Genomic DNA, 57,671 nt, shown 5'->3' on the forward strand with positions numbered 1-57,671 from the left:
CTCAGCGCTGTGCTTCATTTATAGTGGCAGCTCGATTGCAGTCATTGTGTGGCTCGCTGTGACGCGCAGGATTTAATGCGCGGCAAATGACGCACCAAATATCTCTTACGTGTAGGCAAGTTCTGATAGACTTGCCGCCGAGTTGTCCCCCGGTTTGCGGGACTGCTTCACAATCACCAGATGGGGATTTAACGGATGAAACTGAAAAACACCTTGGGCTTGGCCATTGGTTCTCTTATTGCTGCCACTTCGTTCGGCGCTCTGGCACAAGGCCAAGGCGCAGTTGAAATCGAAGGCTTCGCTAAGAAAGAAATGTTCGATAGCGCTCGTGACTTCAAGAACAACGGCAACCTGTTCGGCGGTTCGATCGGTTACTTCCTGACCGACGACGTTGAACTGCGTCTGGCCTACGACGAAGTGCACAACGCACGTGCCGAAGATGGCCGTAACATCAAGGGCTCCAACACTGCTCTGGATGCTCTGTACCACTTCAACAACCCGGGCGACATGCTGCGTCCATACGTATCGGCTGGTTTCTCCGACCAGAGCATCGGTCAGAACGGTTCCGGTGGTCGTAACGGTTCCACCTTCGCCAACGTTGGCGGCGGTGCCAAGCTGTACTTCACCGACAACTTCTACGCCCGTGCTGGCGTTGAAGCTCAATACAACATCGACCAGGGCGACACCGAGTGGGCTCCAAGCGTCGGTATCGGTGTGAACTTCGGTGGCGGCTCCAAGCCTGCTGCTGCTCCAGTTCCAGCACCAGCTGAAGTCTGCGCTGACAGCGACAACGATGGCGTTTGCGACAACGTTGACAAGTGCCCGGACACCCCAGCCAACGTAACTGTTGACGCTGATGGCTGCCCAGCAGTTGCTGAAGTTGTTCGTGTTGAGCTGGACGTGAAGTTCGACTTCGACAAGTCGGTAGTCAAGCCTAACAGCTACGGCGACATCAAAAACCTGGCTGACTTCATGAAGCAGTACCCATCCACCACTACTACTGTTGAAGGTCACACTGACTCCGTCGGTCCTGACGCTTACAACCAGAAACTGTCCGAGCGTCGTGCAAACGCCGTTAAGCAAGTTCTGACCAACCAGTACGGTGTTGAATCGTCCCGCGTTCAGTCTGTTGGCTACGGCGAATCCCGCCCAGTTGCTGACAACAAAACTGAAGCTGGTCGCGCTGTAAACCGTCGCGTAGAAGCGCAGGTTGAAGCTAGCGCTAAGTAATTAGCTCGCAGCTCTGGAAAAGCCCGGCTTAGGCCGGGCTTTTCTTTGTCTGCGATTTGGGTTTCAGCGAGGTTTTGGCGGTGTTCCGAAAAGATCGCAGCCTGCGGCAGCTCCTACAGGGCTAAATGCCAAATCCATGTAGGAGCTGCCGCAGGCTGCGATCTTTTGATCCTTACAAGGATAAACACCGAGCCAATGCAGGAGCTGCCGCAGGTTGCGATCTTTTGATCTCATCGCAGGCCGCCACAGCACCGATCACGAGGATCGCCGGGCTTTTGAGCTGGAAGTCACAGGCATCGTTTTCCATGGCTGCCAAGTCGCTCCGACATTCCCGTTGATGCGGCAGGGAAGCATTTTCGATCATCGCCACAGGCGTATCGGCAGCCATTCCGCCGGCCAGCAGTTGCTCACGAATTTCACTGAGCTTCGCCACGCCCATATAAATCACCAGTGTTGTGCCCCCTTGTGCCAGGGCCTGCCAGTTCAGGCTGCTGTCATCCTGAGTGTGTGCGGTGACCAGTGTCACACCACGCGCGACACCCCTCAGCGTCAGCGGAATATCGCATTGGGTCGCACCGGCAAGGCCAGCGGTGATGCCATTGACCAGTTCAACCTCGACGCCACGCTCACGCAGCCACTGCGCTTCCTCACCGCCGCGCCCGAAGATGCACGGATCACCACCCTTGAGCCGCACCACGCATTTGCCGTGACGGGTATAACGCAACATCAGGCGATGAATGAAGGCTTGAGGTGTGGAGCGACAGCCACCGCGTTTACCCACAGGAATGATTCGCGCGTTCGGGCAATGCTCCAGCACCGCCTCATTGACCAGATCGTCGATCAGCACCACGTCCGCTTCGCGCAACGCTCGAACCGCCTTGAGGGTCAGCAATTCAGGGTCGCCAGGACCCGCACCCACCAGCCAGACTTTTGCGCTCATAGTGTTTTCCTCACGAGATGACGGCGACTGGCTGCGCGGTGGCGGCCAGCAAACGCTTGATTTCCGGGACGCAGGAGCCGCATTGCGTGCCACAACCCAGTTCTTGTTTCAAACCCTGCAAATCCAGGCCACGGCCAATGCCGGCACACACCGCGTTCTGGCTGACGTTCATGCAGTTGCACAGGGTTTTGGTGCCCGATGCCGGACCGCCAGCGCTGCCCGGTGGCGCACTCAAAGGCGCCAGCAGCCAACGGCGTAGCTGTTCGTCGGCGCGACCTTCGAGCCACAGACTTTGCAGCCAGTGTTGGGCCAGCGTTTCACCGGCCAGGCGAATCGCGGTGATCCGGCCGTTTTCGATGCGTACCCGTTTGCCGATCGAGCGCCGAGGATCGTCGTAGGCCAATACCGGGCCGTCGTTGAGCCCCAGGTATTGATCGATATCACGTAACAGCTGTGGCTCTGGCGCGGTGGCGCTGGCGGCGCGTATCAGCAGTGCAGGGCGTTCACGGCCGGTAAGACTGAGGCTTGCGTAGGAAAACGCCTCGCAGAGCGGTCGCAGCGTCTCTAAGTGCTGTTGAACATCACCCTCTATCAGGGCGAAAAGCTGCCAAGGCAATTGCACAGGCTCGAGTCGCACACCGCTGTGTTTGAGTTCCGGTTGTTTCGACAATGGGTCGAAGGCGGGAAGGGTGAGGGTATTCACGCCGCCCTTGAGAAAGCGGTCGCCCCAGTGCATCGGCATGAATGCCTGGCCCGGACGTACGCTGTCATCGCTGCTGACCGGCACGATCACCGAGCCCCGGCGACTTTTCAGATTGATCAGATCGCCCGGTTGCAGGCGATGCCGACGCAGTTCATCCGGGTGCAGGCTCAACACGGCTTCACTGACATGGCCGAATAGCTGCGCGGCGGTGCCGGTGCGGCTCATGCCGTGCCATTGATCGCGCAGGCGGCCGGTGATCAGGGTCAGCGGGAAGCGCGCATCGCGTTGTTCCTTGGCGGCGCGATACGGGTCGGTGATGAACTGTGCACGCCCGCTGGCGGTCGGGAAAACTCCGTCGAGATACAGCCGCGCCGTGCCTTCGCGGGCCCCGGCGGGGAAGGGCCATTGCTGCGGGCCGAGCTGGTCGATCAGCGCATGGCTGATTCCGGAGAGGTCGAGGTCGCGGCCGCGAGTCAGGTGTTTGTATTCGTCGAAGACCTGCGCCGGGGTTTCAAAGGCAAACAGGCTGGTGGCTCCAGGGCGCAGATGTTTTTCCAGGCGCTGTGCGAAATCCATGGTGATCGACCAGTCGGGCCGTGCTTCACCGGGTGCGCCGATAGCCTGACGGACGTGGGAAATGCGCCGTTCGGAGTTGGTGACCGTGCCGTCCTTTTCACCCCAACTGGCGGCGGGCAACAGCAGGTCGGCGAACGCGGCGGTTTCGGTGGTGCGAAAGGCTTCCTGCAACACCACGAACGGACAGGCTTGCAGTGCCTCGCGCACAGCGGTCTGGTCCGGCAGCGACTGTGCAGGGTTAGTGCAGGCGATCCACAGGGCTTTGATCTTGCCGCTGCGCATCTGCTCGAACAGTTCGATGGCCGTCAGTCCGGTGTTCGCGGGCAGTTGATCAACGCCCCAGTAGTCAGCCACTTGCGCGCGGTGTTCGGCATTGGCCGCTTCGCGATGGCCTGGCAGCAGGTTCGACAAACTGCCGGTTTCCCGGCCGCCCATGGCATTTGGCTGACCAGTCAGCGAGAAAGGTCCTGCACCGGGCCGGCCGATTTGCCCGGTAGCCAGGTGCAGGTTGATCAACGCGCTGTTCTTCGCGCTGCCGGCAGTGGACTGATTCAGCCCCATGCACCACAGCGACAGAAAGCTCGGCGAAGTGCCGACCCATTGCGCGCATTGATGCAGTTGCTCGACGCTGATGCCGCAGAGTTGCGACGCCATTGTCGGGGTGTAATCACGCACCAGGTTTTTCAGCTCGGCCAGGCCTTCGGTGTGGGCCTTGATGAAGTCGCGGTCGACCCAGTCTTCCCACAGCAACAGGTGCAAAATCCCATGGAACAAGGCGACATCGGTGCCAGGCAGAATCGCCAAATGCATGTCAGCCAAATCGCAGGTGTCGGTGCGCCGTGGGTCGATGACGATGACTTTCATCTGTGGGCGGCGGGATTTCGCTTCTTCCAGGCGACGAAACAGGACCGGGTGGGCGTAGGCCATGTTGCTGCCGACGATCATCACGCAGTCGCTCAATTCCAGGTCTTCGTAGTTGCAGGGCGGGGCGTCGGCGCCGAGGCTGCGCTTGTAGCCGACCACGGCTGAAGACATGCACAGCCGTGAATTACTGTCGATGTTGTTGGTGCCCACCAGCGCTCGCGCCAGTTTGTTGAAGGCGTAGTAATCCTCGGTCAGCAACTGCCCGGAGATATAGAACGCAACGCTGTCCGGGCCATGCTCGGCGATGGTTTCGGCGAAGACGTTGGCGGCGTGATCGAGGGCAGTGTCCCAGTCGGTGCGGCTGCGGGCCAGGCCTTTGCCCAAGCGCAGTTCCGGGTACAACGCCCGTGCCGTCAGGTCGCCAGTCAGGTGCAGGGTCGAACCTTTACTGCACAACTTGCCGAAGTTGGCCGGGTGTGCCGGATCGCCGCTGACGCCGAGGATGCGCTCGCCGTCGTGCTCGATCAGCACACCACAGCCGACCCCGCAGTAGCAGCAGGTGGAGGCGGTGATCTGGTTCATCAGCTTGCTTCCCGCAGGGCCAGCAGCACCCGGCCATTCTCGACCCGTGCCGAATGATGGTGGGCGCAGCCAATATCAGGGGCCTGGGCCTCGCCGGTTTCCAGGTCGATCTGCCAGTTGTGCAGCGGGCAGGCCACTCGTTTGCCATAGATCAAACCCTGGGACAGCGGCCCGCCCTTGTGCGGGCAGCGATCGTCGAGGGCGAAAACCTCATCGTCACTCGTACGAAAAATCGCGATGTCGCCTTTCGGGCCCGCGATGATCCGCGAGCCAAGGGTGTTGATCTCTTCCAGTGCGCAGATATCCAGCCAGTTCATGCCTGCACCTCCAGGTTCTTCACGGGAATGACCTCGAATTCTTTTTTCAGCAGCGGCTGTTCGAGGCGTTCCTTCCAGGGATCCTGCTCGAACGACAGGGAAAATTGCAGGCGATCATTCAATGCCTTGCGCCGTTCCGGGTCTTCCAGCACGGCTTTCTTGATGTGTTCCATACCGACCCGTTGCAGGTAGTGCACGGTGCGCTCAAGGTAGAAGGCTTCTTCGCGATACAGCTGCAGGAACGCGCCGTTGTACTCGCGCACTTCTTCGGCGGTTTTCAGTTTGACGAAGAATTCCGCGACTTCGGTTTTGATCCCGCCGTTGCCACCGATGTACATCTCCCAGCCGGAATCCACGCCGATAATTCCGACGTCTTTGATCCCCGCTTCCGAGCAGTTGCGTGGGCAACCGGAGACGGCCAGTTTCACTTTGTGCGGCGACCACATGTTGAACAGGTCGTGCTCAAGCTCGATGCCCAGTTGCGTGGAGTTCTGGGTGCCGAAGCGGCAGAACTCGCTGCCGACACAGGTTTTTACCGTGCGGATGGATTTGCCGTAGGCGTGACCGGACGGCATGTCCAGGTCTTTCCAGACGCCTGGCAGGTCCTGCTTTTTGATCCCCAGCAAGTCGATGCGCTGGCCGCCGGTGACCTTGACCATCGGCACGTTGTACTTGTCGGCCACGTCGGCAATGCGCCGCAGCTCTGAAGGATTGGTCACACCGCCCCACATCCGCGGGACTACAGAGTAAGTGCCGTCTTTCTGAATGTTGGCGTGGGCGCGTTCGTTGATCAGGCGCGATTGTGGATCGTCCTTGGCTTCGCCCGGCCAAGTGGAAATCAGGTAGTAGTTGAGCGCCGGACGGCACGTGGCGCAACCGTTCGGGGTGCGCCAGTTCAAGTAGCTCATAGTGCCGGCGATGGTCAGCAGGTGCTGGTCGCGGATGGCCTGGCGGATTTGCCCGTGATTGAGGTCACTGCAACCGCAGATGGCTTTCTCGCTTTTCGGCTTGACGTCCGCCGCACCGCCCACGGTGTTGATCAGGATCTGCTCGACGAGGCCGGCGCAGGAGCCGCAAGAACTGGCAGCTTTGGTATGTTTTTTCACGTCATCGACGCTGAACAGGCCATGTTCCTGGATGGCCTTGACGATGGTGCCTTTGCACACGCCATTGCAGCCGCAGACTTCGGCGGTGTCGGCCATGCTCATGGCTTTGTCCTGGCCCTGGTGTCCTACGTCGCCCAAGGCGTTTTCGCCGAACATCAGGTGATCGCGGATCTCGCCGATGGCGTGGTTCTCACGGATCTGCCGGAAATACCAACCGCCATCTGCCGTATCGCCGTACAGACAAGCCCCGACCAGCACGTCATCCTTGATCACCAGTTTTTTGTAGACCCCACCGATCGGGTCGGAGAGGGTGATGGTCTCGGTGCCTTCGCCGCCCATGAAGTCGCCGGCGGAAAACAGGTCGATGCCGGTGACTTTCAATTTGGTCGACGTCACCGAGCCCTTGTAGGTGGCGAAACCCAGTTGGGCGAGGTGGTTGGCGCACACCTTGGCCTGTTCGAACAGCGGCGCGACCAGGCCGTAGGCGATGCCACGGTGGCTGGCGCATTCGCCGATGGCGTAGACCCGTGGGTCGTAGGTTTGCAGGGTGTCGTTGACCAGAATCCCGCGGCTGCACGGGATGCCGGATTTTTCCGCGAGCTCGGTGTTGGGACGAATACCAGCGGCCATCACCACCAGATCGGCCGGGATGATGTCGCCGTTCTTGAACTCAACCGAGCCGACCCGGCCATTGCCGGCATCGTGCAGGGCCTGGGTCTGTTCGCACAGGCGGAAATGCAGGCCTCGGGCTTCCAGGGCGGTTTGCAGGAGTTGGCCGCTGGTTTTGTCCAGTTGCCGTTCCAGCAGCCATTCGCCGATGTGCACCACGGTGACGTGCATGCCGCGCAGCATCAGGCCGTTGGCGGCTTCAAGGCCCAGCAGGCCGCCGCCGATGACTACGGCGTGCTTGTGGGTCTTGGCGGTGTCGATCATCGCCTGGGTGTCGGCAATGTCGCGGTAGCCGATCACGCCCTGCAAGGTGTTGCCGGGGATTGGCAGGATGAACGGGGTCGAACCGGTGGCAATCAGCAGGCGGTCGTATTCGGCCTCGGTGCCGTCTTCGGCGATGACCCGACGTTTGACCCGGTCGATCTCCACCACTTTACGGTTGAGCAGCAGCTTGATGTTGTTTTCCAGGTACCAGTCCAGGTCGTTGAGCACGATCTCTTCGAAGGTCTGTTCGCCAGCCAATACGGGCGACAGCAGGATGCGGTTGTAGTTGGTATGGGGTTCGGCGCCGAAGACCGTGATGTCGTACAGCTCATTACTCAGCTTGAGCAGTTCTTCCAGGGTACGAACCCCGGCCATGCCGTTGCCGATCATCACTAATTTTAGTTTTTTCATCAGGTTCTCCGGGGAGCTCGGGCCTGCCTCATCAGGGCATTCAGGCCTTGCTCGACAAAATTTTGCGCAAACAAAAAAAGGCGTCCCGCTAGTTAACTAGCGAGGACGCCTTTGTCCTTGTCCCGTTCTCTCGGGCAGCGCAGCCTTCTACGTTGAAGGTTGGGCTTTATGTATGTTGGGAAAGGTAATGCAGTGGTTGTGCCAAGTCGCACAAATGCGGAATTTATGGGCTCTCAGCACGGGAGGAGGGTGTTTGTGTGCACCGGTTCAATGCGCTATGCCCGGTTTTGAAGCAGAAAAGTCAAAAGATCGCAGCCTACGGCAGCTCCCGCAGGAGATCGTGGGCACCCGTAGGAGCTGCCGCAGGCTGCGATCTTTTGATCTTTTGGGTGAAGTGAAAAACTCAACCATGAAACAGCAAAAACAGCAGCACCAGATTCACCAGCAACGACACAAGCGCCAACGTCCGCCAGACTTTCAGCGGTTCGCGCTCCAGCAACGGTCTGGGGCGCACGCTCAAACTGCGACGTTCTCCCTGTTCCAGTAGCAATAACCATTCTTCCGCCGTTTCAAAGCGCTGATCCGGAGCTGCCGCCACCGCGCGCTCCAGACTTTGCGCAATCCAATCCGGCAGGTCGGGCCGGTAGCGACTGGCGCTGACAGGCATACCAAACCGAGGGCGCTGGAATGCTTCGATTTCGCCGTAGGGATAATGCCCGGTCAGCAGGTAATACAAGGTCACGCCGACCGCATACAAATCCTGCTGTGGTGTAGGAGGATCACCTCGAAAAGCTTCCGGCGCGATATAGCTGGGTGTTCCGGGTAGTGCGCAGGCTTGATCTTCGGACAGCCCGGGGCAGTAGGCGAGGCCGAAATCCAGCAGGCGCAGCTCACCGTCGTCCCCCAGCAGCAGGTTCTCCGGTTTGATATCGCGATGCAGAATTTGCCGTCGATGCAATATGCCGATGGCCCGCAGCAGGCGTTCGGCCAGGTCCAGCCATTGAGCCAATGGCAGCGTTGCGACACGCTCATGCAGCTCAGCCAAGGTCGACCCGCAATATTCCCGCATCACGTAGTACAAATGCTGACGCTGACTGGCGGCATGGACTTCAGGGAAGTGCCGCCCGGCCACACGCTTGAGAAACCATTCCTCCGACAACAACGCCTGCCCGGCCTGGTGATCGTCACGGAGCGCACTGGGCAAGGTTTTCAGCAGCCAGGGCTGTTGTTGTGCGTCGCGCACCCGGTAGAGCAGCGATTGTTGGCTCTGGCCGAGGATCCCTTCGACCTGCCAGCCTTCGAAAGTCTGGCCCGGTTTCAGCGCAGGCGGGAGCGGCCATTGCTGCAGATGAATCAGCGCGTCGCCAATGCTGGTTTCACCGAGGGCATCGACCCGCACCAACAGGGCGCTGGCGTTGTCCTGACTGCCGGCCAGATGTGCAGCGTTGACCAGGGTCTGCGCGGCACTGTTCAGGTCGGGTTGATCGCGCAGAATCGCCGCAATGGCCGTGTCGCCCAGCACGGCCCAGATGCCGTCGCTGAGCAGCACGAAACTCTCGTTCAGGCGCAGTTCACCATCGAGAAAGTCCAGCACCAGGTGTTGATCCAGCCCAAGGGCCCGTTTGAGCACATGCTGCATGCCCGGCTGGTCCCAGACGTGATCCTCACTCACCCGTTGCAGTGTGTCTGCGTGCCAGCGATAAACCCGGCAATCGCCGACATGCGCCAGGGTGAAACGCCGGCCGCGCATCACCAAGGCACTGACCGTGGTGAGCAGCGGTTGCCCGCCGCCGTTCGCCTGCAACCAGCGGTTTTGCGCCAGTAGCAGACGGTCCAATGCCTGGGCGACACCCCAGGTTTCCGGGGTGGCGTAGTAGTCCAGCGCCAAGGCCTGCAAGGTCGAACGGGCTGCGAGCCCGCCATCGGCACATTGGCTGACGCCGTCGGCGATGGCGAACAGGTAACCCTTGCTTGCCGCCAGCGCCGGGGCCGGAGTGACCAGGCGCACAGCGTCCTGGTTCTCCTCGCGGGGGCCGATGGCGCTGTGTTCGGCGAAGCTCAGTTGCAGGCTCATTCAGTCCTCACACCCGTGCTGCGGTAACGGCTGCCGAACCCCAAGTGGTTCTCCAGCGACGTTTCACACCATGCAGACCAAACCAGGCGAGTACGCCGAGGCTGGCGAACAACCACAAGGCCATTTGATAGCTGCCGGTGCTTTGCTTGATCGCGCCCATGCCGGCCGCCAGTGCGAAGCCACCGATGCCGCCGGCCATGCCAATCAGGCCGGTCATCACACCGATCTCCCGACGAAAACGCTGCGGGACCAACTGGAATACCGCACCGTTTCCTGCACCCAAACCGAGCATAGTGCAGACGAAAAGCGCCAACGCGGCGTAGGAGCTCGGCAGATTGAAACCTACCGTTGCAATGCAGATCGCTGCCACGGTGTACATCGCCAGCAGGGTGCGAATCCCGCCGAAGCGATCCGCCAGCGCGCCACCCAACGGACGCATCAGGCTGCCACCGAACACACAAGCAGCAGTGTAGTAGCCGGCAGTCACCGGGCTCAGGCCGTACTGGTCGTTGAAGTAGCCGGGCAGGGCGCTGGCCAGACCGATGAAACCGCCGAAGGTTACGCTGTAGAAAAACATGAACCACCAGCTGTCGCGATCACCCAGGGCCTTGAAATAGTCAGACACGGACTTGGCTTTCGGGCGCTCGGGTGCATTTTTGGCCAGCCAGGTGAAGACGATCAGGGTCAGGATCAGCGGGATCAGGGCGAATCCGAACACGTTGCTCCAGCCAAATGCGGCGGCCAGCACCGGAGCGATCAAGGCGGCCAGCACGGTGCCCGAGTTACCGGCACCGGCGATGCCCATGGCTTTGCCTTGGTGCTGCGGCGGATACCATTGCGAGGCCAACGGCAGGGCGACGGCGAAGGACGCACCGGCCATGCCGAGGAACAGACCCAGCAACAGCGCTTGCTCGTAACTGTGGATGCCGACTTTCCAGGCGACGAACAGGGCGCAGATGACGATCACCTGGCCGATTATCCCGGCGGTTTTTGGCGAAAGGCGATCAGCCAGCAGGCCCATCGCAAAGCGCAATACGGCCCCGGCCAGAATCGGCGTGGCCACCACCAGCCCGCGCTGTTGGGTGGTCAGGTGCAGATCAGCGGCGATCTGCACCGCCAGAGGGCCGAGCAGGTACCAGACCATGAAGCTCAGATCGAAATAGAGGAAGGCTGCGAACAGTGTCGGGGTATGGCCGGATTTCCAGAAGCTTGAATTCATCGCGCACCTCAGCTGTCAGGCGTATCAAGAAGGAGTCATGAGCTTGCGGGTGGGGCGCCGCTACGGCCGCACCACCGGCCCCGGTCTCTGGGGCCAAAACGAAAAAACGCCGCTACCCGATCCGCCAGGGGGCGAATGAGGTGAGCGACGTCTTCGTCGTAGGTGGGGCAACCGCCGTTGGTTACCTTGCGGTGATTACCTAGCGAGATCTGTGCCAACTGTTTGAGACCGAGTTGCGGCCAATCGCGAGCAGGCCCTGACAGGCACCGCAATACCTCAGCCAAGCAGTTCACTCATGGCAATAATCTGCTCCGCCACCTGTATCAGCTTCTGCTGGCGGCTCATGGCTTGGCGGCGCATCAGGGTGTAGGCCTCTTCTTCGTTGCAGTCCTTCATCTTCATCAGCAGCCCCTTGGCCAGCTCGATGCGCTTGCGCTCGGCCAGTTGCTGGTCGCGAGCGTGCAGTTGCGCGCGCAGGGCCTGGTCGCTTTCAAAGCGCGCCATGGCCACGTCGAGAATCGGCTGCAAGCGTTGTGCGTGAATGCCTTCGACGATGTAGGCACTGACGCCGGACTTGATTGCGCGGCGCATCACGTCGGGGTCGTGCTCGTCGGTGAACATCACAATCGGCCGTGGTTGGTCACGGGTCACCAGCACCACTTGCTCCATCACATCGCGGCTCGGTGACTCGGTATCGATCAGGATCACGTCCGGACGCACCGTTTCGACGCGCGCGGGCAGGTCAATGGTCAGGCCGGACTCGTCGATGACCTCGAACCCGGCTTCGGTCAGAGCCGCCTTCAGACGCCCGACTTTTTTCGCTGTGTCATTGATCAGCAGGATACGCAACATATTCGCAGGCTCCTGTCAGCGGCTGGCGAGAAGGGGAGCGCTGTCGCTCATGGCGTGCAGCGTGAAGCTGCGGGCATAGCCGGCCGGGTCCGAGCCGTCCCAGACTTTGCCGTCGATCAATTGACTGTTGCGCATTTCCTGGCTCCGGGCGGGCACGCCGACAGCGGTGGCGGCCTCACGGTATAAGTCTAGTTGCTGGACCTGACGGGCCACGCCGAGGTAATCCGGGTCGTCACGCAACAAACCCCAGCGACGGAACTGGGTCATGAACCACATACCGTCGGACAAATACGGAAAATTGACCTCGCCACCACCGTGAAAACGCATGGCGTGCGGGTCTTGCCAGCGATTGCCCAGACCGTCGGCGTAGTCACCGAGCAAGCGTGGTTCGATGCAGTCGAGCGGTGCATCCAGATACTCAGGCGCACTCAACAGTTGCGCGGTGCTGCGGCGATTTTCGTGGCTGGCTTCGATGAATCGGCTGGCTTCGAGGATCGCCATCACCAATGCCCGTGCGGTGTTGGGGTATTGCTCGACAAAGGTGCGGGTGCAGCCGAGGACTTTTTCCGGGTGATCGGGCCACAGGGTCTGGCTGGTGGCCATCGTAAACCCGAGATTCTGCTGCACCGCACTGGCCGCCCACGGCTCGCCGACGCAGAAACCGTCGATGCGCCCGGCTTGCAGGTGCGCGACCATTTGCGGCGGCGGCACCACCACACTGTCGACATCCTGCAACGGATGAATGCCCTGGCTCGCGAGCCAGTAATACAGCCACATGGCGTGGGTGCCCGTGGGAAAAGTCTGAGCGAAGGTCAGTTTTGGGCGACTTTGGTGCACGTGCCGGTCCAGTGCTTCAGGACTGGTCACGCCCAAGGCCTGCAAGCCGTGGGAAAGGTTGATACTTTGGCCGTTCTGGTTCAGGCCCATGAGCACGGCCATGTCGGTGGAGGCTACGCCGCCGATGCCCAGGTGCACGGCGTAGATCAGGCCGTACAGGCTGTGGGCGGCGTCGAGTTCGCCGCTGACCAGTTTGTCTCGCAGGTTGGCCCAGGATGATTGGCGCTTGAGGTTCAGGGTCAGGCCGTAGGGTTGGGCAAAGCCCTGAGTGGCGGCGACCACCACTGAGGCGCAGTCGCTCAGGGCCATGAAGCCGAGGTTGATTTCAGTCTTTTCCGGGGCATCGCTGCCGTTGACCCAGGCCAGTGGGCCGGCTGATGGTTCGTTCATCGATTTCGCACCTTCCAAAAAAAAGCGTCGTCCCAAGGCCTTTGCGTGGGCAAAGCCGGGTGACGACGCCATTGTCCTTCCACTCATCCCGCCGTTGGCATGAGTGCTGATGCCTGTGATTGGTGCAAGGCATATGCCATCGCCGGCTGATTTTGTTGCGCGCCTCGCCTGTGGACCCGATGCACGGCTATAATCGCCGCCTCTCATCGCCAACCGAGTCAAGCCTGCCCATGTACACCCTGGCCCGTCAGCTGCTGTTCAAACTTTCCCCGGAAACCTCCCACGATCTGTCCCTGGACCTGATCGGCGCGGGCGGGCGTTTGGGCCTTAACGGCTTGCTGTGCAAGGCACCGGCGAAACTGCCGGTAACGGTCATGGGCCTGGAGTTCCCGAACCCGGTGGGTTTGGCGGCCGGTCTGGACAAGAACGGCGCGGCGATCGATGGTTTTGCCCAATTGGGTTTCGGCTTCGTCGAAATCGGCACCATCACGCCGCGTCCGCAACCGGGTAATCCGAAACCGCGGATTTTCCGCTTGCCGGACGCCGAGGCGATCATCAACCGCATGGGTTTCAATAACCTCGGCGTCGATCACTTGCTCGCTCGCGTCGCGGCGGCCAAGTACAAGGGCGTACTGGGCATCAACATCGGCAAGAATTTCGATACGCCGGTTGAGCGTGCGGTCGATGACTACCTGATCTGCCTGGACAAGGTCTATGCCCACGCCAGCTACGTGACGGTCAACGTCAGTTCGCCGAACACCCCGGGCCTGCGCAGCCTGCAATTCGGTGATTCGCTCAAGCAATTGCTCGCCGACCTGGCCACCCGCCGGGCGGAGCTGGCCCTGCGCCACGGCAAGCATGTACCGCTGGCGATCAAGATCGCGCCGGACATGACTGATGAAGAAACCATTCAAGTCGCTCAAGCGTTGATCGAAACCGGGATGGACGCGGTGATTGCCACCAACACCACCCTGAGCCGCGTTGGCGTCGAAGGCATGGAGCATGGTGACGAGGCGGGCGGGTTGTCCGGCGCGCCGGTTCGCGACAAGAGCACTCACACCGTTAAAGTGCTGGCGGCGGAATTGGCCGGTCGTCTGCCGATCATCGCCGTAGGCGGCATCACTGAAGGCAAGCACGCGGCTGAGAAAATTGCCGCGGGTGCGAGCCTGGTGCAGATTTACTCTGGCTTTATCTATAAAGGCCCGGCGCTGATTCGTGAATCGGTGGATGCCATCGCCGCGCTGCGCTAAATCCCTGGGTAGGAGACTTGTGGCGAGGGCTTTTGTGGCGAGGGGGCTTGCCCCCGTTCGGCTGCGAAGCAGTCGTAAACCCTGTGTCCGTGTTCTCGCTGATTCACCGCGTCGTCTGGTTTTGGGGCCGCTTCGCAGCCCAACGGGGGCAAGCCCCCTCGCCACAATTGTTTCTTCGCTGAATTTGGATCAGGCATAAAAAAGGGCTCCTCGAAGGAGCCCCTGGGCCGAAGCCCGCCGTCCGGATGGGACGTGCGTGGTTAAGTCATTACGTAATCAGATTGTCGTGTCGGAGTGTGTGCCCTGTATTAGCCGACGGCGTGAAGTTCGTTGAGTCTGTGGATTCCCGCAGTGCCGGTCATACCGTCCCAGTTGTCGCCGCGTCCTTCTCGCCAGCCATTGATCCAGGCTTGGCGTACCGACGGTAGAGTAAAAGGGCAAAGCTCACGGGATTTACCACCAACGCCATATTGATATCCGCGCAAAAATGCTCTTTCCAACGGATCACGCTTAAGTCTTCTCATAGGGTGTTGCCCTCACTTGTTGACTGTATTTATCGCGTCGACCTCAATCGAGGTCAGGCAGAAAAATTCTGCCGTTGGTGGCTCGCTGCCGGCGTCGCGAGCCAAGGTGTTGACGCCGTTGCGACGTCAACCTGAGTTGAGTTCTAACCAATGCGTCACATCGAGGGAATGATCGTTTTGTCATAAGAACGTAACCATAAAGATGCTATGGCCATAAGTAACACGATATTTGTCCCGTGTTTGTTGGCCAAAGCCCGGTATGATCGGCCCTGCGCGGGATGAGAGGGTTGAGGCCTTTAACGAGAATGACACCCGTTCACTTGGGGACTATTCGACGAAGGGTCGACTTATGACATTTTGTTGCATCAACTTTTTTATCTGCCCTGGCATCTAAGCTCTTTTAACCCGAGCAGTCAGGGTGGGACGGCACACCTTCGTGCCACGCGGGCGTTCTGTTAGAAAAACGCCTGATTGAAAACCGGATCGGCAATGCGTTGCCGGTTCACTTAGCTAAAGGCTCTGGAATTACCATGTCCGATCGTTTCGAACTCTTCCTCACTTGCCCCAAAGGCCTTGAAGGCCTGCTCATCGAGGAAGCCGTCGGGCTTGGCCTTGAGGACGCACGTGAGCACACCTCGGCTGTGCGCGGCATGGCCACCATGGAAACCGCCTATCGCCTGTGCCTGTGGTCGCGTCTGGCGAACCGGGTGCTGCTGGTGCTCAAGCGCTTCCCGATGAAGGACGCCGAAGACCTCTACCACGGCGTGCTGGATATCGAGTGGCAAGACCACATGCTCAACGATGGCACCCTGGCCGTCGAATTCAGCGGTCACGGTTCGGGCATTGATAACACGCACTTCGGCGCCTTGAAGGTCAAGGATGCGATCGTCGATAAACTGCGCACCCCCCAGGGCGATCGTCCGTCCATCGACAAGCTCAACCCGGACCTGCGCATTCACCTGCGCCTGGACCGTGGCGAAGCGATTTTGTCTCTCGACCTTTCCGGCCATAGCTTGCACCAGCGCGGTTACCGCTTGCAGCAGGGCGCGGCGCCGCTGAAGGAAAACCTCGCGGCGGCGATTCTGATCCGTTCCGGCTGGCCACGGATTGCCGCCGATGGTGGCGCACTGGCTGACCCGATGTGCGGTGTCGGTACGTTCCTGGTCGAAGCCGCGATGATCGCCGCCGACATGGCGCCGAACCTGCGTCGTGAGCAGTGGGGCTTCACCGCCTGGCTCGGTCACGTGCCGGCGCTGTGGAAAAAACTTCACGAAGAAGCCACCGAACGCGCCGCAGCTGGCCTGGCCAGGCCACCGCTGTGGATTCGCGGTTACGAAGCTGACCCGCGCCTGATTCAACCGGGCCGCAATAACGTCGAACGTGCCGGCCTGAGCGAGTGGATCAAGATCTACCAGGGCGAAGTCGCGACGTTCGAGCCGCGGCCGGACCAGAACCAGAAAGGCCTGGTGATCTGCAACCCTCCGTACGGCGAGCGTCTGGGCGATGAGGCGAGCCTGCTCTACCTCTACCAGAACCTCGGCGAACGTCTGCGTCAGGCATGCTTGAACTGGGAAGCGGCGGTGTTCACCGGCGCCCCGGACCTGGGCAAGCGCATGGGCATCCGCAGCCACAAACAGTATTCGTTCTGGAACGGCGCCTTGCCGTGCAAATTGCTACTGATCAAGGTCACGCCGGATCAGTTTGTCACCGGCGAGCGTCGCACTCCGGAACAGCGCCAGATCGAGCGCGAACAGGCCGAGTCCGATGCACCGTCGAACATCGAAGCGCCGGGCAAGTACGAGAAGTACAACAAGAACGGCAACCCGATCAAGCCGGCCCCGGTGGTGATCGAGCAACCGCGCTTGAGCGAAGGCGGGCAGATGTTTGCCAACCGTCTGCAAAAAAACCTCAAGGCCCTCGGTAAGTGGGTCAAGCGTGAAGGTATCGACTGCTACCGCGTCTACGATGCCGACATGCCGGAATATTCCATGGCCATCGACCTGTATCACGACTGGGTCCACGTTCAGGAATACGCTGCACCGAAATCCATCGATCCGGAAAAAGCCTCGGCACGGATGTTCGATGCCCTGGCGGCGATCCCGCAGGCGCTGAACATCGACAAGAACCGCGTGGTGGTCAAACGTCGCGAGCGTCAGAGCGGCACCAAGCAGTACGAACGCCAGAGCGCACAGGGCAAGTTCAATGAGGTCAACGAAGGTGGCGTGAAGCTGCTGGTGAACCTCACCGACTACCTCGACACCGGGCTGTTCCTCGACCACCGGCCGATGCGCATGCGAATCCAGAAAGAGGCGGCCGGCAAGCGCTTCCTCAACCTGTATTGCTACACCGCGACCGCCAGCGTTCATGCAGCCAAGGGCGGTGCGCGCAGCACCACCAGCGTCGACCTGTCGAAAACCTATCTGGATTGGGCGCGTCGCAACCTGTCGCTGAACGGTTTTTCCGACAAAAACCGTCTGGAACAGGGCGATGTGATGGTCTGGCTCGATGCCTGCCGTGACGAGTACGACCTGATCTTCATCGACCCGCCGACCTTCTCCAACTCCAAGCGCATGGAAGGGATCTTCGACGTGCAGCGTGATCAGGTGCAGTTGATCGACTTGGCGATGGCACGTCTGGCGCCGGGTGGGGTGTTGTACTTCTCCAACAACTTCCGCAAGTTCACGCTTGAGGAAAACCTCACCGAGCGTTATGCCGTTGAAGAAATCACCACCCAGACCATCGATCCGGATTTTGCCCGTAATGGCAAGATCCACCGTGCGTGGAAGATCACTGCTCGCTGACACTTGAGCCTGATTGGATCCAGAGCCTTGATTTTTAAAGGCTCTTGGGTTCTTTCAGTGCTGGTCAAATTAGTGGCTAATAGCTATAACTCAATGCATGGCCAATGGGCTTTTCCGGCACCTGGCGTTTTGAGTTGTATCTATGTCGCTGCACGCCGTGCGCCCCAAGATCCTGGGTTTTATCCGCGAAGATGTTTCGGCCTGGCTGGTCGCACTGTTGGCATTGCTTGTCGGCGGGATTCTCACGGGATTGCTGGCCTGGGCGACGTTCAATCAATTTCATCAGCAATTGCGGCAACGTTTCCAGCTGCTCGCCAGTGAACGTTACAGCCGTATCGAAGAACGTTTCGAAGATCAGGAGCAGCGCCTTGACGGCCTGCGTCGGTTCTTCGTCAATTCCGAATCGGTGTCCCGCGAGGAATTCGACGGTTACGCCAAACCTCTTTTGCGTCGCACCCAGGCCTACTCCTGGGCCCCTCGGGTTTCCCGCACTGAACGACCGCTACTTGAACGCGCGGTGAGCGCAGAGGGATTGAGCGATTTCACCTTTCGCGAACTCAACGCCGATGGTCAGTTGCAACCAGCCGGCTTGCGAGATGAGTACGTGCCCGTGCTCTACACCCAAACCCAAAGCCGACTGCCCACGCCGCTGGGTTACGACCTGCTGGCCCAGCCCCTGCGCCGTTCGACCCTGGAACGCGCCGATCGCAATGGCCGCATGGCCGTGTCGCAACCGTTGCATCTGGTAGGCATCGAGCCCGCCTATTCGCGGGGCGTGTTGCTAGTGGCTCCGGTCATCCATCAGAACATCCCCAATGCTGCGCCCGCCGGCTATGTCATGGCGGTGATCAGCATGCGTCAGTTGTTGGCGGACGGGCTGCCGGAAGAGAATCATGACTCTCTCTCGGTGCGTATCCTCGACATGTCCACCGATGATCAGCACGAAGTGTTGTATGAGTCGGCCAACACGGCGGGGGCCAGTGGCTTGTCCTCCACGCGTTTGCTACGTCTGGCCGACCATGACTATCAAGTGGATATGCGTCCCAGCGCCGCGTTCCTGAAAGCCAACCATTCCTCGGTGGCCAGCCTGGTGGTACTCGGCGGTTTGCTCAGCCTGCTGCTCAGTGTGTTTCTCTATGTGTTGGTCAGCCAGCGCCAGCGAGCGCTGAAAATGGTGGAGCAGCGGACCCGGGAACTTCACGACCGTGAGCAAGAGTTACGCGGCACGCATGGCCAGTTGCGCGGTGTGCTGGATGCCGCGACTCAGGTGGCGATTATCGCCACCGACTTGCGCGGGGTGATTAGCACCTTCAACGCCGGTGCAGAGCAAATGCTCGGTTATTGCAGTGCGCAGGTCATAGGCCATATGACCCTGGAAAGCCTGCATCTGCCCCGGGAACTCGAAGCGCGCTCGGCCGAGTTGAGCGCGCGCTATGGCAAGCCCATCCCGACGTGTCAGGCGATGCTGGTCGAAGGCGGGGAAGAGGGCGGTCACGAAGCGCGAGAGTGGACACTGGTCCGCCACGACGGCAGTCACTTGACGGTGAACATGCTGGCGGCCCCGGTACTCGACGAGCAAGGCTTGTGGGTCGGGCATCTGGCGATCTGTATTGATATCACCGAGCGCAAGCGCGTCCACGAAGCCCTGGCGGCACGTGACCTGTTGTTGAAGAAACTCAGCGCCCATGTGCCCGGCGGGATCTACCAGTTCAAGATGGAATTCGATGGGCGCTTCAGCGTGATCTACGCCAGCGACGGTATGCGCGACATCTACGAACTCGAGCCGGAGGTGCTGTTGCTCAATGCCGAAGCGGTGTTCGCGCGGATTCATCCTCAGGACACGCGCCGGGTCCGCGCTTCGATCCTGGCGTCGGCGGACACCCTCAGCCCCTGGCGTGAAGAGTACCGCGTGCAATTGCCCGAGCGCGGTCTGCGTTGGGTCCGCGGCGAAGCGACGCCGGAGGAACTGCCTGGTGGCGGTGTTCTGTGGCATGGCTACATTTCGGACATCTCCGACCTCAAGCGAGTGGAAGAGGAATTGCGCGCACTGTCGGTGACCGACTCCCTGACCGGGATCCATAACCGTCGCTACTTCCAGGAGCGCCTGACCACCGAAATGGCTCGGGTCGAGCGCGGTGGTGGCGAGTTGTCGGTGATCATGCTCGACATCGATCACTTCAAACGCATCAACGATCAGCACGGTCATGCCGTGGGTGATCGGGTATTGCAGGCCGTGTGCGAGCGCATTGGCGGTCGCTTGCGGCGCACCGATGTGTTCTGTCGCCTGGGCGGTGAAGAGTTCATGGTGCTTTGCCCGGATATCGACGGCGAACAGGCCCTCGTGCTGGCCGTGGAGTTGTGGCAAGGGTTGCGCAGTGCGCCGATCGACGAGGTCGGGATCGTCACCGCGAGTTTCGGGATTGCCAGTTGGCGGGCCGGAGAGGGCGCGGATGCGCTGCTGTTGCGGGCAGACTCAGGGGTATATGCGGCGAAGCAGGCGGGAAGGGATCGGGTTGAGGGGCAGATGAGCTAGGACAGCATGCGGACCCTGTGGGAGCGAATTGTGGCGAGGGGGCTGTGTGATCGTCCCCACGCTCTGCGTGGGAATGCCTCAATGGACGCTCCGCGTCCGCTTTGGCAGTAACGCAGAGCGTCACCGGCTGCATTCCCACGCAGAGCGTGGGAACGATCGGATTGGGGGGTTACAACACCGAAGCCGTTTCCGGCAGTTTCGGCTGGCGGTACAGATCCAGCAGCACCTGATCCAGCACCGAGGAGGCGCCAAATGGTGCCTTGTCGTTGAGGATCGCCACCACCGCCCAGGTATTGCCATTGATGTCGCGGCTGTAGCCGGAGATGGCGCGTACGGTGTTCAGGGTGCCGGTCTTGACGTGGGCTTCACCGCGCATCGCGGTGGTCTTCAGGCGTTTGCGCATGGTGCCGTCGGTGCCGGCAATTGGCATCGAGCTGATGAACTCGGCGGAATACGGGCTGCGCCAGGCGGCTTGCAGCATCGCGGCCATTTCACGGGCACTCACTCGCTCGGCGCGGGACAGGCCGGAGCCGTTCTCCATCACCAGGTGCGGCGCAGTGATGCCTTTTCTCGCCAGCCACTGACGCACCACGCGCTGGGCTGCCTTGGCGTCGTCACCGTCGGCATCCGTGCGGAACTTCTGGCCCAGGCTCAGGAACAACTGCTGAGCCATGGTGTTGTTACTGTATTTGTTGATGTCGCGAATGATCTCCGCCAGGTCTGGCGAGTAGGCCCGGGCCAGCACCTTGGCGTTGCTCGGCGTCGGTGCCAGACGATCCTGGCCCTGGATGCTGCCGCCCAATTCCTTCCAGATCGCCCGCACAGCGCCAGCGGTGTAGGTCGCGTGGTCGAGCAGCGACAGGTAGGTCTGGGAGCTGCAGCCTTCGCCCAACTGACCGCCGACGGTCACGGTGACGCTGCCATCAGCCTGGGGCACCGGGTTGTAACGCACGCCACCGGTGCATTGCTTGGAGTTGAGCGCCTTGACCTGATTGTCGATGCGGATGCTGGCAATCGGCGGCTCGACCGACACCAGGACCTTGCCCGAGTCGTTGCGGGCCACGAAGCGCAGGGCCTTGAGGTTGACCAGCAGCGCGTCGGGTTTGACCAGGAACGGTTTGTTCTCGTCGTTGCCGTCGTCGTTGAATTCAGGCAGTTGTGGTTGAACGAAGAAGCCGCGGTCCAGCACCAGGTCGCCGGTGACCTGGGTCACGCCGTTGGCGCGCAAGTCGCGCATCAGCAGCCAGAGTTTTTCCATGTTCAGCTTCGGATCGCCGCCACCCTTGAGGTAGAGGTTGCCGTTGAGGATGCCGCCGCTGAGGGTGCCGTCGGTGTAGAACTCGGTTTTCCACTGGTGGTTCGGGCCGAGCATTTCCAGCGCGGCGTACGTGGTCACCAGCTTCATGGTCGAGGCCGGGTTGACCGAAACATCAGCGTTATGAATGGTTGGGGTGCCCGGGCCGTTGAGCGGGATCATTACCAGTGACAGGGCACTGTCTTGCAGTTTGCTGGCCTTGAGCGCCTTTTCGACGTTGGGCGACAGGGCGGTGTTGATCGAGGCGGCGGAAACGGGGAGGGCCAGGGGCAGAAGAAGGCTGGCCAGCAGCAATGGACGCAAAGATTTGATCATTTGAAATAAAACCCTACAGCCGAGGGGAAAAAAGACGAGGGCATGGAGATAAATTCCCTCAGCGGTCATGAAAGTGTCGGCATTATGCCCCAAGGTGCAACAGCTTGTGCCGTACCCCGGTCGTCTAATCCGCTATTTTTTTACCGGCGGTAGGTGTAGCGGCATTCTGAGACGGGCAATCGGCGCCTTAAACTGCTAAAGTGCGGCCCGTTAATACTTATGAGGATTGTTCCAATGGCGACTAACCGTTCCCAGCGTCTGCGCAAAAAACTGTGCGTCGATGAATTTCAAGAGCTGGGTTTCGAACTGAACCTGGATTTCAAAGAAGATTTGGCTGATGAAGCCATTGATGCTTTCCTCGACGCGTTCCTGAAAGAAGCCATGGAAGCCAACGGTCTGGGCTATGTTGGCGGCGACGACTTCGGTCTGGTTTGCCTGCAAAAGCGTGGCTCGGTCTCCGAAGAGCAGCGTGCTGCTGTTGAAGCCTGGCTCAAAGGCCGCAGCGAACTGACCGAAGCAACCGTCAGCCCGCTGATCGACGTCTGGTACCCGGAAAAGCCGATCAATCCGGTAGCTTGATGTTCTAAAAAACGGCGACCCAAGGGTCGCCGTTTTTTTTGTGAAGATCAAAGGATCGCAGCCTCTACACAGCGCCTACCTTGGAACGCGTTGCCCTGTAGGAGCTGTCGAGTGAAACGAGGCTGCGATCTTCTAGGCTCCACGCCAGTTCAAAATAACCAACGTCAACACCCCCGCCACAATCCCCCAGAACGCCGAACCGATGGAAAACAGCGTCAACCCCGACGCCGTGACCATAAAGGTAATCAGCGCTGCTTCCCGTTCCTGCACTTGCGCCATGGCAATGCTCAACCCATTGATGATCGAGCCGAACAGCGCCAGCGCGGCAATCGACAGCACCAGCTCTTTAGGTAATGCGGCAAACAACGCCGCCAGCGTCGCGCCGAACACCCCGGCAATCCCGTAGAAAATCCCGCACCAGACGGCGGCCGTGTAGCGCTTGTTGCGATCTTCATGGGCATGCGGCCCGGTGCAGATTGCCGCGCTGATGGCGGCCAGGTTGATCCCATGGGAGCCGAAGGGCGCCAACAGCAACGAGGCAATGCCGGTGGTGGTGATCAGCGGTGAGGCCGGCACGTTGTAGCCATCGGCGCGCAATACGGCGATACCCGGCATGTTCTGCGAGGTCATCGCCACCACGAACAGCGGAATGCCAATGCTGATGGTCGCGGCCAGGGAGAAATGCGGTGTAGTCCAGACCGGTGTCGCGACTTCCAGATGGAAGCCACTGAAATCCAGCAACCCCATAAATCCTGACAGCACAGTGCCGATCAACAGCGCGGCGAGCACGGCGTAGCGCGGCGACAGGCGTTTAACCACCAGATAGGTGAAGAACATTCCCAGGACCAGCGCAGTGCGGTGCTGGGCGGCGACGAAAATCTCGCTGCCAATTTTGAACAGAATTCCCGCCAGCAACGCCGCCGCCAATGAGGCGGGTATCTTTTTCACCAGCCGTTCGAAACTGCCGGTCAGACCGCAGAGGGTCACCAGCACCGCGCAAGTTATATAGGCGCCAATCGCCTCGCCGTAACTGACACCGCCAAGGCTGGTGATCAGCAACGCTGCGCCAGGGGTCGACCAGGCGATGGTGATCGGGGTGCGGTAGCGCAGGGACAAGCCGATCGAGCACACCGCCATGCCGATAGAGATCGCCCAGATCCACGACGAAATCTGTCCGCTGGTCAGGCCTGCTGCTTGCCCGGCCTGGAACATTAGCACCAGTGAGCTGGTGTAGCCGGTCATCATGGCAATGAACCCGGCGACGATGGCCGAGGGTGATGTGTCAGTCAGAGGGCGAAGCTGCGTGTGCGTGGCGTCGGTCATGAAAGCGGTGTTCCTTATACATGAAGATGTCCGAAGCGACGCTGAACCCTGTGGGAGCGTGGCTTGCCCGCGAAGGCGTAGTGTCAGTCGACATCAATGCTGAATGACACGGCGCCTTCGCGGGCAAGCCACGCTCCCACAAGGGATTGTGTTCAGGCTGCGGATTCTGCGTTCAAGCCTAAACTGAAAAGTAACCGGTCGTTGCAATACAGCGAAGGCGACAAACAGCCGTACAGTCGTGTTGCCACCTTCCATTGTGTACAATCGCGGTGTTTTTTACGCGATACTTGCCAGCGACCCACTGTGCCGTATTACAGTCACGGTCAATTCGCCGCAGTTCTCCCGACTCGAGTGCCCATGAACGAACAGTTGCAACCCCTCAAGAAACAACCGCGAGCAGGCAAAGCCGGGCGCAGCGGTACCCAGGACGATATTGTCTACGCGCATATCTTCGAGGCCATCCTCGAACAGCGTCTGGCGCCCGGCACCAAGTTGAGCGAAGAAGCGCTGGGGGAAATTTTCGGGGTCAGCCGCACCATCATTCGCCGAGCGCTGTCGCGTCTGGCCCATGAAGGCGTGGTGTTGCTGCGACCGAATCGCGGTGCTGTCGTTGCCAGCCCGAGTGTCGAAGAGGCCCGCCAGGTGTTTATGGCGCGGCGTCTGGTGGAGCGGGCGATCACTGAATTGGCGGTTCAGCATGCCACCGCCGAGGAAATTGCCGACTTGCGGCAGATGGTCAACGATGAGCGCGACAGCTTCTCCCGTGGCGATCGTGGTGCCGGAATCCGTCTGTCGGGCGAGTTTCACTTGAAGCTGGCCGAAGCGGCGAAAAACGCGCCGCTGATCAGCTTCCAGCGCAGCCTGGTGTCCCAGACTTCGTTGATCATCGCCCAGTACGAGAGCGGCAACCGTTCCCACTGTTCCTACGATGAACACACTCAGTTGATCAACGCCATCGAAGCGCGGGACGCGACGCTGGCGGTGGATTTGATGATGCATCACATGGACCACATCGACAGCAAACTCAACCTCGACGAAGAAAGTGCGTCGGATGATTTGCATGCGGTGTTTTCGCATTTGTTGCAGACCAAGAAGCCTGGGCGTTCAACAGCCAAGCTCTGACTTCCTGACGCTGATCGTTCCCACGCTCTGCGTGGGAATGCCTCAACGGACGCTCTGCGTTCGGCTCTGGATTGGGACGCGGAGCGTCCCGGGCTGCATTCCCACGCGGAGCGTGGGAACGATCAATCCCCCGCAACCAACGATTGCGGGGGATTTTTTATGCTTGGAGAAAACTAGCGCTGATGCACCAGATTCCCCGCCGCATACGTCTGCAGAACAGTCCGGTCATCCCCCAGCGTCATCAATACAAACAACGTCTCGGCAATGTTATTGGCCTGTTTCAGGCGATAGCTGAGCAGTGGCGTGGCGTTGTAATCCAGCACCAGGAAGTCCGCGTCGGTGCCCGGTTGCAAGGTACCGATCTTGTCTTCCAGACGTAGCGCGCGGGCGCCGCCGAGGGTGGCCAGGTACAGCGACTTGAACGGGCTCAGCCGCGCGCCTTGCAGTTGCATGACTTTGTAGGCTTCGTTCAGGGTTTGCAGCAGCGAGAAGCTGGTGCCGCCACCAACGTCGGTACCGAGACCGACATTGAGTTTGTGCTTCTCGGCCATCGGCAGATTGAACAGGCCGCTGCCGAGGAACAAGTTCGAGGTCGGGCAAAACGCAATCGCCGAGCCGGTTTCCGCCAGCCGCGCACACTCGTCGTCGCACAGGTGCACGCCGTGAGCGAACACCGAGCGCTCGCCGAGCAATTGGTAGTGATCGTAGACATCCAGGTAGCCCTTGCGCTCCGGGAACAGCGCCTTGACCCACTCGATTTCCTTGAGGTTTTCGCTGATGTGGGTCTGCATGTACAGATCCGGGTATTCGCTGAGCAACTGGCCGGCGAGGGTCAGTTGTTCCGGAGTGCTGGTCGGTGCAAAACGCGGAGTGACCGCGTAGTGCAAGCGACCCTTGCCGTGCCAGCGCTCGATCAGCGCCTTGCTTTCAACGTAGCTCGATTCGGCGGTGTCGGTCAGGTAGTCCGGCGCGTTGCGATCCATCATCACCTTGCCGGCAATCATTCGCAGGTCCAGCTGTTCGGCGGCCTCGAAGAACGAGTTCACCGACTGCGGATGCACGCTGCCGAACACCAGCGCCGTGGTGGTACCGTTGCGCAGCAGTTCCTTGATGAAAATGTCCGCGACTTCGTCCGCATGGTTCTTGTCGGCGAACTGGCTTTCACAGGGGAAGGTGTAGGTGTTCAGCCAGTCCAGAAGTTGTTCGCCGTAGGCGCCGACCATGCCGGTTTGCGGCAGGTGGATGTGGGTGTCGATGAAGCCCGGGGTGATCAGCGCGTCCTGATAATGGGTGATCTCGATGTCGGCCGGCAGGGTCGGCAGCAATTCGCTGGCGTGGCCGATGGCACTGATCTGGCCGTTATCGACCACCAGCAGGCCGTCTTCGAAATATTCGTACGAGGCTTCGATACCCACTTCGGCAGGGTCGGCGATGCTGTGCAGAATGGCGGCGCGGTAGGCTTTGCGAGTCAGAGGCATGAGCGTTCTCAATTAGTTCGAAGCTGTTCAGTTCGAAGCTTTCAGTTCAAAGCTTGGCTGCGGCGTGAAGCAGGCAGCAGTTTGGCGATCGATGATCCGGCGCTGGCGGTGTGCTGGCCGAAATTCGCGTTATAGGTGGCGATGATTTCGCCGGCGATGGAGATGGCGATTTCCACAGGCAACTTGCCTTTGACTTCGCCGATGCCCATCGGGCAGCGCATGCGTTGCAGCACGGTGCTGTCGAAGCCGCGGTCACGCAGGCGGTGTTCGAACTTCACCCGTTTGGTCTTCGAACCGATCAGGCCGAAGTAGGCGAAGTCGTTGCGCTTGAGAATCGCGGCGGTGAGTTCAAGGTCGAGCTGGTGGTTGTGGGTCATGACGATGCAGTAGCTGCCGGCGGGCAGATCATCCACTTCATCCAGCGGTTCTTCAGTGACTATTTTGCGCACGCCGTGGGGGATCTGATCGGGGAATTCAGCTTCCCGCGAGTCGATCCAGCGCACCCGGCAGGGCAGGCTGGCGAGCAGCGGCACCAGCGCCCGGCCGACGTGGCCGGCGCCAAACACAGCGATCTGCGCCTGAACCTGGCCCATCGGTTCGAACAGCAATACGGTCACGCCACCGCAGCACTGGCCCAGGCTGGCGCCTAGGCTGAAGCGCTCCAGATGGGTGTCCTGTCGGCCGCTGGCCAGCATCTCGCGGCCGATCTGCATGGCCTTGTACTCCAGATGCCCGCCACCGATGGTGTCGAACGTTTGCGTGGCGCTGATGACCATCTTCGAGCCGGCATTACGCGGCGTCGAGCCGAGCTCTTCGATGATGGTCACCAACACACAGGATTCACCCCGGGTTTGCAGGTCGGCGAGGGCGTCGATCCAGTTGTACATGTTTCACCTCGACATCTTTGTTGTCTGTTCGGCCGTCATCGCTAGCAGGCTAGCTCCCACAGGGTTTGTGGTGTCCACACAATCTGGATTCAACGCAAATCCTGTGGGAGCCAGCCTGCTGGCGATTGGCCGCGCCGCGGTTTAGAGCGAAGCCAACTCGACTTCAGCCTCAACAGGCTTCAAAGCCTTCAACTGCCGCATCTGCTCACAGCCCCACAACACCCGCTCCGGGGTCGCCGGTGCGTCGATTTTCGGTTGATGCTGGTAGTCGCCCAAACTGGCCACGGCGTCCTTGATCGCGCACCACGCGGCAATGCCGAGCATGAACGGCGGCTCACCCACGGCCTTGGAATGGAAGACCGTGTCTTCCGGGTTCTTGCGGTTTTCCACCAGCTTCACCCGCAGGTCCAATGGCATGTCTGCCACCGCCGGGATCTTGTAGCTGGCCGGGCCGTTGGTCATCAGTTTGCCCTTGTTGTTCCACACCAGTTCTTCCATGGTCAGCCAGCCCATGCCCTGGATGAAACCACCCTCGACCTGACCGATGTCGATCGCCGGGTTCAGCGAGTCGCCGACATCGTGAAGAATGTCGGTACGCAGCATCTTGTACTCGCCGGTCAGGGTGTCGACGATCACCTCGGCGCAGGCTGCACCGAAGGCGTAGTAGTAGAACGGCCGACCCCGCGCCTGGCTGCGGTCGTAGTAGATTTTCGGGGTCTTGTAGAAGCCGGTGCTCGACAGCGACACCTGAGCGAAATACGCCTGCTGGATCAGCGATTCAAACGTCAGGATGTGATCGCGGACCCGAACGTGACCGTTGTGGAACTCCACGTCTTCTTCACTGACCTTGTATTGCCGCGCGGCGAATTCCACCAGGCGTTTCTTGATGATTTCAGCCGCGTTTTGCGCCGCTTTACCATTGAGGTCGGCGCCGCTCGAAGCAGCGGTTGGCGAGGTGTTCGGGACCTTGTCGGTGTTGGTCGCGGTGATCTGCACGCGGTCCATTTCCACCTGGAACACTTCAGCCACGACTTGCGCAACCTTGGTGTTCAGACCCTGGCCCATTTCAGTGCCGCCGTGGTTCAGGTGGATGCTACCGTCGGTGTAGATGTGGATCAGTGCGCCGGCCTGGTTGAGGAAACTGGCGGTGAAGGAGATACCGAATTTCACCGGGGTCAGCGCCAGGCCTTTTTTCAGGATCGGGCTGTTGGCGTTGTAGCGACGGATCGCTTCGCGACGCTCGGCGTACTGGCTGCTTTCTTCCAGTTCGGCGGTCATTTCCTCGAGCATGTTGTGCTCGACGGTCTGGTAGTAATGGGTGATGTTGCGCTCGGTCTTGCCGTAGTAGTTGGCCTTGCGCACGGCCAGCGGATCGAGGCCCAGATGCCGGGCAATCGCGTCCATCACTTCTTCGATGGCGACCATGCCTTGCGGGCCGCCGAAACCACGGTAAGCGGTGTTCGACGCGGTGTTGGTTTTGCAGCGGTGACCGTTGATGGTCGCGTCGCCCAGGTAATAAGAGTTGTCGGCATGGAACATCGCGCGGTCGACAATTGACGCCGACAAATCCGGTGAGCAACCGCAGTTGCCGGCCAGTTCCAGCGCAATGCCATGCAAGCGACCGGTGCTGTCGAAGCCCACGTCGTACTCGACGTAGAACGGGTGACGCTTGCCGGTCATCAGCATGTCTTCGACACGCGGCAGGCGCATTTTGGTCGGCTGGCCGGTCAGGTGCGCGATCACCGCGCACAGGCACGCCGGGCTTGCCGCCTGGGTTTCCTTGCCGCCGAAACCACCGCCCATGCGGCGCATATCAACGACGATTTTGTTCATCGACACGTCCAGCACTTCCGCCACCAGTTTCTGCACTTCGGTGGGGTTCTGGGTCGAGCAATAAACGATCATGCCGCCGTCTTCGGTCGGCATCACCGAAGAGATCTGGGTTTCCAGATAGAAGTGTTCCTGGCCGCCGATGTGCAGCGTGCCTTGAATGCGATGTTCGGCAGTAGAAAGCGCGGTGGCCGAATCGCCACGCTGGTGGGTGTGGCTGTCGAGCACGAAGTGGCGTTTGCGCAGGGCTTCTACCACGTCCAGAACGGGTTCGAGATCTTCGTATTCGATGATCGCGGCCATCGCTGCTTTGCGTGCGGTTTCCAGGTCTTTCGCCGCAACGGCCAGTACCGGTTGACCGACGAACTGCACGTCATCGATGGCCAGCAATGGGTCGCCCGGCAGCAGTGGGCCGATGTCTTTCAGGCCTGGCACATCTTCGTGGGTGATTGCGATGCGCACGCCTTCGAAGGCGTAGCAAGGCTTGGTGTCGATGCTGATGATTTTTGCGTGGGCGCGGTCTGACAGCCGTGCATAAACGTGCAGCTGATTGGGGAATTCCAGCCGATCGTCGATGTACTGCGCTTCGCCGGACACATGCTTGTCGGCGCTGTCGTGCTTGACGCTGCGGCCGACACCGGTGGTCAGGTCCTTGGCGAACAATTCAGCCAGTTCGGCTTGGGTCTTCTCTACAGCGTGATGATTAGACATAAGCGGTCACCCGAGTCTCGATGTGCGGTGTTTGCAGTTCGATGAAGTATTTACGCAGCAGGTTCTGCGCGCTGAGCAGGCGGTATTCCTTGCTGGCGCGAAAGTCCGAGAGTGGCGTGAAGTCTTCGGCCAATGCAGCGCAGGCGCGTTCGAGGGTGGCGTTGTTGAACGGCGCACCGAGCAGGGCGGCCTCGCAGTTTTTGGCGCGTTTTGGAATGGCCGCCATGCCGCCGAAAGCAACGCGGGCGTCGGCGATCACGCCGGTGTCGATGCGCAGGTTGAACGCGGCACAAACGGCGGAAATGTCATCGTCCAGACGCTTGGATACCTTGTAGGCGCGGAACAGTTGTTCAACGCTGGCGCGCGGCACGATGATCTTTTCGATGAACTCGCTTTCCTGACGCGCGGTCACCCGGTAATCGATGAAGTAGTCTTCCAATGCCATGGTGCGGCGAGTTTCGCCTTTACACAGGACGATCTGCGCGCCGAGGGCGATCAGCAGCGGTGGTGAGTCACCGATCGGCGAGGCGTTGCCGATGTTGCCGCCCAAGGTGCCCTGATTGCGAATTTGCAGGGAGGCGAAGCGTTGCAGCAACTCGCCGAAGTCCGGGTACTCGGCCTTCAAGGCGTCGTAGCAGTCGGAGAGGGCGGTGGCGGCGCCGATTTCCAGGCGATCGTCGAAGCGTTCGATGCGTTTCATTTCAGCGACGTTGCCGACGTAGATCATCACCGGCAAGGTGCGGTGGAACTGGGTGACTTCCAGCGCCAGATCAGTGCCGCCGGCCAGCAGGCGGGCCTGTGGATAAGCATCGTAGAGGTCGGCCAGATCGGCCACGGTCAACGGCACCAGGCAGCGCTTGTCGCCACTGTTGAGTTCGCCGATATCGGTGGGGGCGATGGCTTTCAGGCGAGCGATGGTGTCTGCTTCTCGCGCATCGAATTGGTCGGGTTGTTTGCCACAGCATGATTGCTCGGCAGCGGCCAGGATCGGCCGATAACCGGTGCAGCGGCAGAGGTTGCCGGCTAGCGCTTCGTGGGCTTTATGGGCGTCGGGCTGGTCGCTGTTCTTTTGCAGCGCGAACAGCGACATGACGAAGCCCGGGGTGCAGAAACCGCATTGCGAGCCATGGCACTCGACCATGGCTTTTTGCACGCTGTGCAGTTCGCCCTGGTGCTTGAGGTCTTCGACGCTGATCAGTTGCTTGCCGTGCAAGGAGGAGACGAACGTCAGGCACGAGTTGAGACTGCGATAGCGAATGTGTTCGCGGCCATCGTCGTCCGTCTGCAGCTCGCCGACCACCACGGTGCAGGCACCACAGTCACCGCTGGCGCAGCCTTCTTTAGTGCCGGGTTTGCCCATATGTTCGCGCAGATAGTTGAGCACGGTCAGGTTCGGGTCCAGGGCGTGCTCGCTACGGAGTTCCTGGTTGAGTAAAAACTGGATCACGGAAGGCCTCGCAAACTCATTATTGTTGTTAACCGACATGAGCCGAATTTATCAGGTCTGACTTTTCGGTCAATGATTTTCTGACTTAAAGGTCAGGAAATAGCATTTTGTCGATCAACGACTCGTTCCTTCATTATTGACCCTCACGGGATAGCTTGCTGTTTGCGTGAATCGTGCCAAAAACCGCTGGGTGGGCACTCCGCCATGACCGATCAATTGCGCTACACTGCGCCGCTTGTGCAGATCGAAGAGTTTGAAGGACAACCATGACGTTCAAGGCGCCGGACAGCCTCGCCGAGCAAATCGCTCACCACCTCGCCGAACGTATCATTCGCGGCGAAATGAAGCCGGGGGAGCGCATTCAGGAACAGAAGGTCACGCTGGCGCTCAATGTCAGCCGCGGTTCAGTCCGTGAAGCCTTGCTGATCCTTGAGCGCCGCCACTTGATCGCGATTTTGCCGCGACGTGGCGCCCACGTGACCGAATTGACGGCGCACAAGGTACAAAGCCTGTGCACGCTGATGAGCGAGTTGTACATTCTGCTCGGCAATGCCGTGGCCAGCGGCTGGCAAGTCCAGGCCGACATGGCGCCGTTCGTGGAGATCCAGCAGCGCCTGACCGCCAGCTACGAACGCCAGGACATCCGCACGTTCGTCGACGATAGCTTCAGTGTGATGCGCGCCGCCTATCCGTTCGCCAACAACCCGTACTTGCAGGAAACCGTCGAGAATTTGCAGCCGGCCATGAGCCGCGCGTATTTCCTCGCGCTGGATCAGCGCAAGGCCTCGATGAGCGAGTTCCTCGAGCTGTTCGAACGCTTGCTCGCTGCCGTGCTGGCTCGTGACTTTCCTCAGATCCGCGTGGTGCTGATGGCGTATGCCCAGCGCAGTTGCGATCTGGTGATTTCTGCCCTGACGGTCGCTTAAGCGTGCGGCTCAAATGCATCAAACTGGCGGGGTTCAAATCCTTCGTCGACCCGACCACGGTAAACTTCCCCAGTAACATGGCGGCAGTGGTCGGGCCCAATGGTTGCGGCAAGTCGAACATCATCGACGCCGTGCGTTGGGTGATGGGCGAGAGCTCGGCCAAGAACTTGCGCGGCGAGTCGATGACCGACGTCATCTTCAACGGCTCGACCAGCCGTAAACCGGTGAGCCAGGCGAGCATTGAGCTGGTGTTCGATAACTCCGACGGCACCCTGCTCGGCGAATGGGCCGCCTATGCGGAGATTTCCATTCGCCGCAAAGTGACCCGCGACAGCCAGACCACTTACTACCTCAACGGCACCAAATGCCGTCGCCGCGATATCACCGACATCTTTCTGGGTACCGGCCTCGGCCCGCGCAGCTACTCGATCATCGAACAGGGCATGATCTCCAAGCTGATCGAGTCCAAGCCCGAAGACCTGCGCAATTTCATCGAAGAAGCCGCTGGTATTTCCAAGTACAAGGAACGTCGGCGCGAGACTGAAAACCGTATCCGCCGCACCCACGAAAACCTTGCCCGCCTGACCGACCTGCGCGAAGAGCTCGAGCGTCAGCTTGAACGCTTGCACCGCCAGGCCGAGGCCGCCAAGAAGTATCAGGAATACAAAGGCGAAGAGCGCCAGCTCAAGGCCCAGCTGTCGGCCCTGCGCTGGCAGGCGTTGAACGAACAGGTCGGCCAGCGCGAGTCGATCATCGGCACCCAGGAAATCACCTTCGAAGCCCTGGTGGCTGAGCAGCGCAATGCCGACGCGGCCATCGAACGCCTGCGCGACGGTCATCACGATCTGTCCGAACGCTTCAATCTGGTGCAGGGGCGTTTCTATTCGGTCGGCGGCGACATCGCCCGGGTCGAGCAGAGCATTCAGCACGGTCAGCAACGTTTGCGTCAGCTACAGGACGACCTGAAAGAAGCCGAGCGCGCGCGGCTGGAAACCGAGTCTCACTTGGGTCACGACCGCACCTTGCTGCTGACCTTGGGCGAAGAGCTGGACATGCTCACGCCGGAACAGGAAGTCACCAGCGCCGCCGCCGAAGAAGCTGCTGCCGCGCTCGAAGAATCCGAAACCACCATGCATGGCTGGCAGGAACAGTGGGACGCGTTCAACCTCACCGCTGCCGAGCCGCGCCGTCAGGCTGAAGTTCAGCAGTCGCGGATCCAGCAGCTGGAAACCAGCCTGGAACGTTTGGCCGATCGTCAGAAGCGTCTTGGTGAAGAGCGTGCGTTGCTATCGGCGGATCCGGAAGACGCGGCGATCATGGAACTCAGCGAGCAGTTGGCGGCGTCCGAGGCCACGCTCGAAGACTTGCAGGCCAGTGAAGAGGCTCAGGTCGAGCGCCTTGAGCAACTGCGTCAGGAGTTGCAGCAAGCGCTTTCGGCGCAGCAGCAGGCCCAAGGTGATTTGCAGCGGCTCAACGGGCGATTGGCGTCGCTGGAAGCCTTGCAGCAAGCCGCGCTCGATCCCGGCACCGGCACTGCCGAATGGCTGCGCGAACAGCATCTGGCGGATCGCCCGCGTCTGGCCGAAGGCCTGAAGGTCGAGGCCGGTTGGGAGCTGGCGGTAGAAACCGTGCTCGGCGCCGACCTGCAAGCGGTGCTGGTGGATGACTTCGGTGATTTCGATCTGGCCGGGTTTGCCCAAGGCGATTTGCGCCTGCTCAGCCCGGCCACCGATGGCGTGCGAGTGCCCGGCAGTTTGCTCGACAAGGTCGAGGCGCAGATTGATTTGTCGCCATGGCTGGGACAGGTCAAACCGGTCGACAGCCTTGAACAGGCCTTGGCGTTGCGCGGGCAATTGGCTGCCGGGCAAAGCCTGATCAGCCGCGACGGTTACTGGGTCGGCCGACACTTTTTACGTGTGCGGCGGGCCAGCGAAGCGGAAAGCGGCGTGCTCGCCCGTGGCCAGGAAATCCAGCGTTTGGGCCTTGAACGCGAAGAGCGCGAAGCCACGGTCGAAACCCTGGAAACCCAACTTCAGAATCTCAGGGCGCAACAGCGTCAGCAGGAAAACGGCCGCGAACATTTGCGCCGTTTGCTGCAAGACGAAGCCCGTCAGCAAGGCGAATTGAAAGCCCAGCTGTCCGCCGGCAAAGCCAAGGTCGAGCAGTTGACGTTGCGCCGTACCCGTCTCGATGAAGAACTCACCGAGTTGAGTGAACAGCGCGCCCTGGAACACGAAAACATCGGCGAAGCGCGCCTGCAATTGCAGGAGGCTCTCGACAGCATGGCGCTGGACACCGAGCAGCGTGAGTTGCTGTTGGCCCAGCGCGACAGCCTGCGCGAACGCCTCGACCGGGTGCGTCAAGAAGCCCGACAGCATAAGGATCATGCGCATCAATTGGCGGTGCGCCTCGGTTCGCTGAAGGCGCAACACGACTCCACTCGTCAGGCCCTTGAACGGCTGGAAATGCAGTCCGAGCGCCTGACCGAGAAGCGCGAACAGTTGAGCCTCAATCTGGAAGAGGGCGAGGCGCCACTGGAAGAGCTGCGGCTGAAACTCGAAGAGCTGCTCGACAAGCGCATGACGGTTGACGAAGAACTCAAGACCGCGCAAATGGCCATGGAAGATGCCGACCGCGAACTGCGCGATGCCGAGAAGCGCCGCACTCAGGCCGAGCAGCAATCCCAGTTGATTCGCAGCCAGCTCGAGCAGCAGCGCATGGAATGGCAAGCGCTGACGGTGCGACGCAAGACGTTGCAGGATCAATTGCTCGAAGACGGCTACGACCTCAACGGCGTGCTCGCCACGCTGCTGGCCGGGGCCAACGAGAAAGACGCCGAAGAAGAACTCGAGCGCATTGCCGCGCGGATTCAGCGCCTCGGGGCGATCAACCTCGCAGCCATCGACGAATACCAGCAACAATCCGAGCGTAAGCGTTATCTGGATGCTCAGAACGACGATTTGGTGGAAGCGCTGGACACGCTTGAGAACGTCATTCGCAAGATCGACAAGGAAACCCGAAACCGCTTCAAAGATACCTTTGATCAGATCAATGGCGGTTTACAGGCCCTTTTCCCAAAAGTTTTCGGTGGAGGACGCGCGTATTTGGAACTGACGGGCGAAGATCTACTCGATACAGGGGTAACGATCATGGCGCAGCCGCCAGGAAAGAAGAACAGCACCATCCATTTGCTCTCCGGTGGCGAAAAAGCCCTGACCGCATTGGCCCTGGTATTTGCCATCTTCAAATTGAATCCGGCGCCGTTCTGCATGCTCGATGAGGTTGACGCGCCATTGGATGACGCTAACGTTGGACGCTACGCACGGCTGGTCAAGGAAATGTCGCAGACGGTGCAGTTCATCTACATCACCCACAACAAGATCGCTATGGAAATGGCCGATCAATTAATGGGGGTGACGATGCACGAGCCCGGTTGCTCGCGTCTGGTGGCAGTGGATGTGGAGGAGGCGATGGCCATGGTGGACGCCTGAGTCATTGCGTGTAGGGCAAGTATTATTGAGCTGTAGGGCTTTTTACCTGCCTTGACTTGCTGGCCAATCGACATAATTCGCGCAAGCCACTGTGAGAGACGGTGTAAAGTTGCCTTTGGTCGTGCTAGTTTAATGTCAATTTTTCGTATACGTGGGCAAAACGCCTGTCAGAACATAGAGTTGGCGCCACGTTTTAAAGCGGTTTACACAATGTAAACCCCTTATTTTTCAGCATTTTTTATAGAGGCACGGGATTACATGGAAATCGGTCTGCGCGAGTGGCTGATCGTCATCGGCATTATTGTCATTGCCGGTATTCTTTTCGATGGCTGGCGTCGCATGCGCGGCGGCAAGGGAAAACTGAAATTCCGTCTTGACCGAAGTTTGTCCAATTTGCCGGATGAGGACACCAGCGCCGAGCTGTTGGGCCCGCCCCGCGTGCTGGATACCCATAAAGAACCGCAACTGGACGAGCATGATCTGCCGTCGGTGAGCATGCCTGCCCGTGAACCTCGCGAGTCGGGTTCCAAGCGCGGCAAGCGTGGCCATGGCGAGCCGTCGCAAGGCGACTTGAATCTCAATCTGGATCTGGACGGCGGCCCGAGCTTCAACAGCCGTGACGACGATTTCCCGGATGACACCAAGCCTGCCAGCTCGGCCGAGAAAGATCAGCCGCAAGCCGAAGAAGTACTGGTGATCAGCGTGATCTGCCGCGACCCGGCTGGCTTCAAGGGCCCGGCACTGCTGCAGAACATTCTGGAAAGCGGTCTGCGTTTCGGCGAGATGGACATTTTCCACCGTCACGAAAGCATGGCCGGTAACGGCGAAGTCCTGTTCTCCATGGCCAACGCGGTCAAGCCGGGTGTCTTCGATCTGGATGATATCGATCATTTCAGCACCCCGGCGGTGAGCTTCTTCCTCGGTCTGCCAGGCCCGCGTCATCCCAAGCAAGCTTTCGACGTGATGGTGGCTGCTGCTCGCAAACTGTCCCAGGAGCTGAACGGCGAACTGAAAGACGACCAGCGCAGCGTGCTGACTGCCCAGACCATCGAACACTACCGTCAGCGCATCGTCGAGTTCGAGCGTCGCGCTTTGACCCAGAAGCGCTGACTCGAATGACTGGGGCGGGCTCTGGTGGCGAGGGGGCTTGCCCCCGTTGGGCTGCGAAGCAGCCCCTTCATTTCGGCAACCCCGTTATTCAAACACGCCGCATTCTCTGGTTTTACGACTGCTTCGCAGCCGAACGGGGGCAAGCCCCCTCGCCACATAGTGCAAGCCATCAGGCTATCGTGATTAAAAGATTGAGCAGCCTCGGCTGCTCTTTTGCTTTATGAGAGAACACCCATGACCGCCGCCAAAAACCGCATTCTAGAGCTGCGCGCCGAGCTCGATCAGCACAACTATCGCTACCACGTGCTGGACGAACCGAGCATTCCGGACGCCGAATACGATCGCTTGTTCCACGAGCTCAAGGCCCTCGAAGCAGCCCATCCCGAATTGATCACCAGCGACTCGCCGACCCAGCGTGTCGGCAGCGCGGCGCTGTCGGCGTTCACTCAGGTGCGCCATGAAGTGCCAATGCTCAGCCTGGGCAACGCCTTCGAAGAAACCGACATGCGCGAATTCGATCGCCGGGTGACGGAAGGTCTGGACTTGCCGGTCGGCGACCTGTTCGGCGGTGGCGCGGCGGTGGAGTACAGCTGCGAACCCAAGCTCGATGGCCTGGCGGTCAGTCTGCTGTACCAGGACGGTGTGCTGGTGCGTGGCGCCACACGCGGCGATGGCACCACCGGTGAAGACATCAGCGTCAACGTGCGCACCGTGCGCAATATTCCGCTCAAGCTGCATGGCACCGGTTGGCCGGCGACCCTGGAAGTGCGGGGTGAAGTGTTCATGTCCAAGGCCGGTTTCGAGCGGCTCAACGCCACGCAACTGGAAGTCGGCGGCAAGACCTTCGCCAACCCGCGTAATGCGGCGGCGGGCAGCTTGCGGCAGCTGGATTCGAAGATTACCGCCAACCGTCCGCTGGAATTCTGCTGCTACGGCATCGGCCAGATTTCGGCCGATATCGCCGACACGCACATCGGCAATCTGCAGCAACTCAAAGCCTGGGGCATGCCGATCAGTCATGAGCTGAAACTGGCCAATGGCATCGCTGAATGCCTGGATTACTACCGTGACATCGGCGAACGCCGTAATGCGCTGCCGTATGAAATCGACGGCGTGGTGTTCAAGGTCAACAGCATTGCGTCCCAGCGTGAACTGGGCTTTCGCGCCCGCGAACCGCGTTGGGCAATCGCCCATAAATTCCCGGCCATGGAGGAGCTCACCGAACTGCTCGATGTGGAGTTCCAGGTGGGGCGCACCGGTGCCGTGACGCCGGTGGCGCGCTTGAAACCGGTCAAGGTGGCTGGCGTCACCGTGGCCAATGCGACCTTGCACAACATGGATGAGGTTGCGCGGCTGGGCCTGATGATCGGTGACACGGTGATCATCCGTCGCGCCGGTGATGTGATTCCGCAAGTGGTGCAAGTGGTCGCCGAGCGCCGTCCGGAGAATGCCCGGCCGGTGCAGATTCCCGAGCAGTGCCCGGTCTGCGGTTCTCATGTCGAGCGTACGCAACTGGTCAAGCGCAGCAAGGGCCGCGAGACCATCAGCGAAGGCGCGGTGTATCGCTGTGTCGGCCGTCTGGCCTGCGGTGCGCAACTCAAGCAAGCGATCATTCACTTTGTCTCGCGCCGCGCCATGGACATCGAAGGGCTGGGCGAGAAGAGCGTCGAGCAATTGGTGGACGAAGGCCTGGTGAGTTCGCCGGCCGATCTCTATGCCCTGACGTTCGAGCAGATTGTTGATCTGGAAGGCTTTGCCGAACTGTCGAGCAAGAACCTGCTTGGCGCCATTGAAGACAGTAAGCGGCCGAGTCTGGCGCGGTTCATCTACGCCTTGGGCATTCCCGATGTCGGCGAAGAAACGGCGAAGGTGCTCGCGCGCTCTCTCGGCTCGCTGGAGCGGGTTCAGCAGGCGTTGCCGCAAGTGCTCACGTACTTGCCGGATGTCGGGCTGGAAGTGGCTCACGAGATTCACAGCTTCTTTGAAGACGCGCATAACCGGCAGGTGATCGCGGATCTGCTCAAGCACGGTATGCAGATTCAGGATCAGGGCGAGTTGGGTGCCGAATTTTCCGCCAGTACGACACTGGGCGGCTTCCTCGACAAGTTGCACATTCCGTCGGTCGGGCCGGGCGGGGCGCAGAAGCTTGCGGACAAGTTCGGCTCACTCGAAGCGGTGATGAGTGCTGATTGGCTGGACATGCGTCAGGCGCTGCCGGAGAAACAGGCGACTTCGGTTCGTGAGTTCTTTGCGGGCACGGAAAATCGTCAGCTCGCCGAAGCTGCCGAAAAGCAGCTGCGCGATTTCGGTATGCATTGGCAGAGTGAAAAGAAAGTCGTCGAAGGCTTGCCGCTGGCCGGGCAGACCTGGGTGCTGACCGGTTCGCTGGAGCTGATGAGTCGCGATGTCGCCAAGGACAAACTTGAAAGCCTCGGTGCCAAGGTGGCCGGTTCCGTGTCGGCCAAGACCCATTGCGTGGTCGCCGGGCCGGGCGCGGGCTCGAAGTTGGCCAAGGCCAATGAGCTGGGGTTGAAAGTGCTGGATGAAGAGGCGTTTGTGGCGCGTCTGAAGGAATACAACATCTCGATCTAGTGCAGGATCTGTGGCGAGGGGGCTTGCCCCCGTTGGGCTGCGTAGCGGCCCTAAAACAAGCAACCGCGATCTGTCAGACATACCGTGCAAGCAGGTTTTGCGACGGCTTCGCCGCCGAACGGGGGCAAGCCCCCTCGCCACAAAGAACGTGGAACGATCATGTTGGAGGAATGATCTAGTCTTCGCAGGCCCCAGGGAGAGATCGCCATGTACCGTTTTTTCGAACAGCTCAGTTCACGCATCGCCGCACCCTTCATGGGCGAGCGTTCGCGCAACAGCAAGGTCTGGCATTGCCGCTGTGGGCAGTCGCTGTTCTTTCGCAACAGCCAGTGCCTGGCCTGTTCGGCAGCGCTGGGCTATCAGCCGCAGCAGAGTCGCTTGTCGTCGTTGCAGCCCGGTCCGCAAGCGGATACCTGGTTGCTCGACACCGATCCCGAAGCTGGAGTGTTCCGCCGCTGCGCCAATCTCGACTCTCCGGCCGCATGCAACTGGCTGCTGCCGGCCAATGATCACGATGCCTTGTGCATTGCCTGTAGCCTGAATCGCACCATCCCCGACCTGTCGATCCCCGAGAACCACGAGCGCTGGCGCAAAGTGGAAATTGCCAAGCGTCGTCTGGTAGCGCAGTTGATCAGCCTGGGCTTGTCAGTCATTCCGAAATCCATGGACGAAGACATCGGTCTGGCCTTCGACTTCATCGGTATCGATCTCGAAGGCAAGCCGCCGACCACCGGGCATGCCAACGGTCTGATCACCCTCGATATCAAGGAAGCCGACGATGCCCATCGCGAGCAGGTCCGCGTGCAGATGCACGAACCTTATCGCACGCTGCTCGGTCACTTTCGTCACGAGACAGGGCATTACTACTGGGACCGCCTGGTCGCCAACAGTCATTGGCTGGAGCCGTTCCGCGGTCTGTTCGGTGACGAGCGAGCAAGCTATGCCGAGGCCCTTGAGCGGCATTATCAGCAAGGCGCGCCGCTTGACTGGCAGCAGCATTACGTCAGTGCCTACGCGACCATGCACCCTTGGGAAGACTGGGCGGAAACCTGGGCTCACTACCTGCACATGATGGATGCAGTGGACACTGCCCTGGGGTTTGGCATGAGTGCGCAGGAATTGGATTTCGATTACCAGCCGTTTCCGCCCAGTACGCTATTCGACCCGCAACACCCTGGCGGTCCGGCGTTCCTGTCGTTCGTCAACGCATGGATCGAACTGGCCGGCATGCTCAACGAATTGTCGCGCAGCATGGGTCAGCCGGATTTTTATCCGTTCGCCCTGCCGCCGGCGGTGATTGCCAAGCTGCACTTCATTCATCTGGTGATCCAGCAAGAGGGCGGCAGGGCGGATGAGGTGTTGGCGCAATAGGATCAAAAGATCGCAGCCTGCGGCAACTCCTACAGGTGTACGCCGATCCATGTAGGAGCTGCCGCAGGCTGCGATCTTTAAAGGTCAGCGCATGTCCTTGACCGGACTCATATTTTTTAATCTCCGCGAACGGTTGTAACTTCGTCTCAGATAGGTACAATGGCGCGGCTCGCCGTCAGGTGAGCGTCGTTATGGTGACCCCATCGGTCCCCCCGCAACGATTACCCGTGAACCTGGTCAGATCCGGAAGGAAGCAGCCACAGCGGGAACATTGTGTGCCGGGGTGTGGCTGGTGGGGTTGCCTCCATAACGCAGCACGAACCCTCTTTCGTGTTTTCTATTTAAACATACTGTTTTATTTTCCCTGCCATGGAGCTCATCCAGGGCGGTTTTTCGTCGTTTCCGAATTAAAGCGCGGGATATAAAAAAGGAGGCCGATCTGTCGCATTCGACAGATCGGCCTCCTTTCTTCATTTACTAGGCTTGGACAAGGCCTGGTCAACCGCTGCGATCAGCTTTCCCAGATCCTTCGGGGTGGCTTTGTGTATGACGCTGAACAGGTATGCCCGCTGTTCATCTTCGTCTTCCAGATCTGCGAAAAAGGCTTTCAGCTTCACGCCCAGCACGTCGGCAAGCAAAAACAATGCTTCCACGCTGGGGGTATAGGTGCCGGTTTCGAAGCGACTGATGGTTTTGGGGTCAAAACCGGTTTTTTCGCCGAGTTCAGCCTGAGTAAGCCCTGCGACCTTACGGTAGCGTCGGATGGCCGGACCCAAACTTGAAATTTGCATCGCTCAATTCCCATTTAGAATCAAGAACTTAACGATAGATTTCTGCATTAGGCAACTGCATGATCCATCACCTTGCTTTGCAAAATGTGATGCATTTCGTAGAATCGCCGCTTCGAAGGATTTTGGGGTGATCTGCTTTCTGAAGTTTAGGCGATATGAAAAAGCCAGCATTGCGTTCCCTGCCGGGTCTGCACAAAGGCCGCTGACGGTCTGAAGCCTCGCGAAATATTACCAGAGTCGGTGTTGCTACTTTGCCCTGGATCTTCGGCGGTCCGGGGTCATCAAATGCTGTTCATGGAGTGATAACGTGTCTCTGCGCAGTACGTCTCAAAACACCTCTTCCGGGCATCCTGCGCTGGTCGAGCGGTACCACCGCTAGCGACAGTGAGCCTGACTCATGGATGAGAAATACCGCAGGGCCGTGGATGCAGCCGCGATTTTTTCCGAGACCGATCTGGACGGCCGGATTACCTATGTCAACGATCAGTTCTGCGCCGTGTCCGGCTACAGCCGCGAGGAACTGCTGGGGCAGAACCATCGCCTGCTGAACTCCGGCCTGCATTCCGCCGATTTCTTCGCCGCCATGTGGCGCACCATCGCCCTGGGCAATATCTGGAAGGGCGAAATCTGTAATCGCGCCAAGGATGGCAGCCTGTATTGGGTCGACAGCACCATGGTGCCGGTGCTCGACGATGCCACCGGACGCGTTCACCGATACCTGTCGATTCGTTTCGACATCAGCGAAAAACGCCAACTGCTGCAATCCTTGCAATGGCGGGTCGGGCATGACGTGCTGACCGGGCTGCCCAATCGCGCCTTCCTGTCGGATTTACTCGATCAGGCGCTGGAATTCTCCCGGCATGAAAACATTCCGTTGGCGGTGTGCATGCTTGACCTCGACGGGTTCAAGGCGGTCAACGACGGTTACGGTCACGCCAGTGGCGATATGTTGCTGGTGGAAGTGGCCAAGCGTTTGCGCGACATTGTGCGCGGCGAAGACGTGGTGGCCCGACTGGCCGGCGACGAGTTCGTGCTGGTGCTGCGTTATGTGCGTGATCTGCCGGAATTGTGCGCAGCGCTGAATCGCGTGTTGGGGGCGATTTCGGCGCCTTACACGCTGCATGGCAAGGACATCAATGTGTTCGCCAGTATCGGCGTTACCCTGTTTCCCCACGACAACGAAGATGCCGAAACCCTGCTGCGTCATGCCGATCAGGCGATGTATGTGGCCAAGCAGAGCGGGCGAAACCGCTTTCATCTATTCGATGTCTCTCGGGATCAGGAGGTCAAGGCCACTCACCAGACCGTCGAGCGGGTGCGTCAGGCGTTGGTCGCCGGTGAGTTGCGCCTGCATTTTCAGCCCAAAGTGAACATGCGCCGTGGCGTGGTCGTCGGTTTTGAGGCGTTGTTGCGGTGGGAGCACCCACAAAACGGCATGGTGCCACCCCGGGAGTTTTTGCCGCTGGTGGAGGACACCGACCTGATCATCGATATCGGCGAATGGGTGATGGATCAGGTTCTGTCGCAGTTGCACCGTTGGCAGCAAGCGGGGCAGGGCTGGCCGATCAGTATCAATATCGCGGCGCGACATTTTCAGCGCACGGACTTCGTCGACCGGCTCAAGCACGTACTCGCTCGACATGCCCAGGTCGCCCCGCAGATGCTCGATCTGGAAATCGTCGAGTCGGTGGCGATCGAGAATATCCAGCATGTCAGTGCCTGTTTGCAGGCCTGTCAGGCGTTGGGGGTGCAGTTTTCCCTGGGTGACTTTGGCACGGGTTACTCGTCCCTGAGTTACCTCAAGCGTTTACGTACCCAAACCATCAAGATTGATAAATCGTTCGTGCGCGACATTCTGAATGATCGTGACGACCTGGCCCTGACCACAGCGGTGATTGGCTTGGCCCGCGCGTTCGGCCGGCAGGTGATTGCCGAGGGGCTGGAAAGCGTTGAGCACGGTGAATTGCTGTTGCGGCTGGGATGCGAAGTCGCTCAAGGCTATTTCATCGCGCGCCCGATGCCGCCCGGTGAGGTGCCGGACTGGGTGGCGGGGTTTGTCGCCCCGTTGCAATGGCAGGCACTCGAGCAGACAGCCTGAGCCATCGGCGCCCTGTAGCAGCTGGCGAAGCCTGCGTTCGGCGGCGCAGCCGTCGTAAAATCCTGAGTTCGCGTTTTAACTGGAAGACCGCAGGGCCTCTTCTCACGACTGCTGCGCAGCCGAACGCAGCCTTCGGCAGCTGCTACTGACCAGGATTGCCGGTATAGAGCCGGATGATGTCATCGATCTCCCCTGACATTTTCATTTGAAGCAACGTGTCCAGAATTCGTTGAACAGGCACCTTGGGGTCGTTGCGCACGTAACAACCGACGGTTTGTTCATGCACCAGCGCTACGCTTTGCAGTTGTCGGTCGGGTAGCAGGCGCTGGTTGAACCAGTCCAGGGTCCATTGGCTGCTCACGGCATAGCGGTAGCGTCCGGCCAGGAGTTTATCCAGCACCTGTTCCTGATTGCGCGCGTCATCGCGGTGCAGGCGGTCGGCGTCGAACAGCGGTTGCAGGGTCGGGTAGCTATAGCCGAGCACTGTGCCGATCGACTGCTGCGGCAGCTCTGCCGGGTTGACCGTGTCGGGTGAGCCTCGCCGGCCAATCAGCAAGTCGCGCTGAACCAGCAGTGGAACGCTCCAGATATAGTTGCCGGACAGGTTCGGCAGCCAGGATTGTGAAATATAACAGCGCACATCGACTTCGCCGTGTTCCATGGCGTTTTGCACCCGTGCCCGAGGCAAGACATGAAATTGCGCCGGCATGCCGACCTGTGTCGCCAGGCTGAGCATGATGTCGTGCAGAATGCCCTGGGTCGGTCGGCCGCCGCGCTCCATCTGCACCATGGGCATGGCCCAGCTGTCGGACACGACAAAGCGCAACGGCGCCTCGGCGGCTGCGACGCTCAGGCTGACCAACAGCAGTGCCCCCAAGGCAAAACGCATAAACGCTCCGGTACGGCTCTAACCTGAGCCAATAAAAGCCCCTCAAAGTGCAGCTTAGCCAGAATAGACGAGCGCACCGGATGCAATTTTGGCCTTGCTCCGCTAGCATTAGCCGCTTCTGTTCCTTCGTTGCGACGGTTTTCGATGAGTTATCAGGTTCTTGCACGTAAATGGCGTCCGCGCTCGTTCGGCGAAATGGTCGGCCAGACCCATGTGCTCAAGGCTCTGATCAATGCCTTGGACAGCCAGCGGCTGCACCACGCGTACCTGTTTACCGGTACCCGCGGGGTCGGCAAGACCACCATCGCGCGGATCATCGCCAAATGCCTGAACTGTGAAACAGGTATCACTTCGACCCCCTGCGGCGAGTGCTCGGTGTGCCGCGAAATCGATGAAGGCCGCTTCGTCGACCTGATCGAGATCGACGCCGCGAGCCGGACCAAGGTCGAAGACACCCGCGAGCTGCTCGACAACGTGCAGTACGCGCCGAGCCGCGGGCGCTTCAAGGTCTACCTGATCGACGAAGTGCACATGCTCTCCAGCCATTCCTTCAATGCGCTGTTGAAAACCCTTGAAGAGCCGCCGCCCTACGTCAAGTTCATCCTGGCCACCACCGATCCGCAGAAACTTCCGGCAACGATTCTTTCGCGTTGCCTGCAGTTCTCCCTGAAGAACATGACACCGGAGCGGGTGGTCGAGCATTTGACTCACGTGCTGAGCGTCGAGAACGTGCCGTTCGAAGACGACGCGCTGTGGCTGCTGGGTCGCGCCGCCGACGGTTCGATGCGCGACGCCATGAGCCTGACCGATCAGGCCATCGCTTTCGGTGAAGGCAAGGTCATGGCCGCCGACGTGCGGGCCATGCTCGGTACTCTCGATCACGGCCAGGTCTACGACGTTTTGCATGCGCTGATCGAAGGCGACGCCAAGGCGTTGCTCGAAGCCGTGCGCCATCTGGCCGAACAAGGCCCGGACTGGAACGGCGTGCTCTCGGAAATTCTCAATGTGCTGCACCGTGTCGCCATCGCCCAGGCCCTGCCTGAAGGCGTCGACAACGGCCATGGCGACCGTGATCGGGTCCTGGCGCTGGCCCAGGCGCTTCCGGCCGAAGATGTGCAGTTCTATTACCAGATGGGCCTGATCGGTCGGCGGGATTTGCCGCTGGCGCCGGACCCGCGCGGTGGCTTCGAGATGGTCCTGCTGCGAATGCTCGCGTTCCGGCCGGCAGACACTGCGGACGCGCCGAGGCAACCGCTAAAGCCAGTGGGGATCAGCCAGGCCACAGTTGATTCCGCAAACTCGGTGGCTGCCGCGTCGGTTGTTGCGCCGGTAGTCGCTACGGCCGTTACACCGCCTCCGGTTGCGCCTGTGGTTGCACCAGCCCCTGTCCCGGTAGCTGCGCCTGAGCCGGTCGCGCCCGTGATCGCGCATGAGCCCGAGCCTGAGGCTGTTGTCGAGCCCGTAGCGGTCGAAGAGATCGTCGATCTGCCGTGGAACGACCCGGTAGAGCCCGAAGTTGTCCAGCAGCCCGCCGTCGAGTCGGTGCTGGAAACGGCTGGCGAACAACCCGAATTGCCACCGATGCCCATGCCGACCCCGGACAGTGTGGTGCCGGATGCGCCGGAATGGGCTGCTGCGCCGATCCCGGAACCGTCCGTGGCCGAAGTCGATGCCGCCACGCCAGGCATGGATCAGGACGACGAGCCGCCGCTGGACGAGGACTACATCGAGCCGGACATGGATTCGGCCTACAGCTACCTCGACGACCTGGCCAGCGAGCACACCGCCGAACCTGCGCCGGAACCCGAACCTGAACCGGCCGCGATGCCGGCCACCGGCCTGGCCCTGCAATGGCTGGAGTTGTTCCCGAAACTTCCGGTATCCGGCATGACCGCCAGCATCGCCGCCAACTGCACGCTGATCGCCGTCGATGGCGACAATTGGTTGTTGCACCTGGACCCGGCCCACAGTGCCTTGTTCAACGCGACACAACAACGTCGCCTCAACGATGCACTGAACCAGCTCCACGGGCGCACGCTGACCCTGAGCATGGAGCTGATCAAGCCCGAGCAGGAAACCCCGGCCCAGGCCTCATCCCGGCGTCGTGCCAATCGTCAGCGTGAGGCCGAGGAATCGATCCACGGCGATCCGTTCATCCAGCAAATGATGCAGCAGTTCGGGGCGGTGGTCCGTCACGATACTATTGAACCTGTCGAAGCCCTGGTCAGTCAGGGCTAATAACTGAAGGCGCTTGGCCACATTCGCCGGGCGCTGTTTTTATCCAAGTACTTTTGAGGTGATTCCCATGATGAAAGGTGGCATGGCCGGCCTGATGAAGCAGGCGCAGCAGATGCAGGAAAAAATGGCCAAGATGCAGGAAGAGCTGGCCAACGCCGAAGTCACCGGTAAAGCCGGTGGCGACATGGTCACCGTGGTGATGACCGGTCGTCACGACGTCAAGCGCGTAACCATCGACCCAAGCCTGGTCGAAGGCCTGAGCGAAGACGACAAGGAAATGCTGGAAGCGGTATTCGCCGCAGCCGTCAACGACGCCGTGCGCAAGATCGAAGCCAACAGCCAGGACAAAATGTCCGGCGTGACCGCTGGCATGCAATTGCCACCGGGTATGAAACTGCCATTCTGATTCGCCAACGCGCGTCGGATGGGTTCAAAAAAATGCCAGGCATCGCGCCTGGCATTTTTGTTTCTGCGCCCTCTTTGTAGGAGCGAGGCTTGCCCGCGAAGACGGCGGCACAGTCAACATTGATGTTGCCTGACACATCGCCTTCGCGAGCAAGCCCGCTCCCACAGGGATTACCTGAATCCTGTGGGAGCGTGGCTTGCCCGCGATGAAGTCACCTCGGTACAACTGACGAAACTTCGAACCCGACACCCATACAAAGGTCTGCTCCCTATACAGCCGAAATTCATCGATCGAGGAGGCGTTCGCATGCCGCAAGCATCGACTGTCAACCAGTCCTGCAACTTCGGCAAACGGGTGGTGCGGGTTGCGTGGACTGAGTAATTGACGCTGTTATTTGACGCTAAACAGAGGCGCGGGTATAAACCGCGTCTCGTTGTTATGTCGGATTTTTCCCCATGAGCTTCAGCCCTTTGATTCGCCAACTGATCGACGCCTTGCGAATTTTGCCGGGAGTGGGTCAGAAAACTGCCCAGCGCATGGCGTTGCAACTGCTTGAGCGTGATCGCAGCGGTGGTTCGCGACTGGCCCAGGCGCTGAGCCAGGCCATGGAAGGAGTGGGGCACTGCCGCTTGTGCCGCACGCTGACCGAAGACGATCTGTGCCCGCAATGCGCCGATCCACGCCGCGACGACACCTTGCTGTGTGTGGTGGAAGGTCCGATGGACGTTTATGCGGTGGAGCAGACCGGTTTCCGCGGTCGCTACTTCGTGCTCAAAGGCCATCTGTCACCCCTCGACGGATTAGGGCCGGATGCCATCGGCATTCCACAATTGATGGCGCGGATCGAAGAAGCGGGCACGTTTGCCGAAGTCATCCTCGCCACCAACCCGACGGTGGAAGGCGAGGCCACGGCACATTACATCGCCCAGTTGCTGAGCAACAAAGGCCTGATCGCCTCGCGCATCGCCCATGGCGTGCCATTGGGTGGCGAGTTGGAGTTGGTGGACGGCGGGACATTGGCGCATTCGTTTGCCGGGCGTAAGCCGATCTCGCTGTAACGGTGCTGTCTGGACTGACGTCTTCGTGAGCAACCCGCTCCCACATTTGATTTGTGTACGCCGCAAATCCCCTGTGGGAGCGGGCTTGCTCGCGAATGGCTCGCCTCGGTTTCCTTGATTCACACAGTCCACTTGAAAACCAAGCAAGCGCTCGGTTAACTTCGCTGAACCTTCAGTGGAGCTCGCCGATGCCTGCCTTTCAGGAATACTTCGACCCCAGCCACCAATTGGTCCGCGACAGCGTCAGACGTTTCGTCGAGCGTGAGATTCTTCCGGACATCGACCAGTGGGAAGAAGCCGAAAGCTTCCCTCGTGAACTCTACCTGAAGGCCGGCGCGGCGGGGATTCTGGGTGTTGGTTATCCCGAAGCCTTGGGCGGTAGCCATGAAGGGGACCTGTTTGCCAAGATCGCTGCCAGTGAAGAGCTGATGCGCTGTGGTTCCGGTGGTCTGGTCGCGGGGCTGGGCTCGCTGGACATTGGTCTGCCGCCGATCCTCAAGTGGGCCAGGCCCGAAGTCCGCGATCGCGTTGTGCCTCAGGTGCTGGCGGGCGAGAAGATCAGCGCCCTGGCTGTCACCGAGCCCAGCGGCGGCTCCGACGTCGCCAACCTGCAAACCCGCGCCGTGCGAGACGGCGACTTTTACAGGGTCAGCGGCAGCAAAACCTTCATTACCAGTGGCGTTCGTGCGGATTTCTACACCGTCGCGGTGCGCACCGGAGAGTCGGGTTTTGGCGGCATCAGTTTGCTGCTGATCGAGAAGGGCACACCCGGTTTCACCGTCGGTCGTCAGTTGAAGAAAATGGGCTGGTGGGCGTCAGACACCGCCGAATTGTTTTTCGATGATTGCCGGGTGCCGGCGGGTCATCTGATCGGGGCCGAGAACATGGGCTTCGCCTGCATCATGGGTAACTTTCAGAGCGAGCGCCTGGCCCTGGCGCTGATGGCCAACATGAGCGCGCAATTGGCGCTGGAGGAGAGCCTGAAGTGGGCTCGTCAACGGGAAGCCTTCGGCAAACCCATCGGCAAGTTCCAGGTGCTCAAGCACCGTCTCGCGGAAATGGCCACGGCGCTGGAGGTGTCACGGGAATTCACCTACCGCCAGGCAGCGAAAATGGCCGCCGGGCAGAGCGTGATCAAGGAGATTTCCATGGCCAAGAATTTTGCTACCGACACGGCTGATCGCATTACCAACGACGCCGTGCAGATCCTCGGTGGCCTGGGTTATATGCGCGAGAACCTGGTGGAACGGCTGTATCGCGATAATCGGATTCTGTCGATTGGTGGGGGAACGCGGGAAGTGATGAATGAGATCATCAGTAAGCAGATGGGGCTCTAATCTGCGGTGTAGCGGCTGACGCCATCGCGAGCAGGCTCGCTCCCACAGGGGATTTTCTGTGTACGCAAGTTCTGTGCATGACAGCGATTAACTGTGGGAGCGAGCCTGCTCGCGATGGCGTCGGTGCAGGCGCCGCCTTACTTATCGCTCAACGCAAACTGCGTCAGACAGAAAGTAGGAATCCCCATGTCTTCCAGCCGCTGCGAGCCACCCAGCTCCGGCAAGTCAATGATCGCCGCCGCTTCATGCACCCGCGCGCCCATGCGCCGAATCAGGTTCGCCGCCGCGATCAGCGTGCCGCCGGTGGCGATCAGGTCATCGAACATCACCACCGAGTCACCCTCGCACAGGCTGTCGGCGTGGACTTCGAGAAAGGCTTCGCCGTACTCGGTCTGATAACCCTCGGCCAACACGTCGGCCGGCAGTTTGCCCTGCTTGCGGAATAGCACCAGCGGTTTGTTCAACTGATAGGCCAGGATTGAACCGATCAGGAAGCCACGGGCATCCATGGCGCCGATGTGGGTGAAGTCTGCTTCGACATAACGATGGGCAAAGCTGTCCATCACCAGGCGCAGGGCCGTGGGCGACTGGAACAGCGGGGTAATGTCGCGAAAGATCACGCCCGGCTTGGGAAAGTCAATCACGGGGCGGATGAGGGATTTGATGTCGAAGGAGTCGAAGACCATCGTCGAAGTGTCCTGGCAGGCTGCAAACGTCGCAGTATAACGGCGGCTGAACCGTTTCGCTCAGCCGCCATTGCCAGGATCAGCCGTCGAGCGAGCCGCCGGCCAGGGCGCAGAGCTGGATCGGGTCGAGGATATGTATTTCTTTGCCCTCGGCGGCGATGAGTTCGTTTTGCTGGAAACGGGTGAACACCCGCGACACGGTTTCCACCGCCAGGCCCAGGTAATTGCCGATTTCGTTGCGCGACATGCTCAGCCGGAACTGGTTGGCCGAGAAGCCACGAGCGCGGAAACGGGCCGACAGGTTGACCAGGAACGTGGCGATGCGCTCGTCGGCGGTTTTCTTCGACAGCAGCAACATCATTTGCTGATCGTCACGAATCTCGCGGCTCATCACCCGCATCAACTGGCGGCGCAGTTGTGGCAGTTGCAGGGCCAGTTCGTCGAGGCGATCGAAAGGAATTTCGCACACCGAAGTGGTTTCCAGGGCTTGCGCCGAGACCGGGTGCTTTTCAGTGTCCATACCCGACAGGCCGACCAGTTCACTCGGCAAATGGAAGCCAGTGAGCTGTTCTTCGCCGCCATCGCTCAGGCTGAAGGTCTTGAGGGCGCCGGAGCGTACTGCATAAACGGAATCGAACGTGTCGCCCTGACGAAACAGGAATTCGCCTTTTTTCAGCGGGCGACCTCGTTTGACGATTTCGTCCAGCGCATCCATGTCTTCCAGATTCAAAGAAAGTGGCAGGCAGAGAGGTGCCAGGCTGCAATCCTTGCAATGGGCCTGGCTATGAGCGCGCAGTTTTACTGGCTCGGACATTTCTTTAATCCTTGTGGGAAAACACACATAAGCCGTAAGGGTAACTCACGGGAGGACATTCGGGCCAGCCTGCGACAATTTAACCGCAAGGCCTTAGATCACTCGTGAAAAGCGTTGAAGATTGGTGTGTTCCAGATACGCATCGAAAACCATGCACACCGAACGCACCAGCAGCCGGCCTGCGGGCTGTACGGTGATCCGCTCGTTGTCCAACTCGATCAGCCCGTCTTCGGCCATATCCAGCAGCTGTGGCCAAAGCTCGGCGAAATAACCACGAAAATCGATATTGAAGACTCGCTCGATTTCCAGGAATTCCAGGCTGAAATGGCAAATCAACTGCTGAATCACGGCTCTGCGCAAGCGATCGTCAGCGGTGCATATCAGGCCACGGCTGGTGGCCAGTTGAGCGGACGCCAATGCGTTCTGGTACTGGTTCAGGTCGCTGCTGTTCTGGCAGTACAAATCGCCGATCTGGCTGATTGCCGATACCCCCAGACCGATCAAATCGCAATGACCATGCGTGGTGTAGCCCTGGAAGTTACGTTGCAGCGTCGATTCTTCCTGAGCAATCGCCAAGTCATCGTCAGGCAGGGCGAAATGGTCCATGCCGATGTAGCGGTAACCGGCAGCCGTCAGTTGTTCGATGGTGCGCTGGAGCATTTCCAGCTTCTGTGCCGGTGCCGGTAGATCGTTGCCATTGATCCGCCGTTGCGGCATGAAGCGTTCCGGCAGATGGGCGTAGTTGAACACCGAGAGCCGGTCCGGTTGCAGGCTGATGACTTCGTCGACGGTGCGGGCGAAGTTCTCGGGCGTCTGCTTGGGCAGGCCGTAGATCAGATCGATGTTGATCGAGCGAAATTGCAGGGTCCGGGCAGCGTCGATCACTGCGCGGGTTTCTTCCAGGCTTTGCAGACGATTGACCGCCCGTTGTACCGCCGGATCGAGGTCTTGAACGCCAATGCTGACCCGGTTGAAACCCAGTTCCCGGAGCAGGCCCATGGTCGACCAATCAGCTTCGCGAGGGTCGATTTCGATGCCATAGTCGCCGGAATCGTCGTCGAGCAGATTGAAATGCTTGCGCAGCTGAGCCATCAACTGGCGCAGTTCGTCGTGGCTGAGAAAGGTGGGTGTGCCGCCGCCGAAATGCAGTTGCTCGACTTTTTGCGTCGGGTCGAGGTGGCAGGCAATCAGCTGGATTTCCTGTTCCAGGCGCCGCAAATAGGGCAGGGCGCGGCCACGGTCCTTGGTGATGACTTTGTTGCAGGCGCAGTAGTAGCAAATGTTCGCGCAGAACGGCACGTGCACATACAGCGACAGCGGCCGCAGGGCTTTACGGCTGTCGCGCAGGGCATGAAACAGGTCGAAGGTGCCGACCTGGCTGTCGAACTGCACGGCGGTCGGGTACGAGGTATAGCGCGGTCCCGCCAGGTCGTAACGGCGGATCAGATCTGTGTCCCAACGAATGGCGTCGAGCATGCGGGCATTCCCCCGGATAGGCTGGCAATGTCGGCGAGTCTAGGGAGAAGTGCGCAAAGGCATCTTGATTTGCATCAACAGTGATTGGCGACAGCGATAGCTTTTGTGGCGAGGGGGCTTGCCCCCGTTCGGCTGCGAAGCAGTCGTAGAGTCGGCGGACACGGTCGTTCTAAAAAGGTGCGGTGCAGTGTTTTTGGGGTCGCTTCGCAACCCAACGGGGGCAAGCCCCCTCGCCACTGGTCTAATGCCCCATCAGCCAATGTTGATGCGGCCCTGGCAAGGTCCAGATACCGAACACCATCACCAGCAAGCCACCGGTCATGCGTACGCTGCGTTTGCGCAACAACGCCGTGACGCGCTCGGCGGCAAGCCCTGTGGCGAGCAGCACCGGCCAGGTGCCCAGCCCGAATGCCAGCATCAGCAATGCACTGTCCAGCGCATTGCCCTGGCTCGCCGACCAGAGCAATGTGCTGTAAACCAGCCCACATGGCAGCCAGCCCCATAGCGCGCCCAGCAGCAGGGCGCGGGGCAGGTTCGACACGGGTAATAATGTGTTGGCCACCGGCTGGATATGCCGCCACAGGCCGCGACCGAGGCTTTCGATACGGGTCAGGCCGCTCCACCAGCCGGCCAGGTACAGGCCCATGGCGATCAGCAGCAGCCCGGCGAGAATGCGCATGAACATCGCCGCCGGGCTATTGGCCACGGCCCAACCGGCCAGGCCGATCAGCAGGCCGGCCGCGGCGTAGCTAAGAATGCGCCCCAGGTTGTAGGCCAGCAATAGTCGAAAGCGTCGGCTGCGTTGTTCTTTGGGGATCGCCAGGGTCAACGCGCCCATCAAGCCGCCGCACATGCCCAGGCAATGCCCGCCGCCGAGCAAGCCGAGGATCAGCGCAGACACCAACAGTGGCGCCAACTCAAGCATGGGGCGGCGCCTTATCGTCCGGTTTGGCCGGATGGCCGCCGGCCTCGTCGACCGCTGCCTTGTGGTTCGGGTCCTGATCGTCGAACAGGATGCTGTGGGCCGGGCCGTCGAGATCGTCGTACTGACCGCTGTCGACTGCCCAGAAGAAGATATAGATAGCGATGGCCACGATCAGCAGCGCGGCCGGGATCATCACGTAGAGAGCTGGCATCTGGACTCCATGCCCGCGCGGCTCAGGCCGGCAGCGGGCGGGTTTCTGGCGTGGTGCCGGCAGCCGGCGCGCTCGGCAGGCGAGTCAGGCGCAGGGCATTCAATACCACGGTCAACGAACTGATCGACATGCCAACCGCTGCCCATACCGGAGTGATCCAGCCGAGGGCGGCGAACGGCAACATGAGGCCATTGTACAGCGCTGCCCACAGCAAATTCTCGATGATGACCCGACGGGTGCGGCGGGCCAGGCTGAAGGCTTGCACCAGCGCATCGAGGCGGTTCGACAACAGCACCGCGTCGGCACTGGTTTTCGCCAGATCGGTGGCCGACCCCATCGCCACGCTGATGTCGGCGGCGGCCAGCACCGGCACATCGTTGACCCCGTCACCGAGCATCAACACCTTGCGGCCTTCCTTGTGCAGTAGTTGCAGCACCTGCAATTTATCGTCCGGACGCAAACCGCCTCGGGCCTCGTCGATGCCCAACTCGGCAGCGACGCTGGCAACCATCGGCGAGCTGTCGCCGGACAGCAGCAGCGTGCGCCAGCCGCGAGCCTTGCAGGCCGCCAGCAGGGCAGGCGCGTCGGCACGTAAACGGTCATCGAGTACGAACCAGGCCAGCGGCCCCTGACTGTCGCCGAGCAACAGCCATTGGCCAGGCTCATCGGGCATTACAGGCGTTTGAGCGCCGCTGAGTTCGCAGACAAACCCCGGTTGGCCAATGCGCAGGCGTTGTGCGCCGACCAACCCCTCAAGGCCCAGGCCCGGCGTGCTGTGAACTTCTTCGGCGGCCAGCGGCGCGCGGCCAAAAGCCCGGGCAATCGGGTGCTCGGAGCGGTTTTCCAGGGCGGCGGCGAGGCTCAGGCATTGATCGCTGGTCAAGGCTCCAAGTGGCCGGATCGAACGCAAGGCCAGGCGACCTTCGGTGAGGGTGCCGGTCTTGTCGAAAATCACCGTGTCGATCTGGTTCAGGCCTTCCAGCACATGGCCGCGCGTCAACAAAAGACCGAGCTTGTGCAGCGTGCCGGTGGCGGCGGTGAGGGCGGTTGGTGTGGCCAGCGACAAGGCGCACGGGCACGTCGCAACCAGCATCGCCAGGACAATCCAGAACGCTCGCGAAGAATCCAGTTCCCACCAGAGCAGGCCGATGGCCGCGACGGCAATCAGCGACAACAGCAAAAACCATTGCGCGGCGCGGTCGGCGATTTCCGCCAGTCGTGGCTTTTCGGCCTGGGCGCGATCCAGCAGGCGGACGATGGCCGACAGTCGCGTGTCCTGCCCCAGCGCCAGGACTTCCACGGTCAGCGCACCTTCAACGTTCAAGGTGCCGGCGGTGACGGCATCGCCCGGGGCCCGTGGTTGTGGCAGGTATTCGCCGGTCAGCAGGGATTCGTCGATGCTCGATTGACCGTCGAGGATCTTGCCATCGGCCGGCAGGATCGAGCCGGGATGCACCAGCACCTGATCGCCTACGCGCAATTCGCTGAGCAGAATCCGTTCGCTCTGGCCGTCGGCACTCAGCCGCAGGCAGGAGGCGGGCAACAGATTGACCAGCTGAGCGGTCGCGGCGGCGGTGCGTTCCCGGGCTCGACGTTCCAGATAGCGCCCGGCCAGCAGGAACAGTGCAAACATCCCTACTGCATCGAAGTACAGCTCGCCTACCCCGGTGATCGAGGTCCAGATCCCGGCGATATAGGCACTGCCGATCGCCAGCGACACCGAGACGTCCATGGTCAGGTGACGGGTGCGCAGATCGCGCATCGCCCCTTTGAAGAACGGCGCGCAGCTGTAGAACACGATCGGCGTGGTCAGAAACAGCGCGACCCAGCGCAGGATGGTGTGCAGCTCGGGGCTGAGGTCAATGTTGAATTCCGGCCAGGTGGCCATGGTTGCCATCATCGCCTGGAACCACAGCAGCCCGGCAACGCCGAGTTGACGTAGCGCCAGGCGATTTTCGCTGGCCAGTTGTTCACTGGCGCGGTCGGCCTGATAGGGGTGGGCGGCGTAACCGATGTGGCGCAATTCGCTGAGCACCTGGCTCAGTGGTAATTGCGCGTCGGCCCAGCGCACATGCAGGCGGTGGTTGGACAGGTTCAAGCGTGCTTCGGCCACCGCTGGCAGGCTGCGAAGATGCTTTTCGATCAGCCAGCCGCAGGCGGCGCAACTGATGCCTTCCATCAACAGAGTGGTTTCGGCGAGTTCGCCTTCGTGGCGGACAAAGGGTTGCTGCACATCGGCGCGGTCGTACAGCGCCAGTTCGTCGACCAACTGCACCGGCAAGGCTTCGGGGTTGGCCGAGGCTTCGCTGCGATGCTGGTAATAGCTTTCCAGCCCACCGGCCACGATGGCCTCGGCCACTGCCTGGCAACCCGGGCAACAGAACTCGCGGGTATCGCCGAGGACGGCGGCGGTGAAGCGGCTGCCGGCCGGGACGGGCAGGGCGCAGTGGTAGCAGGGGGTTGGATTGGTCATGAGGCGTGTTCCGATGATCGTTCCCACGCTCCGCGTGGGAATGCCTCTCCGGACGCTCCGCGTCCGCTTCGGCTGGGACGCAGAGCGTCCCTGGCTGCGTTCCCACGCAGAACGTGGGAACGATCAGGGTAAGGCTTATTTTTTCAGGTCTTCCGCGCCCTGCAGCGGCTCATCACCGAGCAGCAGATCCTTGGCATGGCTGACCTGTTCTTCTTCGAACATGCGCCAGATCTTGTCATCCTGCACACCCAGCAATTCGACGAAGCGACGACCTTCAATCTTGTCGCTCAACTGGCCGATGTAGCGGCCCTGTTCGGTTTCGCTGCGGGCCAGGGTGATCTTGCGATCCTTCTCCGGCTGAGTGGGTGAAATCAGGTTCAGCTCAAGGGTTGCAGGCGTGCTGTTGCCGCTCAGGCGCAGGTCGACTTCGCCGGTCACGTCATCCAGGTGCATGCTGGCACGCAGTTGCAGGGTCTGGGCCAGCAGTTCGCGGTCCAGCGAACGGTTGATGCCCTTGCCGGCCTCGTAATAGTTGTCGTTGACCAGGTTGTCCGGGTTGTTCACCGCGATGGTCACCATCGACAGGGTCAAGGTCACCGAGCAGGCCAGGATGGCGATGATAATCCACGGCCAAAGGTGCTTGTACCAGGGACTTGCGGCAGTTGCTGCGGGCATGATCACTTCTCTCAACGAATTTGTGGGCCGATGAATCGGCTCTTGGCTTCAACGTGGACGTTGGCGTCATCGGCATCCTTGAGGATGAATTTCACCTCGTTGGTGCTCGACGGCAATTGTTCCGGTGCACTGGACAGTTCGACCGGCTGGCTGAAAATCTCCCCGGCGGCGACTTTGATCTCGCGCTTGCCTTGCAGCTTGAGATCCGGCAGGCCGGTGGCTTCCAGCACGTACGTGTGGTCGCGCTGGTCCTTGTTCATGATCTTCAGGCTGTAGACGTTTTCGATCCGGCCTTCGGCGTTCTCGCGATACAGCACGCGGTCTTTGCTGACGTCGAAACCGACCAGCGAACGCATGAAGAACGCGGTCATCAGCAACGCGATCATCGCCAGCAGCACCGTGGCATAGCCGATCAGGCGTGGGCGCAGTTTATGGGTTTTTTGCCCGGACAGGTTGTGCTCGGTGGTGTAGCTGATCAGGCCGCGCGGGTAATCCATCTTGTCCATGATGCTGTCGCAGGCGTCAATGCACGCCGCGCAGCCGATGCATTCGACCTGCAGGCCGTCACGAATGTCGATACCGGTGGGGCAGACCTGGACGCACATCGTGCAATCGATGCAGTCACCCAGGCCCTGAGCCTTGTAGTCGATGCCTTTCTTGCGCGGGCCACGGCTTTCGCCACGGCGCGGGTCGTAGGAAACGATCAGTGTGTCCTTGTCGAACATTACGCTCTGGAAGCGTGCGTACGGGCACATGTAAATGCACACCTGCTCGCGCAACCAGCCGGCGTTGCCGTAGGTGGCGAGGGTGAAGAAGCCGACCCAGAAATACGACCAGCCATCCGCCTGGCCGGTGAAGAACTCGATCACCAGTTCGCGAATCGGCGAGAAGTAACCGACAAAGGTCATGCCGGTCACGAAACCGATCAGCAGCCACATTGTGTGCTTGCTGAATT

At 60.4% G+C, this 57,671-nt stretch carries 41 protein-coding genes and 1 other RNA gene (1 of these 42 running past the window's edge); 17 read left to right on the plus strand and 25 right to left on the minus strand.

The window, feature by feature from the left end; translation table 11 throughout:
- Window positions 1–195 precede the first annotated feature (195 nt).
- Window positions 196–1,230: an OmpA family protein gene (locus ACQKPC_RS16265; protein WP_427625520.1), complete on the plus strand. Its 1,035-nt coding sequence runs from the start codon at window positions 196–198 to the stop codon at window positions 1,228–1,230.
- A 172-nt stretch (window positions 1,231–1,402) separates the two neighbouring features.
- On the opposite strand, the gene cobA is transcribed toward ACQKPC_RS16265, so the two are convergent.
- The 8 genes from cobA to ACQKPC_RS16305 form a co-directional block, all read right to left on the minus strand.
- Window positions 1,403–2,170: a uroporphyrinogen-III C-methyltransferase gene (gene cobA / locus ACQKPC_RS16270; RefSeq protein ID WP_008074090.1), complete on the minus strand. Its 768-nt coding sequence runs from the start codon at window positions 2,168–2,170 to the stop codon at window positions 1,403–1,405.
- Between the two features lie 10 nt (window positions 2,171–2,180).
- Window positions 2,181–4,895 carry a molybdopterin-dependent oxidoreductase gene (locus ACQKPC_RS16275; protein ID WP_427625521.1) on the minus strand — a complete coding sequence of 905 codons (2,715 nt, stop codon included), beginning with the start codon at window positions 4,893–4,895 and terminating at the stop codon, window positions 2,181–2,183.
- Window positions 4,895–5,212 carry a nitrite reductase small subunit NirD gene (gene nirD / locus ACQKPC_RS16280; RefSeq protein ID WP_007902067.1) on the minus strand — a complete coding sequence of 106 codons (318 nt, stop codon included), beginning with the start codon at window positions 5,210–5,212 and terminating at the stop codon, window positions 4,895–4,897. Before nirD ends, ACQKPC_RS16275 begins: the two co-directional genes overlap by 1 nt.
- Entirely contained in the window at window positions 5,209–7,662 is a 2,454-nt protein-coding gene (gene nirB, locus ACQKPC_RS16285; RefSeq protein ID WP_063343014.1) for a nitrite reductase large subunit NirB, read from the minus strand. The genes nirD and nirB overlap by 4 nt, the downstream gene beginning before the upstream one ends.
- Window positions 7,663–8,065: 403 nt before the next feature.
- Window positions 8,066–9,736 carry a protein kinase domain-containing protein gene (locus ACQKPC_RS16290; RefSeq protein ID WP_427625522.1) on the minus strand — a complete coding sequence of 557 codons (1,671 nt, stop codon included), beginning with the start codon at window positions 9,734–9,736 and terminating at the stop codon, window positions 8,066–8,068.
- 7 nt (window positions 9,737–9,743) lie between these two features.
- Window positions 9,744–10,955: a nitrate/nitrite transporter gene (locus ACQKPC_RS16295; RefSeq protein ID WP_427625523.1), complete on the minus strand. Its 1,212-nt coding sequence runs from the start codon at window positions 10,953–10,955 to the stop codon at window positions 9,744–9,746.
- Between the two features lie 276 nt (window positions 10,956–11,231).
- Window positions 11,232–11,807, minus strand: a complete 576-nt coding sequence (locus ACQKPC_RS16300) for an ANTAR domain-containing response regulator (RefSeq protein ID WP_008006986.1) — start codon at window positions 11,805–11,807, stop codon at window positions 11,232–11,234.
- 15 nt (window positions 11,808–11,822) lie between these two features.
- Window positions 11,823–13,034, minus strand: a complete 1,212-nt coding sequence (locus ACQKPC_RS16305; RefSeq protein ID WP_427625524.1) for a CmpA/NrtA family ABC transporter substrate-binding protein — start codon at window positions 13,032–13,034, stop codon at window positions 11,823–11,825.
- A 230-nt stretch (window positions 13,035–13,264) separates the two neighbouring features.
- On the opposite strand from ACQKPC_RS16305, the gene ACQKPC_RS16310 reads away from it, so the two are divergent.
- Window positions 13,265–14,284 (plus strand): quinone-dependent dihydroorotate dehydrogenase, encoded by a 1,020-nt coding sequence (locus ACQKPC_RS16310; RefSeq protein WP_427625525.1) that lies wholly within the window; start codon window positions 13,265–13,267, stop codon window positions 14,282–14,284.
- A 308-nt stretch (window positions 14,285–14,592) separates the two neighbouring features.
- Here ACQKPC_RS16310 and rmf read toward each other — a convergent pair whose 3' ends face one another.
- Complete coding sequence (rmf, locus tag ACQKPC_RS16315) at window positions 14,593–14,808, minus strand: ribosome modulation factor (RefSeq protein WP_003223300.1); 216 nt, start codon at window positions 14,806–14,808, stop codon at window positions 14,593–14,595.
- A 530-nt stretch (window positions 14,809–15,338) separates the two neighbouring features.
- Between rmf and rlmKL the strand changes: the two genes are divergently transcribed.
- Together rlmKL and ACQKPC_RS16325 are read left to right on the plus strand one after the other, a co-directional pair.
- Entirely contained in the window at window positions 15,339–17,609 is a 2,271-nt protein-coding gene (gene rlmKL, locus ACQKPC_RS16320; protein ID WP_427625526.1) for a bifunctional 23S rRNA (guanine(2069)-N(7))-methyltransferase RlmK/23S rRNA (guanine(2445)-N(2))-methyltransferase RlmL, read from the plus strand.
- 142 nt (window positions 17,610–17,751) lie between these two features.
- A complete protein-coding gene (locus ACQKPC_RS16325; protein ID WP_427625527.1) occupies window positions 17,752–20,142 on the plus strand; it encodes a sensor domain-containing diguanylate cyclase in 2,391 nt (796 codons plus the stop codon).
- A gap of 169 nt (window positions 20,143–20,311) precedes the next feature.
- Here ACQKPC_RS16325 and dacB read toward each other — a convergent pair whose 3' ends face one another.
- Window positions 20,312–21,772 (minus strand): D-alanyl-D-alanine carboxypeptidase/D-alanyl-D-alanine endopeptidase, encoded by a 1,461-nt coding sequence (gene dacB, locus ACQKPC_RS16330; protein ID WP_038979930.1) that lies wholly within the window; start codon window positions 21,770–21,772, stop codon window positions 20,312–20,314.
- 234 nt (window positions 21,773–22,006) lie between these two features.
- Here dacB and ACQKPC_RS16335 point away from each other — a divergent pair, with 234 nt between their 5' ends.
- Window positions 22,007–22,351 (plus strand): YggL family protein, encoded by a 345-nt coding sequence (locus ACQKPC_RS16335; protein WP_007896965.1) that lies wholly within the window; start codon window positions 22,007–22,009, stop codon window positions 22,349–22,351.
- Between the two features lie 132 nt (window positions 22,352–22,483).
- Here the strand turns inward: ACQKPC_RS16335 and ACQKPC_RS16340 are convergent, their stop codons facing one another.
- Complete coding sequence (locus ACQKPC_RS16340; RefSeq protein WP_008074079.1) at window positions 22,484–23,674, minus strand: benzoate/H(+) symporter BenE family transporter; 1,191 nt, start codon at window positions 23,672–23,674, stop codon at window positions 22,484–22,486.
- Between the two features lie 357 nt (window positions 23,675–24,031).
- Here ACQKPC_RS16340 and ACQKPC_RS16345 point away from each other — a divergent pair, with 357 nt between their 5' ends.
- Window positions 24,032–24,796 (plus strand): GntR family transcriptional regulator, encoded by a 765-nt coding sequence (locus tag ACQKPC_RS16345; protein WP_007896961.1) that lies wholly within the window; start codon window positions 24,032–24,034, stop codon window positions 24,794–24,796.
- Between the two features lie 173 nt (window positions 24,797–24,969).
- On the opposite strand, the gene guaD is transcribed toward ACQKPC_RS16345, so the two are convergent.
- The 4 genes from guaD to xdhA all read right to left on the minus strand — a co-directional run bounded on the left by guaD (window position 24,970) and on the right by xdhA (window position 31,149).
- A complete protein-coding gene (gene guaD, locus ACQKPC_RS16350) occupies window positions 24,970–26,274 on the minus strand; it encodes a guanine deaminase (protein ID WP_427625528.1) in 1,305 nt (434 codons plus the stop codon).
- Between the two features lie 41 nt (window positions 26,275–26,315).
- Window positions 26,316–27,161 carry a xanthine dehydrogenase accessory protein XdhC gene (gene xdhC / locus ACQKPC_RS16355; RefSeq protein ID WP_427625529.1) on the minus strand — a complete coding sequence of 282 codons (846 nt, stop codon included), beginning with the start codon at window positions 27,159–27,161 and terminating at the stop codon, window positions 26,316–26,318.
- Between the two features lie 141 nt (window positions 27,162–27,302).
- Complete coding sequence (xdhB, locus tag ACQKPC_RS16360; protein WP_427625530.1) at window positions 27,303–29,702, minus strand: xanthine dehydrogenase molybdopterin binding subunit; 2,400 nt, start codon at window positions 29,700–29,702, stop codon at window positions 27,303–27,305.
- Complete coding sequence (gene xdhA, locus ACQKPC_RS16365; protein WP_427625531.1) at window positions 29,695–31,149, minus strand: xanthine dehydrogenase small subunit; 1,455 nt, start codon at window positions 31,147–31,149, stop codon at window positions 29,695–29,697. Before xdhA ends, xdhB begins: the two co-directional genes overlap by 8 nt.
- A 266-nt stretch (window positions 31,150–31,415) precedes the next feature.
- Between xdhA and ACQKPC_RS16370 the strand changes: the two genes are divergently transcribed.
- The 6 genes from ACQKPC_RS16370 (at window position 31,416) to ffs (ending at window position 40,937) form a co-directional block, all read left to right on the plus strand.
- Window positions 31,416–32,075 (plus strand): GntR family transcriptional regulator, encoded by a 660-nt coding sequence (locus ACQKPC_RS16370; RefSeq protein ID WP_427625532.1) that lies wholly within the window; start codon window positions 31,416–31,418, stop codon window positions 32,073–32,075.
- A 2-nt stretch (window positions 32,076–32,077) separates the two neighbouring features.
- Window positions 32,078–35,566, plus strand: coding sequence for a chromosome segregation protein SMC (gene smc, locus ACQKPC_RS16375; RefSeq protein WP_427625533.1), 3,489 nt, complete (start codon window positions 32,078–32,080; stop codon window positions 35,564–35,566).
- A 258-nt stretch (window positions 35,567–35,824) separates the two neighbouring features.
- The gene (gene zipA, locus ACQKPC_RS16380) at window positions 35,825–36,676 is read left to right on the plus strand and encodes a cell division protein ZipA (protein WP_008067907.1); all 852 of its coding nucleotides are present in this window, start codon (window positions 35,825–35,827) and stop codon (window positions 36,674–36,676) included.
- A 234-nt stretch (window positions 36,677–36,910) separates the two neighbouring features.
- Window positions 36,911–39,268 (plus strand): NAD-dependent DNA ligase LigA, encoded by a 2,358-nt coding sequence (ligA, locus tag ACQKPC_RS16385; RefSeq protein WP_427625534.1) that lies wholly within the window; start codon window positions 36,911–36,913, stop codon window positions 39,266–39,268.
- A gap of 207 nt (window positions 39,269–39,475) precedes the next feature.
- On the plus strand, window positions 39,476–40,639 hold the full coding sequence (locus ACQKPC_RS16390) for a zinc-binding metallopeptidase family protein (protein WP_427625535.1): 1,164 nt from the start codon (window positions 39,476–39,478) through the stop codon (window positions 40,637–40,639).
- Between the two features lie 201 nt (window positions 40,640–40,840).
- Window positions 40,841–40,937: signal recognition particle sRNA small type (gene ffs / locus ACQKPC_RS16395), an RNA gene on the plus strand.
- Window positions 40,938–41,109: 172 nt separating this feature from the next.
- Here ffs and ACQKPC_RS16400 read toward each other — a convergent pair.
- Window positions 41,110–41,430 (minus strand): helix-turn-helix domain-containing protein, encoded by a 321-nt coding sequence (locus ACQKPC_RS16400; protein ID WP_008072451.1) that lies wholly within the window; start codon window positions 41,428–41,430, stop codon window positions 41,110–41,112.
- Between the two features lie 397 nt (window positions 41,431–41,827).
- Here ACQKPC_RS16400 and ACQKPC_RS16405 point away from each other — a divergent pair, with 397 nt between their 5' ends.
- Complete coding sequence (locus ACQKPC_RS16405) at window positions 41,828–43,528, plus strand: putative bifunctional diguanylate cyclase/phosphodiesterase (RefSeq protein ID WP_427625536.1); 1,701 nt, start codon at window positions 41,828–41,830, stop codon at window positions 43,526–43,528.
- Between the two features lie 142 nt (window positions 43,529–43,670).
- Here the strand turns inward: ACQKPC_RS16405 and ACQKPC_RS16410 are convergent, their stop codons facing one another.
- Complete coding sequence (locus ACQKPC_RS16410; protein WP_427625537.1) at window positions 43,671–44,417, minus strand: substrate-binding periplasmic protein; 747 nt, start codon at window positions 44,415–44,417, stop codon at window positions 43,671–43,673.
- Between the two features lie 144 nt (window positions 44,418–44,561).
- Here ACQKPC_RS16410 and dnaX point away from each other — a divergent pair, with 144 nt between their 5' ends.
- From dnaX to ACQKPC_RS16430, 4 genes are all read left to right on the plus strand, one after another.
- Window positions 44,562–46,655 carry a DNA polymerase III subunit gamma/tau gene (dnaX, locus tag ACQKPC_RS16415; protein WP_427625538.1) on the plus strand — a complete coding sequence of 698 codons (2,094 nt, stop codon included), beginning with the start codon at window positions 44,562–44,564 and terminating at the stop codon, window positions 46,653–46,655.
- Window positions 46,656–46,722: 67 nt separating this feature from the next.
- Window positions 46,723–47,061, plus strand: coding sequence for a YbaB/EbfC family nucleoid-associated protein (locus ACQKPC_RS16420; protein WP_007905413.1), 339 nt, complete (start codon window positions 46,723–46,725; stop codon window positions 47,059–47,061).
- A gap of 455 nt (window positions 47,062–47,516) precedes the next feature.
- Window positions 47,517–48,119 carry a recombination mediator RecR gene (recR, locus tag ACQKPC_RS16425; RefSeq protein WP_008075173.1) on the plus strand — a complete coding sequence of 201 codons (603 nt, stop codon included), beginning with the start codon at window positions 47,517–47,519 and terminating at the stop codon, window positions 48,117–48,119.
- 188 nt (window positions 48,120–48,307) lie between these two features.
- Window positions 48,308–49,456 carry an acyl-CoA dehydrogenase family protein gene (locus ACQKPC_RS16430; protein WP_427625539.1) on the plus strand — a complete coding sequence of 383 codons (1,149 nt, stop codon included), beginning with the start codon at window positions 48,308–48,310 and terminating at the stop codon, window positions 49,454–49,456.
- Window positions 49,457–49,593: 137 nt separating this feature from the next.
- On the opposite strand, the gene ACQKPC_RS16435 is transcribed toward ACQKPC_RS16430, so the two are convergent.
- The 8 genes from ACQKPC_RS16435 to ccoG form a co-directional block, all read right to left on the minus strand.
- Window positions 49,594–50,142, minus strand: a complete 549-nt coding sequence (locus ACQKPC_RS16435) for an adenine phosphoribosyltransferase (protein ID WP_008075170.1) — start codon at window positions 50,140–50,142, stop codon at window positions 49,594–49,596.
- Window positions 50,143–50,221: 79 nt separating this feature from the next.
- Window positions 50,222–50,956 (minus strand): fumarate/nitrate reduction transcriptional regulator Fnr, encoded by a 735-nt coding sequence (gene fnr / locus ACQKPC_RS16440; RefSeq protein WP_427625540.1) that lies wholly within the window; start codon window positions 50,954–50,956, stop codon window positions 50,222–50,224.
- A gap of 93 nt (window positions 50,957–51,049) precedes the next feature.
- Entirely contained in the window at window positions 51,050–52,432 is a 1,383-nt protein-coding gene (gene hemN, locus ACQKPC_RS16445; RefSeq protein WP_427625541.1) for an oxygen-independent coproporphyrinogen III oxidase, read from the minus strand.
- Window positions 52,433–52,673: 241 nt separating this feature from the next.
- Window positions 52,674–53,357 carry a sulfite exporter TauE/SafE family protein gene (locus ACQKPC_RS16450; protein ID WP_007933361.1) on the minus strand — a complete coding sequence of 228 codons (684 nt, stop codon included), beginning with the start codon at window positions 53,355–53,357 and terminating at the stop codon, window positions 52,674–52,676.
- Window positions 53,350–53,568: a cbb3-type cytochrome oxidase assembly protein CcoS gene (ccoS, locus tag ACQKPC_RS16455; RefSeq protein WP_008075166.1), complete on the minus strand. Its 219-nt coding sequence runs from the start codon at window positions 53,566–53,568 to the stop codon at window positions 53,350–53,352. Before ccoS ends, ACQKPC_RS16450 begins: the two co-directional genes overlap by 8 nt.
- A gap of 22 nt (window positions 53,569–53,590) precedes the next feature.
- Complete coding sequence (locus tag ACQKPC_RS16460) at window positions 53,591–56,041, minus strand: heavy metal translocating P-type ATPase (RefSeq protein ID WP_427625542.1); 2,451 nt, start codon at window positions 56,039–56,041, stop codon at window positions 53,591–53,593.
- A 135-nt stretch (window positions 56,042–56,176) separates the two neighbouring features.
- Entirely contained in the window at window positions 56,177–56,716 is a 540-nt protein-coding gene (locus ACQKPC_RS16465; RefSeq protein ID WP_427625543.1) for a FixH family protein, read from the minus strand.
- An 11-nt stretch (window positions 56,717–56,727) separates the two neighbouring features.
- On the minus strand, window positions 56,728–57,671 hold the 3' portion of the coding sequence (gene ccoG, locus ACQKPC_RS16470) for a cytochrome c oxidase accessory protein CcoG (RefSeq protein WP_427625544.1). It continues 472 nt past the right edge of the window; 944 of the gene's 1,416 nt are visible here — the last part of the coding sequence; its start codon lies off the right edge, out of view; its stop codon occupies window positions 56,728–56,730.

Source organism: Pseudomonas sp. NPDC089918 (assembly GCF_050280605.1).
Taxonomy (GTDB): Bacteria; Pseudomonadota; Gammaproteobacteria; order Pseudomonadales; family Pseudomonadaceae; genus Aquipseudomonas.

Excerpts from the sequence above, each read along its gene's own strand:
- ACQKPC_RS16420 (WP_007905413.1), top strand. The coding sequence starts at position 46,723 with ATGATGAAAGGTGGCATGGCCGGCCTGATGAAGCAGGCGCAGCAGATG.
- ACQKPC_RS16410 (WP_427625537.1), bottom strand. The coding sequence starts at position 44,417 with ATGCGTTTTGCCTTGGGGGCACTGCTGTTGGTCAGCCTGAGCGTCGCA.
- ACQKPC_RS16345 (WP_007896961.1), top strand. The coding sequence starts at position 24,032 with ATGAACGAACAGTTGCAACCCCTCAAGAAACAACCGCGAGCAGGCAAA.
- xdhB (WP_427625530.1), bottom strand. The coding sequence starts at position 29,702 with ATGTCTAATCATCACGCTGTAGAGAAGACCCAAGCCGAACTGGCTGAA.
- ACQKPC_RS16305 (WP_427625524.1), bottom strand. The coding sequence starts at position 13,034 with ATGAACGAACCATCAGCCGGCCCACTGGCCTGGGTCAACGGCAGCGAT.
- ACQKPC_RS16390 (WP_427625535.1), top strand. The coding sequence starts at position 39,476 with ATGTACCGTTTTTTCGAACAGCTCAGTTCACGCATCGCCGCACCCTTC.
- ACQKPC_RS16310 (WP_427625525.1), top strand. The coding sequence starts at position 13,265 with ATGTACACCCTGGCCCGTCAGCTGCTGTTCAAACTTTCCCCGGAAACC.
- recR (WP_008075173.1), top strand. The coding sequence starts at position 47,517 with ATGAGCTTCAGCCCTTTGATTCGCCAACTGATCGACGCCTTGCGAATT.
- ACQKPC_RS16265 (WP_427625520.1), top strand. The coding sequence starts at position 196 with ATGAAACTGAAAAACACCTTGGGCTTGGCCATTGGTTCTCTTATTGCT.
- ACQKPC_RS16275 (WP_427625521.1), bottom strand. The coding sequence starts at position 4,895 with ATGAACCAGATCACCGCCTCCACCTGCTGCTACTGCGGGGTCGGCTGT.
- fnr (WP_427625540.1), bottom strand. The coding sequence starts at position 50,956 with ATGTCCGAGCCAGTAAAACTGCGCGCTCATAGCCAGGCCCATTGCAAG.
- ligA (WP_427625534.1), top strand. The coding sequence starts at position 36,911 with ATGACCGCCGCCAAAAACCGCATTCTAGAGCTGCGCGCCGAGCTCGAT.
- guaD (WP_427625528.1), bottom strand. The coding sequence starts at position 26,274 with ATGCCTCTGACTCGCAAAGCCTACCGCGCCGCCATTCTGCACAGCATC.
- nirD (WP_007902067.1), bottom strand. The coding sequence starts at position 5,212 with ATGAACTGGCTGGATATCTGCGCACTGGAAGAGATCAACACCCTTGGC.
- ACQKPC_RS16325 (WP_427625527.1), top strand. The coding sequence starts at position 17,752 with ATGTCGCTGCACGCCGTGCGCCCCAAGATCCTGGGTTTTATCCGCGAA.
- ACQKPC_RS16295 (WP_427625523.1), bottom strand. The coding sequence starts at position 10,955 with ATGAATTCAAGCTTCTGGAAATCCGGCCATACCCCGACACTGTTCGCA.
- ACQKPC_RS16335 (WP_007896965.1), top strand. The coding sequence starts at position 22,007 with ATGGCGACTAACCGTTCCCAGCGTCTGCGCAAAAAACTGTGCGTCGAT.
- ccoS (WP_008075166.1), bottom strand. The coding sequence starts at position 53,568 with ATGCCAGCTCTCTACGTGATGATCCCGGCCGCGCTGCTGATCGTGGCC.
- ACQKPC_RS16460 (WP_427625542.1), bottom strand. The coding sequence starts at position 56,041 with ATGACCAATCCAACCCCCTGCTACCACTGCGCCCTGCCCGTCCCGGCC.
- ACQKPC_RS16370 (WP_427625532.1), top strand. The coding sequence starts at position 31,416 with ATGACGTTCAAGGCGCCGGACAGCCTCGCCGAGCAAATCGCTCACCAC.
- rlmKL (WP_427625526.1), top strand. The coding sequence starts at position 15,339 with ATGTCCGATCGTTTCGAACTCTTCCTCACTTGCCCCAAAGGCCTTGAA.
- xdhC (WP_427625529.1), bottom strand. The coding sequence starts at position 27,161 with ATGTACAACTGGATCGACGCCCTCGCCGACCTGCAAACCCGGGGTGAA.
- ACQKPC_RS16435 (WP_008075170.1), bottom strand. The coding sequence starts at position 50,142 with ATGGTCTTCGACTCCTTCGACATCAAATCCCTCATCCGCCCCGTGATT.
- ACQKPC_RS16300 (WP_008006986.1), bottom strand. The coding sequence starts at position 11,807 with ATGTTGCGTATCCTGCTGATCAATGACACAGCGAAAAAAGTCGGGCGT.
- ACQKPC_RS16340 (WP_008074079.1), bottom strand. The coding sequence starts at position 23,674 with ATGACCGACGCCACGCACACGCAGCTTCGCCCTCTGACTGACACATCA.
- ACQKPC_RS16290 (WP_427625522.1), bottom strand. The coding sequence starts at position 9,736 with ATGAGCCTGCAACTGAGCTTCGCCGAACACAGCGCCATCGGCCCCCGC.
- ACQKPC_RS16430 (WP_427625539.1), top strand. The coding sequence starts at position 48,308 with ATGCCTGCCTTTCAGGAATACTTCGACCCCAGCCACCAATTGGTCCGC.
- ACQKPC_RS16450 (WP_007933361.1), bottom strand. The coding sequence starts at position 53,357 with ATGCTTGAGTTGGCGCCACTGTTGGTGTCTGCGCTGATCCTCGGCTTG.
- ACQKPC_RS16400 (WP_008072451.1), bottom strand. The coding sequence starts at position 41,430 with ATGCAAATTTCAAGTTTGGGTCCGGCCATCCGACGCTACCGTAAGGTC.
- dnaX (WP_427625538.1), top strand. The coding sequence starts at position 44,562 with ATGAGTTATCAGGTTCTTGCACGTAAATGGCGTCCGCGCTCGTTCGGC.
- nirB (WP_063343014.1), bottom strand. The coding sequence starts at position 7,662 with ATGAAAAAACTAAAATTAGTGATGATCGGCAACGGCATGGCCGGGGTT.
- zipA (WP_008067907.1), top strand. The coding sequence starts at position 35,825 with ATGGAAATCGGTCTGCGCGAGTGGCTGATCGTCATCGGCATTATTGTC.
- hemN (WP_427625541.1), bottom strand. The coding sequence starts at position 52,432 with ATGCTCGACGCCATTCGTTGGGACACAGATCTGATCCGCCGTTACGAC.
- cobA (WP_008074090.1), bottom strand. The coding sequence starts at position 2,170 with ATGAGCGCAAAAGTCTGGCTGGTGGGTGCGGGTCCTGGCGACCCTGAA.
- ACQKPC_RS16465 (WP_427625543.1), bottom strand. The coding sequence starts at position 56,716 with ATGCCCGCAGCAACTGCCGCAAGTCCCTGGTACAAGCACCTTTGGCCG.
- ACQKPC_RS16405 (WP_427625536.1), top strand. The coding sequence starts at position 41,828 with ATGGATGAGAAATACCGCAGGGCCGTGGATGCAGCCGCGATTTTTTCC.
- dacB (WP_038979930.1), bottom strand. The coding sequence starts at position 21,772 with ATGATCAAATCTTTGCGTCCATTGCTGCTGGCCAGCCTTCTTCTGCCC.
- rmf (WP_003223300.1), bottom strand. The coding sequence starts at position 14,808 with ATGAGAAGACTTAAGCGTGATCCGTTGGAAAGAGCATTTTTGCGCGGA.